At 70.7% G+C, this 57,671-nt stretch carries 40 protein-coding genes (1 of these 40 running past the window's edge); 17 read left to right on the top strand and 23 right to left on the bottom strand.

Annotated elements, in window-relative coordinates; genetic code table 11:
* Positions 1 to 150: 150 nt before the first annotated feature.
* The 5 genes from ACGFY9_RS37760 to ACGFY9_RS37780 are packed head-to-tail and all read right to left on the bottom strand — an operon-like array spanning position 151 to position 5,803.
* Complete coding sequence (locus tag ACGFY9_RS37760; protein WP_393761933.1) at positions 151 to 1,461, bottom strand: DUF58 domain-containing protein; 1,311 nt, start codon at positions 1,459 to 1,461, stop codon at positions 151 to 153.
* Positions 1,461 to 2,450: an AAA family ATPase gene (locus tag ACGFY9_RS37765; protein WP_393761934.1), complete on the bottom strand. Its 990-nt coding sequence runs from the start codon at positions 2,448 to 2,450 to the stop codon at positions 1,461 to 1,463. Before ACGFY9_RS37765 ends, ACGFY9_RS37760 begins: the two co-directional genes overlap by 1 nt.
* The gene (locus ACGFY9_RS37770; protein ID WP_393761936.1) at positions 2,450 to 3,643 is read right to left on the bottom strand and encodes a DUF4350 domain-containing protein; all 1,194 of its coding nucleotides are present in this window, start codon (positions 3,641 to 3,643) and stop codon (positions 2,450 to 2,452) included. Before ACGFY9_RS37770 ends, ACGFY9_RS37765 begins: the two co-directional genes overlap by 1 nt.
* Entirely contained in the window at positions 3,640 to 4,425 is a 786-nt protein-coding gene (locus ACGFY9_RS37775; protein ID WP_393761938.1) for a DUF4129 domain-containing protein, read from the bottom strand. Before ACGFY9_RS37775 ends, ACGFY9_RS37770 begins: the two co-directional genes overlap by 4 nt.
* 4 nt (positions 4,426 to 4,429) lie before the next feature.
* Positions 4,430 to 5,803: a hypothetical protein gene (locus tag ACGFY9_RS37780; protein WP_393761940.1), complete on the bottom strand. Its 1,374-nt coding sequence runs from the start codon at positions 5,801 to 5,803 to the stop codon at positions 4,430 to 4,432.
* Between the two features lie 140 nt (positions 5,804 to 5,943).
* On the opposite strand from ACGFY9_RS37780, the gene mtnA reads away from it, so the two are divergent.
* The 7 genes from mtnA to ACGFY9_RS37815 all read left to right on the top strand — a co-directional run bounded on the left by mtnA (position 5,944) and on the right by ACGFY9_RS37815 (position 15,221).
* Positions 5,944 to 7,083 carry an S-methyl-5-thioribose-1-phosphate isomerase gene (mtnA, locus tag ACGFY9_RS37785; protein WP_393761942.1) on the top strand — a complete coding sequence of 380 codons (1,140 nt, stop codon included), beginning with the start codon at positions 5,944 to 5,946 and terminating at the stop codon, positions 7,081 to 7,083.
* 8 nt (positions 7,084 to 7,091) lie between these two features.
* Positions 7,092 to 7,781, top strand: coding sequence for a two-component system response regulator MtrA (mtrA, locus tag ACGFY9_RS37790; RefSeq protein ID WP_187284748.1), 690 nt, complete (start codon positions 7,092 to 7,094; stop codon positions 7,779 to 7,781).
* Position 7,782: 1 nt separating this feature from the next.
* Positions 7,783 to 9,867 (top strand): MtrAB system histidine kinase MtrB, encoded by a 2,085-nt coding sequence (mtrB, locus tag ACGFY9_RS37795; RefSeq protein WP_393761944.1) that lies wholly within the window; start codon positions 7,783 to 7,785, stop codon positions 9,865 to 9,867.
* Positions 9,857 to 11,689, top strand: a complete 1,833-nt coding sequence (locus ACGFY9_RS37800; protein ID WP_393761946.1) for an LpqB family beta-propeller domain-containing protein — start codon at positions 9,857 to 9,859, stop codon at positions 11,687 to 11,689. Before mtrB ends, ACGFY9_RS37800 begins: the two co-directional genes overlap by 11 nt.
* A gap of 830 nt (positions 11,690 to 12,519) precedes the next feature.
* Complete coding sequence (locus ACGFY9_RS37805; RefSeq protein WP_393761948.1) at positions 12,520 to 13,263, top strand: ComF family protein; 744 nt, start codon at positions 12,520 to 12,522, stop codon at positions 13,261 to 13,263.
* Between the two features lie 313 nt (positions 13,264 to 13,576).
* Positions 13,577 to 14,269, top strand: a complete 693-nt coding sequence (gene hpf / locus ACGFY9_RS37810) for a ribosome hibernation-promoting factor, HPF/YfiA family (RefSeq protein WP_019056767.1) — start codon at positions 13,577 to 13,579, stop codon at positions 14,267 to 14,269.
* A gap of 205 nt (positions 14,270 to 14,474) precedes the next feature.
* Complete coding sequence (locus tag ACGFY9_RS37815) at positions 14,475 to 15,221, top strand: response regulator transcription factor (RefSeq protein WP_033287181.1); 747 nt, start codon at positions 14,475 to 14,477, stop codon at positions 15,219 to 15,221.
* Between the two features lie 19 nt (positions 15,222 to 15,240).
* On the opposite strand, the gene ACGFY9_RS37820 is transcribed toward ACGFY9_RS37815, so the two are convergent.
* The gene (locus ACGFY9_RS37820) at positions 15,241 to 16,416 is read right to left on the bottom strand and encodes a winged helix-turn-helix domain-containing protein (RefSeq protein ID WP_393761950.1); all 1,176 of its coding nucleotides are present in this window, start codon (positions 16,414 to 16,416) and stop codon (positions 15,241 to 15,243) included.
* Positions 16,417 to 16,485: 69 nt separating this feature from the next.
* A complete protein-coding gene (locus ACGFY9_RS37825) occupies positions 16,486 to 17,055 on the bottom strand; it encodes a GNAT family N-acetyltransferase (protein ID WP_393761952.1) in 570 nt (189 codons plus the stop codon).
* Between the two features lie 267 nt (positions 17,056 to 17,322).
* Here ACGFY9_RS37825 and secA point away from each other — a divergent pair, with 267 nt between their 5' ends.
* Complete coding sequence (gene secA, locus ACGFY9_RS37830) at positions 17,323 to 20,136, top strand: preprotein translocase subunit SecA (protein WP_033287184.1); 2,814 nt, start codon at positions 17,323 to 17,325, stop codon at positions 20,134 to 20,136.
* A 353-nt stretch (positions 20,137 to 20,489) separates the two neighbouring features.
* Here secA and ACGFY9_RS37835 read toward each other — a convergent pair whose 3' ends face one another.
* Positions 20,490 to 21,188, bottom strand: a complete 699-nt coding sequence (locus ACGFY9_RS37835) for an Rv3235 family protein (protein WP_393761954.1) — start codon at positions 21,186 to 21,188, stop codon at positions 20,490 to 20,492.
* A gap of 334 nt (positions 21,189 to 21,522) precedes the next feature.
* On the opposite strand from ACGFY9_RS37835, the gene ACGFY9_RS37840 reads away from it, so the two are divergent.
* Positions 21,523 to 22,038: a DUF6912 family protein gene (locus ACGFY9_RS37840; RefSeq protein WP_393761956.1), complete on the top strand. Its 516-nt coding sequence runs from the start codon at positions 21,523 to 21,525 to the stop codon at positions 22,036 to 22,038.
* Between the two features lie 71 nt (positions 22,039 to 22,109).
* Positions 22,110 to 22,775, top strand: a complete 666-nt coding sequence (locus ACGFY9_RS37845) for an HAD family hydrolase (protein ID WP_393761958.1) — start codon at positions 22,110 to 22,112, stop codon at positions 22,773 to 22,775.
* A 146-nt stretch (positions 22,776 to 22,921) separates the two neighbouring features.
* On the opposite strand, the gene ACGFY9_RS37850 is transcribed toward ACGFY9_RS37845, so the two are convergent.
* On the bottom strand, positions 22,922 to 23,488 hold the full coding sequence (locus tag ACGFY9_RS37850; RefSeq protein WP_393761960.1) for a DJ-1/PfpI family protein: 567 nt from the start codon (positions 23,486 to 23,488) through the stop codon (positions 22,922 to 22,924).
* Between the two features lie 668 nt (positions 23,489 to 24,156).
* Between ACGFY9_RS37850 and ACGFY9_RS37855 the strand changes: the two genes are divergently transcribed.
* Positions 24,157 to 29,088, top strand: coding sequence for an NAD-glutamate dehydrogenase (locus ACGFY9_RS37855; RefSeq protein WP_393761962.1), 4,932 nt, complete (start codon positions 24,157 to 24,159; stop codon positions 29,086 to 29,088).
* Positions 29,089 to 29,251: 163 nt separating this feature from the next.
* Positions 29,252 to 29,704 (top strand): GtrA family protein, encoded by a 453-nt coding sequence (locus ACGFY9_RS37860; protein WP_393761964.1) that lies wholly within the window; start codon positions 29,252 to 29,254, stop codon positions 29,702 to 29,704.
* Positions 29,705 to 29,722: 18 nt separating this feature from the next.
* Here the strand turns inward: ACGFY9_RS37860 and ACGFY9_RS37865 are convergent, their stop codons facing one another.
* Both ACGFY9_RS37865 and ACGFY9_RS37870 read right to left on the bottom strand, forming a co-directional pair.
* Positions 29,723 to 30,571, bottom strand: coding sequence for an ABC transporter ATP-binding protein (locus ACGFY9_RS37865; RefSeq protein ID WP_393761966.1), 849 nt, complete (start codon positions 30,569 to 30,571; stop codon positions 29,723 to 29,725).
* A complete protein-coding gene (locus ACGFY9_RS37870; RefSeq protein WP_393761968.1) occupies positions 30,564 to 31,481 on the bottom strand; it encodes an ABC transporter permease in 918 nt (305 codons plus the stop codon). The genes ACGFY9_RS37865 and ACGFY9_RS37870 overlap by 8 nt, the downstream gene beginning before the upstream one ends.
* A 506-nt stretch (positions 31,482 to 31,987) precedes the next feature.
* On the opposite strand from ACGFY9_RS37870, the gene ACGFY9_RS37875 reads away from it, so the two are divergent.
* Entirely contained in the window at positions 31,988 to 32,614 is a 627-nt protein-coding gene (locus tag ACGFY9_RS37875) for a TetR/AcrR family transcriptional regulator (RefSeq protein ID WP_393761970.1), read from the top strand.
* 20 nt (positions 32,615 to 32,634) lie between these two features.
* Here the strand turns inward: ACGFY9_RS37875 and ACGFY9_RS37880 are convergent, their stop codons facing one another.
* From ACGFY9_RS37880 to ACGFY9_RS37890, 3 genes are all read right to left on the bottom strand, one after another.
* Positions 32,635 to 33,615 carry an ADP-ribosylglycohydrolase family protein gene (locus ACGFY9_RS37880; protein ID WP_393761972.1) on the bottom strand — a complete coding sequence of 327 codons (981 nt, stop codon included), beginning with the start codon at positions 33,613 to 33,615 and terminating at the stop codon, positions 32,635 to 32,637.
* 13 nt (positions 33,616 to 33,628) lie between these two features.
* On the bottom strand, positions 33,629 to 34,609 hold the full coding sequence (gene galE, locus ACGFY9_RS37885) for a UDP-glucose 4-epimerase GalE (RefSeq protein WP_393761974.1): 981 nt from the start codon (positions 34,607 to 34,609) through the stop codon (positions 33,629 to 33,631).
* A gap of 85 nt (positions 34,610 to 34,694) precedes the next feature.
* Positions 34,695 to 35,966 (bottom strand): glycosyltransferase 87 family protein, encoded by a 1,272-nt coding sequence (locus tag ACGFY9_RS37890; RefSeq protein WP_393762320.1) that lies wholly within the window; start codon positions 35,964 to 35,966, stop codon positions 34,695 to 34,697.
* Positions 35,967 to 36,142: 176 nt separating this feature from the next.
* Between ACGFY9_RS37890 and ACGFY9_RS37895 the strand changes: the two genes are divergently transcribed.
* Complete coding sequence (locus ACGFY9_RS37895; RefSeq protein WP_393762321.1) at positions 36,143 to 38,431, top strand: hypothetical protein; 2,289 nt, start codon at positions 36,143 to 36,145, stop codon at positions 38,429 to 38,431.
* Here the strand turns inward: ACGFY9_RS37895 and ACGFY9_RS37900 are convergent.
* Positions 38,391 to 38,864: a MarR family winged helix-turn-helix transcriptional regulator gene (locus ACGFY9_RS37900; RefSeq protein WP_393761976.1), complete on the bottom strand. Its 474-nt coding sequence runs from the start codon at positions 38,862 to 38,864 to the stop codon at positions 38,391 to 38,393. The genes ACGFY9_RS37895 and ACGFY9_RS37900 overlap by 41 nt on opposite strands.
* A 130-nt stretch (positions 38,865 to 38,994) precedes the next feature.
* Here ACGFY9_RS37900 and ACGFY9_RS37905 point away from each other — a divergent pair, with 130 nt between their 5' ends.
* Complete coding sequence (locus ACGFY9_RS37905; protein WP_019056748.1) at positions 38,995 to 39,408, top strand: organic hydroperoxide resistance protein; 414 nt, start codon at positions 38,995 to 38,997, stop codon at positions 39,406 to 39,408.
* A 74-nt stretch (positions 39,409 to 39,482) separates the two neighbouring features.
* Here ACGFY9_RS37905 and ACGFY9_RS37910 read toward each other — a convergent pair whose 3' ends face one another.
* The 8 genes from ACGFY9_RS37910 to ACGFY9_RS37945 all read right to left on the bottom strand — a co-directional run bounded on the left by ACGFY9_RS37910 (position 39,483) and on the right by ACGFY9_RS37945 (position 55,310).
* Complete coding sequence (locus tag ACGFY9_RS37910; protein WP_393761978.1) at positions 39,483 to 40,781, bottom strand: hypothetical protein; 1,299 nt, start codon at positions 40,779 to 40,781, stop codon at positions 39,483 to 39,485.
* Positions 40,778 to 43,000 (bottom strand): CDP-glycerol glycerophosphotransferase family protein, encoded by a 2,223-nt coding sequence (locus ACGFY9_RS37915; protein WP_393761980.1) that lies wholly within the window; start codon positions 42,998 to 43,000, stop codon positions 40,778 to 40,780. The genes ACGFY9_RS37910 and ACGFY9_RS37915 overlap by 4 nt, the downstream gene beginning before the upstream one ends.
* 7 nt (positions 43,001 to 43,007) lie before the next feature.
* Positions 43,008 to 45,200, bottom strand: coding sequence for a CDP-glycerol glycerophosphotransferase family protein (locus ACGFY9_RS37920; protein ID WP_393761982.1), 2,193 nt, complete (start codon positions 45,198 to 45,200; stop codon positions 43,008 to 43,010).
* A 150-nt stretch (positions 45,201 to 45,350) separates the two neighbouring features.
* On the bottom strand, positions 45,351 to 47,612 hold the full coding sequence (locus ACGFY9_RS37925) for a CDP-glycerol glycerophosphotransferase family protein (RefSeq protein ID WP_393761983.1): 2,262 nt from the start codon (positions 47,610 to 47,612) through the stop codon (positions 45,351 to 45,353).
* A gap of 155 nt (positions 47,613 to 47,767) precedes the next feature.
* Positions 47,768 to 48,676, bottom strand: a complete 909-nt coding sequence (locus tag ACGFY9_RS37930) for a carbohydrate ABC transporter permease (protein WP_393761985.1) — start codon at positions 48,674 to 48,676, stop codon at positions 47,768 to 47,770.
* Entirely contained in the window at positions 48,673 to 49,953 is a 1,281-nt protein-coding gene (locus ACGFY9_RS37935; protein ID WP_393762323.1) for a carbohydrate ABC transporter permease, read from the bottom strand. The genes ACGFY9_RS37930 and ACGFY9_RS37935 overlap by 4 nt, the downstream gene beginning before the upstream one ends.
* Positions 49,954 to 50,019: 66 nt before the next feature.
* Positions 50,020 to 51,405 carry an ABC transporter substrate-binding protein gene (locus tag ACGFY9_RS37940; protein WP_393761987.1) on the bottom strand — a complete coding sequence of 462 codons (1,386 nt, stop codon included), beginning with the start codon at positions 51,403 to 51,405 and terminating at the stop codon, positions 50,020 to 50,022.
* 155 nt (positions 51,406 to 51,560) lie between these two features.
* Positions 51,561 to 55,310 carry an FHA domain-containing protein gene (locus tag ACGFY9_RS37945; RefSeq protein WP_393762325.1) on the bottom strand — a complete coding sequence of 1,250 codons (3,750 nt, stop codon included), beginning with the start codon at positions 55,308 to 55,310 and terminating at the stop codon, positions 51,561 to 51,563.
* 345 nt (positions 55,311 to 55,655) lie between these two features.
* On the opposite strand from ACGFY9_RS37945, the gene ACGFY9_RS37950 reads away from it, so the two are divergent.
* Both ACGFY9_RS37950 and ACGFY9_RS37955 read left to right on the top strand, forming a co-directional pair.
* Positions 55,656 to 57,341: a serine/threonine-protein kinase gene (locus ACGFY9_RS37950; RefSeq protein WP_393761989.1), complete on the top strand. Its 1,686-nt coding sequence runs from the start codon at positions 55,656 to 55,658 to the stop codon at positions 57,339 to 57,341.
* 133 nt (positions 57,342 to 57,474) lie between these two features.
* Positions 57,475 to 57,671, top strand: partial view of a serine/threonine-protein kinase gene (locus ACGFY9_RS37955; protein ID WP_393761991.1) — the 5' portion only. The gene runs 1,042 nt beyond the window's last position; the window shows 197 of its 1,239 coding nt (coding positions 1-197); it begins with the start codon at positions 57,475 to 57,477; its stop codon lies off the right edge, out of view.

Consider the following 57,671-nt stretch of genomic DNA (forward strand, 5'->3'; position numbering starts at 1 on the left):
CTGCAGGGGGGACCCTGTGGGAGAGTAGGACGCCGCCGAACAAATATTGCGAAAACCCCTGTACCGTTTATTCGGTACAGGGGTTTTCTGCGTTTAAGGAGTCCTGGATTCTGTAAAGGGCTCTGCCTTTTCAAGCAGGGCCCCGCCGTATTACAGACGGCCCGCACTCTTGAGAGCCAGATACGCGTCCGCCAATGCCGGTGCGAGATCGTCCGGTGTCGCGTCGACGATGGTGACGCCGGCCCGGCGGAGTTTTTCCGCGGTGCGGTCTCGTTCGGTTTGGGCGCGTGCCGCAGCCGCCGCCTCGTAGACCGCCTCCGTGTTTCCGCGGGCCGTGGCCATGCGGGCGATGTGGGGGTCTGCCACGGATGCCACCAGAACCGTATGGCGCTGGGTGAGTTGCGTGAGGACGGGGAGCAGGCCCTCTTCGACCGGGGCCGTGTCGAGGCTGGTCAGCAGGACGATCAGGGAGCGGCGGGGTGCCGTACGGATCGCGGTGGCTGCGAGCCCTCGGGCGTCTGTTTCGACGAGTTCCGGTTCGAGGGTCGCCATAGAGTTGACCAGGGACGGGAGTACGTCGCGTGCCGTGCGGCCCTGGACGAGGGCGCGGACCCGGCGGTCGTAGGCGAGCAGGTCCACGCGGTCGCCGGCGCGGGATGCCAGGGCTGCGAGGAGCAGGGCGGCGTCCATGGAGGCGTCGAGACGGGGAACGTCGCCGACGCGGCCCGCCGATGTGCGGCCGGTGTCGAGGACGAGAAGGATGTGGCGGTCGCGTTCGGGGCGCCAGGTGCGTACCGCGACCGTGGTCTGGCGGGCGGTGGCGCGCCAGTCGATGGAGCGGGTGTCGTCGCCGGGGACGTATTCGCGCAGGCTGTCGAACTCCGTGCCTTCGCCGCGGGTCAGGACGCTGGTGCGGCCGTCGAGTTCGCGCAGGCGGGCGAGTTTCGAGGGGAGGTGCTTGCGGCTGGTGAAGGGGGGCAGGACGCGTACCGCCCAGGGGACGGCGTGAGTGCCCTGGCGGGTGAGGAGGCCGAGGGGGCCGTAGGAACGGATGGTCACTCGGTCTGCGTGGCGGTCGCCGCGGCGGGTGGGGCGTAGGCGGGTGGTGAGGCGGCGGCGTTCGCCGGGCGGGACCGTCAGGCGGTGGCGGGATGCGGCGAATTCTGTGCCGGGGAGCCAGCTGCTGGGGGGCCAGGCGTCGCGGATGCGGGCTCGGAGCGGGCGGCGGGACGGGTTGGTGACCGTCAGGGTGACGTCGGCGGATTCGCCCAGGCGTACGGAGGTGTCGCCCGAGCGGGTCAGGCTCAGGTGGCGTACCGGGGCGGCCAGGGCGAAGTCGCAGGCGCAGGCCACCGCCAGGGGGGCGTTGACGGCCAGGATGCCCGTCCAGCTGGGTTCCCAGATGCCTACGGGGAGGGAGCCCAGGGCTGCGAGGAGGGCGGCGCGTCCGGTGAGGGCCATCAGCGGGGGACCGGGACGTGGGCGAGGATCGCGTTGATCACGGAGTCCGCTGTCACGCCCTCCATCTCGGCCTCGGGGCGCAGTTGTACGCGGTGGCGGAGGGTGGGGAGTGCCAGGGCCTTCACGTCGTCGGGGATGACGTAGTCGCGGCCCGTGAGCCAGGCCCACGCGCGCGAGGTGGCCAGGAGAGCGGTGGCGCCGCGTGGGGACACGCCGAGGGTGAGGGACGGCGATTCGCGGGTGGCGCGGCAGATGTCGACTACGTAGGCGGTGATTTCGAGGGAGATCGTCGTCTTGGCAACGGCCGCGCGGGCTGCTTCGAGGTCGGCGGGGCCCGCTACGGGGCGCAGGCCGGCGGCGTGCAGGTCGCGTGGGTTGAAGCCCTCGGCGTGGCGGGTGAGGACGTCGATCTCGTCCTGACGGGAGGGGAGAGGGATCGTCAGTTTGAGGAGGAAGCGGTCGAGTTGGGCCTCGGGGAGGGGGTACGTGCCCTCGTACTCGACGGGGTTCTGCGTCGCGGCGACCAGGAACGGGTCGGGGAGCGGGCGCGGGGTGCCGTCGACCGTGACCTGGCGTTCCTCCATGGCCTCCAGGAGGGACGACTGGGTCTTCGGAGGGGTGCGGTTGATCTCGTCCGCGAGGAGCAGGTTGGTGAAGACCGGGCCGGGCTGGAAGCGGAACTCGGCGGAGCGCGTGTCGTAGACCAGGGAGCCGGTGACGTCGCTCGGCATCAGGTCCGGGGTGAACTGGATGCGCTTGGTGTCGAGTTCGAGCGCGGATGCGAGGGCGCGGACGAGCAACGTTTTGGCTACTCCAGGGACTCCTTCTAGGAGAACGTGTCCGCGGCAGAGGAGGGCGACGACGAGGCCGGTCACGGCGGGGTCCTGGCCGACCACGGCTTTGGCGATCTCGGCTCGCAGGGATTCGAGGGAGGCCCGGGCGGCGTCCGGATTCCCCGTGGTCCCGGCGTTGTCAGTGGTCGGGTCCATCATGAACGGCGTACCTCTCTTTCGAGGGCGTCGAGTTGGTCGGCAAGTGCGATGAGGGCCGTGTCGTCGCTGGGCGGCGGGCCGAAGAGGAGGGCGTGCAGGGTCTGTCCGTCGCCGTGGAGGTGGGCGGAGAGCGCGGGGAGCAGGGCTTCGGGCGCGTGCGCCTGGGAGACGGGGACGCCTACGAGGGGGGCGAGGCGAGTGCGGGTGGTGGAGCGCAGGACGTTGGCCGCGCGGTCGCGGGCGTTGGCCTTGCGGTAGAGGCGGGCGCGGCCTTCGACGGCTTCGGAGGCGCGGATCGCCACGGGGAGTTTCTCGGGTACCAGGGGGCCCAGTCGGCGTGCCCGCCACAGGGCGGCCAGGCCTGCGGCGATGAACAGCTGCAGGGTGCCCCAGAGCCAGCCCGAGGGGAGCAGGTCGAAGAAGCTCTGGCTGCCGGAGTCGGTGGCCGAGGTGTCGGACAGCGAGGGGAGGTACCAGACCAGATGGGGGCGGGAGCCGAGGAGTTGGAGGGCGAGCGAGGCGTTGCCCTGCTTGTCGAGACGCTTGTTGAAGAAGATGTCGGGCGAGCCGATGACGACGGTGTCGCCGCTCCCGGACGCGTCCGGGAGCCGGAGCAGGGTCGGCATGCCGTTGCTGGTGTAGCACTCGTCGGCGTCGGCGGCTGTGGTCGTGTACCTGTAGGCGCCGGTTTCCGCGTCGCCCGCGCGCTGGGCGGCGGGCAGGGAGCAGTCGGGGGACAGCAGTGTGTCGAAACTGGTTCCGGCGTCCGCGGTGAGCTCGGGGGCGAGCCGGGGCAGGGACGCGGGACCCGGGGCGACGAGGACCGAACGGCTGCCGGAGTTCGCGAACGCCGAGTGCAGGCCGGACTGTTGACGCTTGGTCAGCAGGTCGGGGACGGCGACGAGGAGGGTGGTGTCCGGGCCGGCCGCGGCGCGGGCCTGGGCCAGGGTGGTGACCACGCGCGTGGACACGCCCCGGTCGCCGAGGAGTTCGGCGACGGCACGGCTGCCGTAGGGGTCGGCGGAGCGCGGGTCGAGGTCGCCGTGCCGGGCGCCGGAGCGGATCGCGGCGATCGCCACGGCGGCAGCCAGGAGGATCACGAGGGCGAGGAGGATGCCCCGCGCGCGGGTCCATACCTGGCGGGCGGTCGGCGAGGCCGAGGTGGCGGGAAGCGTGGCCTCCGCGGTCATTCGGCGGCCCCCTGGCTGGTCTGGTGGGCCGTGCTGTGGGCGCTGCTCGTGAGGACGGGCCTGGTGCGCTCCAGGCCGCGGTCGAGGTCGGCGATGCGGCGGTACGACTGCTCGCTCGCGACGCGTCCGCCGTATGTCACATCGTCGAAGTGTGCGGCGGCGGCGCGGAGTTCGGCCGTGTGCGAGGGCAGTGCGCGGCCGGCTTCCGCGACCGCTTCGTCGGCTGTGCGGCCGGGGCGGGCGTCGAGCAGGGCCCGTTCCTCCAGGGCGCGGACGATGGCACGCATGCGTTCCTGCACGGCGGGGTTCCAGTGTCCCTGGGCGGCGTGCGCCTCGGCGGCCGCGCGGTGCTCGGCGGCGCTGCGGGGGCCGTCCTCGAACAGGGCGGCGGCGGAGACGGGTTGGCGGTGCGGGGTGCCGAGGCGCCACCACAGGGCGGCGACGACGACGAGGACGGCCAGGATGACGACGACCAGGCCGAGCGTGCCGCCGGGTGCCGCCTCCGATGCGCTGCCGAACAGTTTGTCGATCCAGTCCCAGATGGCGTCCAGGGCCCGCTGCACCAGGCTGGGGTCGTTCTCGTGGTACATCTGCTTGGACAGTTCACGCCGGGCCGCCTCCCGCGCGGGGTCGCGCGGGATCGTCACCGGCGGCTCGTCGCCCGAGAGGGCTGATGACCGTACGACTGTGCCGTGGGCGCGCAGCAGTGCCCCCGCGGTCGATTCGACGGCACGCGGCAGCGCCGTGGGTACCGCTGTGAGAACTCCCCCCGCGAGGCTCACCGCATCAACTCCCCGGAGTGGGGCCGGGGGCGGCGGTGTCGTAGTCCTGGACGCCGGCGGCGCGGGCCAGGTCGAGGTCGAGGGCCTCGCGGCGGATGCGCTGGTCGATGTACAGGAGCACGGTGACGCCCGCCGTGATCGGGAACGCGATCATGCGGCCGATCACCGAGCCGAGGCCGCTGATGATGAGGAACGTCCAGCCGAGGCCGCCGGTGCCGTCGACGAGACCGCTGAGGCCGTCGCCGCTGAACAGCCCGGCGATGAAGGCGAACGGGATGACGAGGATGGACGACAGGATGCTCGCGATGATCTGGGCGAGCAGCTGGATGCCGAAGATCCGCCACCAGGAGCCGCGCACCAGCTTCGCGGAGCGGCTCATCGACTTGATGATGCCCTGCTTCTCCAGCATGAGCGCGGGCGAGGCCAGGGAGAAGCGGATCGCCAGCCAGAGGGTGACGACGCAGCCGGCGAGACCACCGAGGACGGCGAGCGCGATCCCTCCGTCCTGCGACCCGGTGACGGCCACGATGATGCCCGGCACGGTGGGGACGCCGATCAGGACGACGGCCATGAGGATCAGCAGGCAGATCAGGCCGAACAGCTTGAGCACCTGGGGGCGCGCGTCGCGCCAGGCCTCTCCGGCGGTGACCGGCTTGCCGAGTACGGCGCGGCTGGTGACCGAGGTGAGCAGGGCGGTGGCGACGACGGTGCCGATGAGGACGACCAGGTAGACGACGCCGGTACTGAGGAAGGCCTCGCTCATGGCGCGGGTCACTTCGGAGGCGCTGGCGTTCGGGTCGTCGAGGGCCTGGGTGCTGGCGAGGTCGTTGAAGGCGAAGCCCTGGACGAGGACGACGACGGTCTGCATGACGACGGCGACGGTGAGCGAGATGCCCAGGACCGTGCGCCAGTAGGTGCGCATGGTGGAGACGGCGCCGTCGAGGATCTCGCCCACGCCGAGCGGGCGGAGCGGGATCACGCCGGGCTTGGCCGCGGGCGGGGGGCCGCCCCAGCCGGTTCCCCAGCCGCCGGGCCCGCCGTTGCCGCCAGGACCGCCGTAACCTCCGTAGCCGCCGTATCCCCCAGGGCCTCCGGGGCTGGCCGGGCCGCCGGGGTGGCCGCCGCCCCAGCCCGGGCCCGGCGGTGGGGGAGGCGGTGCCTGGCCCTGGCCCGGAGCGCCGGTGGGCGCGGACCACTGGGCGGGTGGCGGCTGCTCCTTGGACCACTGCGGGCCGGAGCCCGAGGGGTCCGTGCCCTGCTGGTCCGCGGGCTGTGCGGTACCGGGGCCGTCGGCCGGCTCGGCGGGACCGGACGCGCCGGGCTCGGGCCCGTCGGGCGGGGCGGATCCGGGCGAGGCCCAGCCCGGAGTGTCGTTCATCGTCGCTCCTTCACGGTGCCCGTCCGCGGGCGCGGCGGCAGGTTGGCAGCCATCGTGCCATGGGGTGGTCGAGCGGTGACCGGCCGCGGTATGGGCTGCACACCTTCAATTGTCCGCCGGATACGGGGCAGACTGACCGCATGGCTGATCAGTACGCGGAATCCGGCGAGGACGGCCGGCCGACCGAGATACCCGCTATCCGTTGGGACGAGCCCCCCGAGGGACCTGTGCTGGTCCTGCTCGACCAGACGAGACTGCCCGCCGAGGAGGTCGAGCTGGTGTGCACGGACGCGTCCGCGCTGGTGGACGCGATCCGCTCGCTGGCGGTGCGCGGTGCGCCGCTGCTCGGCATCGCGGGGGCGTACGGCGTCGCGCTCGCCGCCGCGCGGGGCTTCGACGTGGACGAGGCCGCGATCGCGCTGGCGGGCGCCCGGCCCACCGCGGTGAACCTCTCCGTCGGCGTGCGCAGGGCCCAGGCCGCGCACCGGGCCGCGCTCGCCGAGGGAGGCGGTGCCGAGCTGGCGGCGGGGGCCGCGTTGGCTGCGGCGCGGCGGTTGCACCGGGAGGACGCCGAGGCCAGCGCGCGGATGGCCGCGCACGGGCTGGTCCTGCTGGATGAGCTGCTGCCGGGCGGTGGGCACCGGATTCTGACCCACTGCAACACCGGGGCGCTGGTGTCGGGCGGCGAGGGCACGGCCTTCGCGGTGGCGCTCGCGGCGCACCGGGACGGGCGGCTGAGGCGGCTGTGGGTGGACGAAACGCGTCCGTTGCTGCAAGGTGCTCGCCTGACGGCGTATGAGGCGGCACGCAACGGAATGGCGTACACCTTGCTCACGGACAACGCGGCGGGCTCTTTGTTCGCGGCCGGGGAGGTGGACGCGGTACTGATCGGGGCGGACCGGATCGCCGCCGACGGTTCGGTGGCGAACAAGGTGGGGAGCTATCCGCTCGCCGTGCTCGCCCGGTATCACCATGTGCCGTTCATCGTGGTGGCGCCGGTGACGACGGTGGATATGGACACGCCGGACGGGGCGTCTATCGAGGTGGAGCAGCGCCCCGGCTTCGAAGTGACGGAGATCACGTCACCCCAAGTGACGGTGTCGGGAGCGGGAGGCGGGATTCCGGTGGCACCGCTGGGGACCCAGGCGTACAACCCGGCGTTCGACGTGACGCCTCCCGAGCTGGTGACGGCGATCGTCACCGAAGAAGGCGCTGTTTCGCCCGTGACGGCGGAGGCGCTGGCAGAGCTGTGTGACAGGTCACGACAGGTAACGATTTAGTTAATGGGATGATGTCGTTTATGAAGGGACGAGTCCTTGTCGTCGATGACGACACCGCACTGGCCGAGATGCTCGGCATTGTGTTGCGTGGTGAAGGTTTTGAGCCGTCTTTCGTAGCCGACGGCGACAAGGCGCTGGCCGCTTTCCGTGAGAGCAAGCCCGACCTGGTGCTCCTGGACCTGATGCTGCCCGGACGGGACGGTATCGAGGTGTGCCGCCTGATCAGGGCGGAGTCCGGGGTGCCGATCGTGATGCTCACGGCTAAGAGCGACACCGTCGATGTCGTGGTGGGCCTGGAGTCGGGCGCTGACGACTACATCGTGAAGCCGTTCAAGCCGAAGGAGCTGGTCGCCCGGATCCGGGCGCGGCTACGGAGGTCGGAGGAACCGGCGCCCGAGCAGCTCGCCATAGGCGATCTGGTCATCGACGTGGCCGGTCACTCCGTGAAGCGGGACGGGCAGTCGATCGCGCTGACGCCGCTGGAGTTCGACCTGCTGGTCGCGCTGGCCCGTAAGCCGTGGCAGGTGTTCACGCGTGAGGTGCTCCTGGAGCAGGTCTGGGGCTACCGGCACGCGGCGGACACCCGGCTGGTGAACGTGCATGTCCAGCGGCTGCGTTCCAAGGTCGAGAAGGACCCGGAGCGGCCGGAGATCGTGGTGACCGTCCGCGGGGTTGGTTACAAGGCGGGACCGAGCTGACATGTCCAGGGACAGTGCCGCTTCGGCGCCCGGGGGGTCCGGGGCCCGCGCGGGGCGGCCTGTCGGCCGGACGTCGGCGGGCTCCCGCTGGGGACGCCTGTGGGAGGGCGTGCTGCTGCAGGGCGGCGTCCAGGGCAGCCCGGTCCTCCGCCTGTTCATGCGCTGGGTGCGCCGGCCGCTGCTGCCGGTCATGCGGCTGTGGCGGCGCAACATCCAGCTCAAGGTCGTCGTCACGACCCTGTTGATGTCGCTGGGCGTCGTCCTGCTGCTGGGCTTCGTCGTCATCGGCCAAGTGCGCAACGGCCTGCTGGACGCCAAGGTGAAGGCCTCGCAGAGCCAGGCCACGGGCGGTTTCGCCGTGGCCAAGCAGCGGGCCGACGAGGCGGGCAGCGGTGCCGCCGCCGACGGTTCCGCGACCGACGACGGTTCCTCCCAGAACGTCATCTCCTGGATGAGCGACCTCGTGTCGTCGTTGTCCAGCGGCGGCCAGGGCGCCTTCGACGTGGTGACACTGCCCGCGGGCATGGACAGCGGCAGCGGACGCAGCCCGCGCGGCTCCGGGTACGTCGACCCGTCCGCGAGCGTGCCCGAGGACCTGCGCGCGCGGGTCAACGACCGTACGACGGCGGCCCAGAGCTACACCCGCATCATCTACAGCAACGGCAAGGAGTCCCAGCCGGCGCTGGTCGTGGGCAAGCAGGTCAACGACCCGAACGGCGATCCCTACCAGCTGTACTACCTCTTCCCGCTCACCCAGGAGGAGAAGTCGCTCAGCCTGGTCAAGGGGACCCTTGCCACCGCCGGGCTCTTCGTCGTCGTACTCCTGGGGGCCATCGCCTGGCTCGTCGTGCGGCAGGTTGTCACGCCGGTGCGGATGGCTGCCGGGATCGCCGAGCGGCTGTCCGCCGGGCGCCTACAGGAGCGCATGAAGGTCACCGGTGAGGATGACATCGCGCGGCTCGGCGAGGCCTTCAACAAGATGGCGCAGAACCTCCAGCTGAAGATCCAGCAGCTGGAGGACCTGTCGCGGATGCAGCGGCGGTTCGTGTCCGACGTCTCGCACGAGCTGCGGACGCCGCTGACGACCGTACGGATGGCGGCCGATGTCATCCATGACGCGCGCGTGGACTTCGATCCGATGACCGCGCGGTCGGCCGAACTGCTGGCCGACCAGCTGGACCGGTTCGAGACGCTGCTCGCGGACCTGCTGGAGATCAGCCGCTTCGACGCGGGCGCGGCAGCCCTGGAGGCCGAGCCGATAGACCTCAGAGAGGTCGTACGGCGGGTCCTCAGCGGCGCCGAGCCGCTCGCCGAGCGCAAGGGCACGCAGATACGCGTCGTCGGCGACCAGCAGCCCGTGGTGGCCGAGGCGGATGCCCGGCGGGTGGAGCGGGTGCTGCGCAATCTCGTCGTCAACGCCGTGGAGCACGGCGACGGCAAGGACGTCATAGTCAAGCTCGCCACCGCGGGCGGGGCGGTCGCCATCGCGGTGCGCGACTACGGAGTCGGGCTCAAGCCCGGTGAGGCCACCCGGGTGTTCAGCCGCTTCTGGCGGGCGGACCCGGCACGCGCGCGTACCACCGGCGGTACGGGACTGGGGCTGTCCATCGCCCTGGAGGACGCGCGACTGCACGGCGGCTGGCTGCAGGCGTGGGGGGAGCCGGGCGGCGGTTCGCAGTTCCGGCTGACGCTGCCGCGGACCGCGGACGAACCGCTACGGGGCTCGCCGATACCCCTGGAACCCAAGGACTCACGCCGTAATCGTGGACTTAATGACGCCGGTCTGGCGAGTGGGGGCGGTGACAAGCGCGCGACGGTCCCCGTGCAGCCGATGGGCGACCAGGGGGCGCCGATATCCGCGCGGACCCCGATCGCCCCGAGGATGGGCGCCACGACTGCCACGGCGGACCCGACGGCGCTGCCCGGCAACGGTGCGCGCGTGGTTCCCCGGCCGACCGGCGGCACCCGGCGGCAGGAGGACCGGTCGCCCGCGGAGCCGGCCCGGAGCGAGGCCGCGGGCAGCACGGACCCGGCCGGCGTACCGGAGGAATCGAACAAGCAGGGGGAGGCATCTCGTGGGCGCTGACCGCGCGGGGGGCGCCCGGCGGAAGCCGGCACGCGCGGCGGCGTACGTCGCGATGGGCGTCGTAGTGCTGGCGGGTTGTGCCTCGATGCCCGACAGCGGGGATCTCCGGGGGGTCGAGTCGACGCCCCGACAGGACACCCAGGTGCGCGTTTTCGCGATGCCGCCCCGGGAGGACGCGTCGCAGGGAGAGATCGTGCAGGGCTTCCTGGAGGCGCTGACCAGCGACGATCCGAACTACAAGACGGCGCGCATGTACCTGTCCGCCAAGGCCGCGCGGAACTGGCAGCCCGAGTTGTCCACCACGGTGCTCGCCGACGGGCCGAGCACGGAGGCCGTCCGTCCCCCGGTCGGCCGGGAGGACACCGGCACCTTCACGTACACCCTGACCGGCGACCGGGTCGCCACGGTGGACTCCCAGCAGGCGTATGCCCCGGCGGACGGGAAGTACAGCAAGGCCGTACATCTGACGAAGGACGCGAAGAGCGGCCAGTGGCGTATCGACGACCTGCCGCAGGGCGTCGTCATGGGTGAGTCGGACTTCCAGCGCAACTACATGTCGGTCAACAAGTACTACTTCGCGTCGAACACGACGGCAGGGACGAGCTCCCAGCCGATCGCGGTCGCCGACCCCGTGTTCGTACGGCGGCGGGTGGACCCCATGACGCAGATGGTGCGGTCGCTCCTGAACGGGCCCACCAGTTGGCTCGGGCCCGTGGTCAGGTCGAGTTTCCCCACCGGGACGGCGCTGCGGAAGGGTGTCACCTCGCTGACGCCCGACGACCAGAACAAGCTGACCGTCCCGTTGAACCAGAGGGCCTCGCGGGTGGGGCTGGCCCGGTGCAACGAGATGGCCACGCAGATCCTCTTCACGCTCCGGACCATGACCCCCACGGTGGACAAGGTCGAGCTGCAGGCAGCCAACGGCGCGCAGTTGTGCGTCTACAACGAGGGCAACGCGGACACCCTCGCGGCACACGGTGCCGTGAACCGGCCCGAGTATCTGTACTTCCTCGACGACAAGCACCGCGTGGTGCGGATGTCCAGCGGCGGCACGCGCGCCGATCCGGTGCCGGGCGCGCTGGGGGAGGGCGAGAAGCAGCTGCGGTCGGTGGCGGTGTCGCGCGACGAGGAGACCGGAGCCGGGGTCGGCCTCGACGGGAAGTCGCTCTACGTCGGGTCGATGGTGTCCGGTGCCTCGCTCGGGGACCCCGTGCTGACCAGCCAGGGCAAGACGGAGGCCGACCGGCTGACGGCTCCCAGCTGGGACGCACAGGGCGACCTCTGGGTGGCCGACCGGGACCCGGAGAAGCCCCGGCTGCTCCTGCTGCAGAAGGGCGCGGGACAGCCGATAGCGGTGGAGATGCCGGGTCTTGACGGCCGTATCGAATCGGTGCGGGTGGCCGCCGACGGGGTGCGGATCGCGCTCGTCGTGGAGAAGAACGGCAAGCGGTCCCTGCTCGTCGGGCGGATCCAGCGGACGGGATCGGCGGGGGAGACACCGGTGGTCTCGGTCCTCGAACTGCGGTCCGTCACCCCGGACTTGGAGGAGATCACGGCCATGTCTTGGGCCGGGGACAGCCGGCTCGTGGTGGTGGGGCGCGAGCACGAGGGCGTGGTGCAGATGCGGTACGTCCAGGTCGACGGCTCCACGCCCGAGGGCCCGGCGCCCGCGGCCCTGACCGGGGTGAAGGAGATCGCCGCGTCCGAGGACGACAAGCTGCCGCTGGTGGCCTACTCGGAGGACGGGATCGTACGGCTGTCCAGCGGGGCGCAGTGGCAGAAGGTCGTCAAGACGGGGTCGGCGCCGGTCTATCCGGGGTGACGTGTCGGCGCGTCAACGCGTCGAGGCATTGAGGTGGCGGACTGAAAGTGGCCGTCTCCGGTCGGGCCGAGGCTCGGTTGGGGGCGGCCGTTCGCGTGTTCCGGGGTGGCCTTGCACTCGTGTGGGTGACGGTCGTTGACGGTTGCGCGGAGTTGTCCACAGGCCGTTGTCCACAGGGGTGGCCGGTCGGTCGGGGCGTTGGCACAGTGGTGGGCATGCGGGGGTGGTGGCGGGACCTCACGGATCTGGTGCTGCCGGCCGAGTGCGGAGGCTGCGGCTGGCCTCGCACGGTGCTCTGCCCTGAGTGCCGTGCCGCCCTGAACGGGGCCGTACCGAGCCGGGTGCGACCGATGCCCGAGCCGCCGGGGCTGCCGGCGACGTACGCGGCGGCTCCCTACGCGGACGAGGTGAGGGCGGTGCTCCTCGCTCATAAGGAACGGGGTGCGCTGGGGCTTGCGGGGGCGTTGGGGGCGGCTTTGGCGGGGGCTGTGCGGGTGGGGCTTCGGGAGGGCTGGGGGCGAGGCTACGGAGCTGTGGCGGGGCGTGATGCGGGCTTGCTGATGATGGACGGGGGTGTGGCAGGGCTGGGCGGGGGCTTGGTGCAGGCATGTGGGGAGCTGAGGGAGGAAGCCGACAGGGGCGGTTGGGCGCGGGGCGCGGCAGAACGGTTGGGGTGGGATGCGGGGGATCCGGGCTCCGGAGGTGGGCAGGTCGCGGGGGCGGGGGTGGCCGGGTCTGGCACGGGAGAGGTGGGACAGGCGGCGGCAGAGGTTCCGGGGCCTGGCGCAGGGCTTGGTGCGGCGCCGAGTGGGCGGGATCAGGCAGATCAGGTGCTGGGCGGGCAGGGTCGGGTACGGCAGCCGCAGGCACGGCAGGCCCACGCTGCGGAAGCCGCGCAGGCTCGGGCAGGACATCTCCAGGCTCAGGTCGGGCAGGTTCAGGCAGGGCATCGCCAGCCGCAAGGCGGGTGGCGGGTGGATGCCGGTCGGGTTCCGTCCCGGAGTCACGGTCACGGTCAGGTGCCGGTGTTGCTTGTCCCCGTGCCTTCTGCGCGTAGCACCGTGCGGGCTCGGGGGCATGATCCGGCCCGGCGGATCGCGCTCGCGGCGGCGACGGAGTTGCGGCGGACCGGGACGCCGGCCCGGGTGGCGGCCGTGTTGCGGCAGCGGCGCTGGGTCGCCGATCAGTCGGGGCTCAACTCACGGGAGCGGATGGGGAATCTCGACGGAGCGCTGGAGGTGGTCGCGGGTGGTGCGCGGTTGCTCGTCGGAGGTCCGGTGGTGCTCGTCGATGACCTGATGACGACCGGGGCCTCCTTGAGGGAGGCGGCGCGTGCCGTGCGGGAGGCGATCACGGGCGGCGGAGAAGTTGGCGCAACCGGCGCTGTGTATGCGCGTGTGGCCAGGGAAGGCAGAGAGGAACACATCGACAGATCAAACGGCAGATCAATGGAGAACGGGAGGGACATGGCACTCAGTGCACCGGGAATCGTGAGGGTGAACGGTCCCGCTGACCTGATCTGCGCCGCAGTGATCGCGGCGTCGCCGGATTCCTTCGAAATAAACCGGAACTGACCGTGAACTTGCGTCGTTGCAGGTAATGACAGGGTCAATTCACCTGAACGGAGGTACGCGGCGGTAGAGGGTGACGACATCCGTCCGGGCGAGATATGTTCGGTTGTGAGAGAAAGGCGCAGGCCGCACCTCTCCTATCCGAATGCCGTGCTGCGGGTTTTCTGCAATCACCCGCGGCCATGGGGTGGAGATCTTGCCCATGGGGGAGGAGGAGGTGGAAGTCACCGAGTCCGAGGTTCCGGGGTGACCGGAGCCTGGTGCGAAAGGGAGACGCTCCGCAGCGAAGCGGAGCGATCCGGGAACGGAGTTCTGCGTGGACATCGTCGTCAAGGGCCGCAAGACCGAGGTGCCCGAGCGGTTCCGCAAGCACGTGGCCGAGAAGCTGAAGCTGGAGAAGATCCAGAAGCTCGACGGCAAGGTGATCAGCCTCGACGTGGAGGTGTCCAAGGAGCCGAACCCCCGACAGGCCGACCGCTGTGACCGAGTGGAGATCACGCTCCGCTCTCGCGGTCCGGTGATCCGGGCGGAGGCATCGGCCAACGATCCGTACGCGGCGCTCGACCTCGCGGCGGAGAAGCTGGATGCCCGGCTGCGCAAGCAGCACGACAAGCGCAACACGCGACGCGGCGCCCGTCGGCTCACCGCCGCCGAGGTCCCCGACCACGTCCCGGGCGCCGCGACGCTCAACGGCAACGGCCATGCCGTCCCGGACGAGCAGTCGGACGGTGTGCCCACCAAGAAGATCGGCTCGCTGGAGGTCAAGGGCGAAGGCCCCCTCGTCGTCCGCGAGAAGACCCACGTCGCCTCTCCGATGTCCCTCGACCAGGCGCTCTACGAGATGGAACTGGTCGGACACGACTTCTACCTGTTCGTCGACTCCGAGACCAAGGAACCGAGCGTCGTCTACCGACGGCACGCCTACGACTACGGCGTCATCCACCTCAGCACGGACCCGATGGTCACGCAGGCGCAACCGCCGGCGGCCGGCGGCACGCTGGGCGGCTGACCCACCCGGCAGACAGTTGAGCCGGTGCCCCTGGAGCGCGTGTGCGCCCCCAGGGGCACCGGTGTGCGACCACTTCGCGCCCCGCTCCGTGACCGCACTGTCGTCCGGGCATGGAATCATGGCCGTACAGGCCCAACCGGTGGGCCGCTGCCTTGGGTTGGCGATGGCACAGGACCACAGGCCACAGCCTTCAGGGGGAGGAACGATGGCGGACAGCTTCGGACCGATGCATGTCGGGGATGCCGACGGCGGCGTCGTCGGCATGGGCCCGGAAGCGGGCTCGACACGCAAGGAGCCGATCAGAGTCCTTGTCGTGGACGACCACGCCCTCTTCCGCCGCGGCCTGGAGATCGTGCTGGCGGCCGAGGAGGACATCCAGGTCGTCGGCGAGGCGGGCGACGGCGCCGAAGCCGTGGACAAGGCCGCGGATCTGCTGCCGGACATCGTCCTGATGGACGTACGGATGCCGAAGCGGGGCGGGATCGAGGCGTGCACCTCCATCAAGGAGGTGGCGCCCAGCGCGAAAATCATCATGCTCACGATCAGCGACGAAGAGGCCGATCTCTACGACGCGATCAAGGCGGGCGCGACGGGTTATCTCCTCAAGGAGATCTCGACCGACGAAGTGGCCACCGCCATTCGCGCCGTGGCCGACGGACAGTCACAGATCAGCCCCTCCATGGCGTCGAAACTGCTCACCGAGTTCAAGTCGATGATCCAGCGCACCGACGAGCGCCGGCTGGTGCCCGCACCCCGGCTCACCGACCGTGAGCTGGAGGTTCTCAAACTCGTCGCCACCGGAATGAACAACCGCGATATCGCCAAGCAGTTGTTCATCTCCGAGAACACCGTGAAGAACCATGTGCGCAACATCCTGGAGAAGCTGCAGCTGCACTCCAGGATGGAGGCGGTCGTCTACGCGATGCGGGAGAAGATCCTGGAGATCCGCTGACCCTCGGGGCAGGTGTCCCTCAGGCCAGGAGACGGACCAGTTCTCTGGCGAGGGGGGCGCGCAGCTCGGGGGCGGCGACCCGCTCCACGCGTACGTCCGTGCAGTCCACCCAGCTCGCGGCCTCGACCAGGGCCTGGGCCACGGACGGGACGGCCTTCGCGCCGTCCAGGGTGACCTGCTTGGCCACCAGGGTGCGGCCCTCGCGCGCGGGGTCGACGCGACCGACCAGCCGGCCTCCCGCGAGCACCGGCATCGCGAAGTAGCCGTAGATCCGCTTGGGCTTGGGGACGTAGGCCTCCAGACGGTGGGTGAAGCCGAAGATGCGCTCCGTGCGGGCCCGCTCCCAGATCAGGGAGTCGAACGGGGACAGGAGTGTCGTGCGGTGGCGGCCGCGCGGGGGTGTCTCCAGGGCCGCCGGGTCGGCCCAGGCGGGCTTGGCCCAGCCCTCGACCGTGACCGGGACCAGGCCCGAGTCGGCGATCACCGCGTCGACCTGCTCGCCCTTGAGGCGGTGGTAGTCGGCGATGTCCGCGCGCGTGCCGACGCCCAAGGACTGGCCCGCCAGGGCGACCAGCCGGCGGAGGCACTCCGTGTCATCCAGCTCGTCGTGCAGCAGCGCCTGCGGGATCGCGCGCTCGGCGAGGTCGTACACCCGCTTCCAGCCGCGGCGCTCCACGCACACCACCTCGCCGTACATGAGGGCGCGCTCGACAGCGACCTTGGCGCCGGACCAGTCCCACCACTCGCTGGTGCGCTTGGCGCCGCCCAACTCCGTCGAGGTGAGCGGGCCTTCGGCGCGGAGCTGCTTGATGACCTGGTCGTAGGTGCCGTCGGGGAGGTCGTGGTTCCAGTGCGGGCGGCTCCGGTAGGCGCGGCGGCGGAACGCGAAGTGGGGCCACTCCTCCACGGGGAGGATGCACGCGGCGTGGGACCAGTACTCGAAGGCGTGCGTCTGGGTCCAGTACGCGTCCTCGACCGTCCTGCGGGGGACGGCGCCGAGGCGGGCGTACGGGATCAGTTCGTGGGAGCGGGCGAGGACCGAGATGGTGTCGAGCTGGACCGCGCCGAGATGGCGGAGCACGCCGCGCACGCCCCCGCGGCGGTCGGGGGCGCCGAGGAAACCCTGGGCACGCAGGGCGATGCGGCGGGCGTCGTCTGCCGACAGGTCGGTCGTGGGGCGCGGGGCACTCGTCATGTCTCCGCACGATAGAGGGTGGCACTGACAACGCGGGCTGAGCTGGGGATTCGTCCCGCTACGGCTGCGCTACGGCTGGGTGGGCAGGTACGGCGCGGTCGACGGCAGGCCCAGGTCCGACGGGAGCAGGGAGCCGACCCAGCAGTCCCGTCGTACGCCCTTGTTGTTGATCGCGGAGCGGAGCGTGCCCTCGATGGTGAAACCGGCGTGTTCGGCCACCGCGCGGGAGCCCTTGTTGCCGACCTCCGCGCGCCATTCCACGCGGTCGATCGACATGCGGGTGAAGGCCCAGCGGGAGACGGCGACGGTGGCCTCGGTGATGTAGCCGTTGCCGCGGTGTTCCTTCGTGGCCCAGAAGCCGACCTCGCCGACGCCCAGGGAGCGCATCGTGATGGCGAGCATGCCCACCAACTCACCTTCGGGGAGAAAGACACCGAAGGTGAACATCGAACCGTGCTCCCAGCCCTCCGGGACCAGTTGCTCGGTGAAACTCTGCGCGTGCTCCAGGAGGTAGGGCGAGGGGATCGTCGTCCAGCGCTGGATCTCGGGGTCCTGGGCGGCGGAATACACGACGTCGGTGTCCTGCGGGCCGACGGCGCGCAGGAGGAGACGGTCGGTCGTGAGCGTGACGGGTTCCATCGGCCGATTCTGCTCGGGGGCGCACAAGGACGCCATGCTTTTGCGCTGCGTGAGCGGGTGATCACAATTCGCGCAATTCCTCGGAGGGGCGCGGCACCATCGGCGACCCCCGGCCGTTGTCCCTTTGAAGCAGATTTGAAGGAGTGGACGGTCGGCGTCCCCGGCAGGCTCCCGGCGTGGCGGGGTCCTCGCATACGATGGCCGTTGCTCAGTCATGTCATTGGAAACCGACCGTCCCAGGCCCGACCGGCAAGGAGACCAACCCCCGTGTCCGTCCTCTCGAAGATCATGCGTGCAGGCGAAGGCAAGATCCTGCGCAAGCTGCACCGCATCGCGGACCAGGTCAACTCCATCGAAGAGGACTTCGTCGACCTCTCCGACGCCGAGCTGAAGGCCCTCACCGAGGAGTACAAGCAGCGCTACGCCGATGGTGAGACCCTGGACGACCTGCTGCCCGAGGCGTTCGCCACCGTGCGCGAGGCCGCCAAGCGCGTCCTCGGCCAGCGTCACTACGACGTGCAGATGATGGGCGGCGCCGCCCTGCACCTCGGCTACGTCGCCGAGATGAAGACCGGCGAGGGCAAGACCCTGGTCGGCACCCTGCCCGCGTATCTGAACGCCCTCTCCGGGGACGGCGTCCACCTCATCACGGTGAACGACTACCTGGCCGAGCGCGACTCCGAGATGATGGGGCGCGTCCACAAGTTCCTGGGCCTGGAGGTCGGATGCATCCTGGCCAACATGACCCCGGCCCAGCGCCGCGAGCAGTACGCGTGCGACATCACGTACGGCACGAACAACGAGTTCGGCTTCGACTACCTGCGCGACAACATGGCGTGGTCGCAGGACGAACTGGTGCAGCGCGGCCACAACTTCGCGATCGTCGATGAGGTCGACTCGATCCTCATCGACGAGGCCCGTACGCCGCTGATCATCTCCGGCCCGGCCGACCAGGCCACCAAGTGGTACGGCGACTTCGCCAAGCTCGTCACCCGCCTGAAGAAGGGCGAGGCCGGCAACCCGCTCAAGGGCCTGGAGGAGACGGGCGACTACGACGTCGACGAGAAGAAGCGCACGGTCGCCATCCACGAGGGCGGTGTCACCAAGGTCGAGGACTGGCTGGGCATCGACAACCTCTACGAGTCGGTGAACACCCCGCTGGTGGGCTACCTGAACAACGCCATCAAGGCGAAGGAACTCTTCAAGAAGGACAAGGACTACGTCGTCATCGACGGCGAGGTCATGATCGTCGACGAGCACACCGGCCGTATCCTCGCCGGCCGCCGCTACAACGAGGGCATGCACCAGGCGATCGAGGCGAAGGAAGGGGTGGACATCAAGGACGAGAACCAGACCCTCGCCACGATCACCCTGCAGAACTTCTTCCGCCTCTACGGCAAGCTCTCAGGCATGACCGGTACGGCGATGACCGAGGCCGCCGAGTTCCACCAGATCTACAAGCTCGGCGTCGTCCCGATCCCCACCAACCGGCCGATGGTCCGCAAGGACCAGTCCGACCTGATCTACCGCACCGAGGTCGCGAAGTTCGAGGCGGTCGTCGACGACATCGCCGAGAAGCACGAGAAGGGCCAGCCGATCCTCGTCGGTACGACGTCGGTCGAGAAGTCCGAGTACCTCTCGCAGCAGCTCGCCAAGCGCGGCATCCAGCACGAAGTGCTGAATGCCAAGCAGCACGACCGTGAGGCGCCGATCATCGCCCAGGCCGGCCGCAAGGGCGCCGTGACCGTCGCGACCAACATGGCCGGCCGCGGTACGGACATCAAGCTCGGCGGCAACCCCGACGACCTCGCCGAGGCGGAGCTGCGCCAGCGCGGCCTCGACCCCGAGGAGCACATCGAGGAGTGGGCCCAGGCCCTGCCCGGTGCCCTGGAGAACGCCGAGCAGGCGGTCAAGGACGAGTTCGAAGAGGTCAAGGACCTCGGCGGCCTCTACGTCCTCGGCACTGAGCGGCACGAGTCGCGCCGTATCGACAACCAGCTGCGCGGTCGCTCCGGCCGACAGGGTGACCCGGGCGAGTCCCGCTTCTACCTCTCCCTCGGCGACGACCTGATGCGGCTGTTCAAGGCCCAGATGGTCGAGCGCGTGATGTCGATGGCGAACGTCCCGGACGACGTGCCGATCGAGAACAAGATGGTCACGCGCGCGATCGCGTCCGCCCAGTCGCAGGTCGAGCAGCAGAACTTCGAGACCCGCAAGAACGTCCTCAAGTACGACGAGGTCCTCAACCGCCAGCGCGAGGTCATCTACGGCGAGCGCCGCCGCGTCCTGGAGGGCGAGGACCTCCAGGACCAGGTCGTCCACTTCATGGACGACACGATCGACGCGTACATCACCGCGGAGACCGCCGAGGGCTTCCCGGAGGACTGGGACCTTGACCGCCTGTGGGGCGCGTTCAAGCAGCTCTACCCGGTGAAGGTCACCGTGGAGGAGCTGGAGGAGGCGGCCGGGGACCGGGCCGGTCTGACCGCCGAGTTCATCTCCGAGTCCATCAAGGACGACATCCACGAGCAGTACTCGGGCCGTGAGGAGCAGCTCGGCTCCGAGATCATGCGTGAGCTGGAGCGCCGGGTCGTGCTGTCGGTCCTGGACCGCAAGTGGCGCGAGCACCTCTACGAGATGGACTATCTCCAGGAGGGCATCGGCCTGCGCGCGATGGCCCAGAAGGACCCGCTGGTCGAGTACCAGCGTGAGGGCTTCGACATGTTCACCGCCATGATGGACGGCATCAAGGAGGAGTCCGTCGGCTACCTGTTCAACCTGGAGGTCCAGGTCGAGCAGCAGGTCGAGGAAGTCCTCGTGGAGGACGACAAGCCCTCCCTCGACAAGGAGGACACGGTGCCCGCGCAGGCGAGCGCGCGTCCCGAGATCCGCGCCAAGGGGCTCGACGCCCCGCAGCGGCCGGACCGGCTGCACTTCTCCGCGCCGAGCGTGGACGGCGAGGGTGGCATCGTCGAGGGCGACTTCACCAGCGACGACGAGCCCGTGCGCTCCGAGGCGGACGGCCTCACGCGCGCGGAGCGCCGCAAGCAGGGTCGCAGGGGCAGCCGCCGCAAGAAGTGACGGTCGCTCCGCGGGCCGGACGGTGAGCCGTGACGGGCGGTCCCTTGGGTGAGGGGTTGAGCTTGTCGGGGCCGCCGCTTTCCGGTGGAGGACCTTGAAGGGCCGGGCATCGTTACGGTGCCCGGCCCTTCGGCATGTGCGCGGGCGGGAGGGCGGGGTTGCGGGCAGGTGCCGGGGTGCCGGGGTGCAGGGGGTTCGACGGGGGTGTCGAGCGGCGCGACGGGGCGACCCGGCGTAGCGGACGGATGCTCTGCTCGCCTGCTCGCCTGCTCGCCTGCTCGCCTGCCCCAGCCCCACAGTCACAGAGCCCCAGCCCCACAACCGTCGTAAGCCTGGTCCGCCGTCAGGCCTGCTCAGTCGTCGTCCGGGTGCGGGGCGCGGGGGCCGCCCAGTTCCACCGCAGTACAGCGCCAGCGGAGATCCGCGCCACGTTCCAGGCGGAAGGCCATGGCCCGTACCTGGTCACCTGCGCCGATGCGGGCGAAGGCCTCCACGGCGCCCTCGCGGGCGACGTAATAGCCGATGTCGCGAACCACCGGGCGCGTGCCGCGGGTGGCGCGCAGGGGGCCGTGTTCGGCGAGGCGGGCCAGTTCGTCGTAGGCGCGGCCGGCGGTGTGCCGGAGCATCCAGTGGACGGGCCGCTGACCGCTCAGCACGGCGAGGAGACGGTCGGCGAAGAGGTCGGTGGGGCGGGGCTGCGGGACGCGGCTGCGGGCGGCCTGGGCGGGCACGGTGCGGGGGTCGGCGTGGTCCGGGGTGCGGGGAGCGGCTCGGCCTGCCGCGGGAGCTGACGTCGTAGGGGCTGTGCGGTGGCCCGGCGGCGGCGTGAGAGCCGTAGAAGCTGAACCCTGGCCTGGCGTCCGAGTGGGCGCTGTACGGGCTGCGCGCCGGCCGGGAGCCGACGCCGGAGCCGCGCTCTGCGCCGCGGGCGCCGTACGGGACGTTCCCCCGCCCTGTCCGCGAGGCGAAGCCGTACCGGGGCGGCGGGGGTCGCGGCGGGTCGGGGGGCGGGTCGGGGTGTGCTGGGCGGTCCTGGTCATGACCTTGTGCATGAGGGTCCCCGTTTGGTCGGCCCGGGATGTACCGGGAAGTAACTTGCTGGTTGGGGATCTTGTACGGGGCCGTGGGCAGGCGGAGCAAGGACGTCGCGGCGCGGGTCGGAGGGGCCGGAATGTTCACTTATCCGAGTGATCCGGAGGGCCGGAAGCCCGTCGCCGCAAGAGCGTGCCGGGTGAATCACCGGCGTGGGGTGGACGCTCTCAGAGGTGCGGGTGGGGACTCGATGGGGGACCCCCGCACGTATCCTGGAGGCCCTCACGGAGGCGTGGCACCGTCCGCGGAACCGTCTTCCCCGAGGCACTCTCCGAACTACGAAAGCGGTCGGCCATGCGCGTCTACGTCCCCCTGACCCTCCCCGGTCTCGCCGAGGCGTACAAGACGGGTGAGCTGGGGACGGGACCCTTCGTCGCGTACGCCGTGACGCCCGCGCTGCGCGAGTGGTACCTCTCCGACGACATCGAGGAGCTGGAGTACGCGGCGCTGAACCGGGCCGCGCTCGCCTCGCTGCGGCTGCTGGCGGTCCACCCCGACGCGCCGCGGCGCCGGGTCGTGGTCGCCGTCGACGTACCCAACGGCACCGCGCACGCCGACCCCGACCGCGGACTCGACCCGGCGGCGCTCGGCGAGGTGCGGGTGACCGGAACCGTGGCGCTGGCCAAGGCGGCCGCCGTACACGTGGATCTCGGGGACGCGGAGGGCGACGTGAGCGCCGCCGCCGACGCGCTTCCGGCGGCCGACCGCGGGGACGACGACGCGCAGTTCGTCGTGGACGGGGCCGAGGACCACGAGCTGCTCTGGTACGCGACGCAGGAGATCCCGAACCTCGTCGGGTCGGCCGACTGAGCCTGCTCGGCGACGGTGCCCGTTGACCTGCGATTATCTTGATTGTCAGTGGCGGCGGGTACTTTTTTGGCATGGGGATGCAAGGAAGCGCGCACATCGTCTGGGACTGGAACGGCACGCTGTTCCACGACAATGACGCGATCATCGGGGCGACGAACGCGGCGTTCGCCGAGCTGGGGCTGACGCCGATCACGATGGAGGAGTACCGGGCGCTGTACTGCGTGCCGGTGCCCAAGTTCTACGAGCGGCTGATGGGGCGGCTGCCCACCGACGCCGAGTGGGAGGTCATGGACGTGACCTTCCACCGGTACTACGCCGAGCACCGCGTCGTCTGCGGTCTCACCGAGGGCGCGGTGGACCTGCTCGCGGGGTGGCGGACCGCGGGTCGCAGCCAGTCGATCCTCAGCATGTACGGCCATGACGAACTCGTCCCGCTGGTAAGGGAGTTCGGGATAGAACCGCACTTCATACGGGTCGACGGGCGCACCGGCCCCTCCGGCGGGAGCAAGGCCGAGCACATGGTGCGGCACCTCGGGGCGCTGACCGGCGTGGACCCAGCGCGCACCGTGGTGATCGGGGACGCCGCCGACGACGCGGTGGCCGCCCTGCACGTGGGTGCGCGGGCTGTGCTCTACACCGGCGGTTCGCACAGCCGGGCCAGCCTCGAAGGGGTCGGCGTACCGGTGGTGGACTCGCTGGCGGAGGCCGTCGCGGAGGCCGAGCGGCTGGCGGCGTGACGGTGACCTGTTGGGTGGTGTGACGTGGCGCGGCGCCTCAGAGGCGGTGCCTTCTGAAGCATCGCGTCCCAAGGGCTCTGTGCCTCAGAGACGCGGCGCCTCACGAGACGCCACGCACCCACGTCACGCCACTCCGACCGCCAAGGTCACGTCACCGGCGCCTTAGACCGCAGCACCGTCAGGAACTCCCGCATCCAGCTGGAGTGATCCGGCCACGCGCGAGCGGAGACCAGCGTGCCGTCGACCACCGTCTCGGCGTCCTGGAAGGTCGCGCCGGCGGACTGCATGTCGAGTTCGAGCGCCGGGTACGCCGTGACGCGCCGGCCGCGCAGGCCGTCGATCGCGGCGGTGAGCAGGGGGCCGTGGCAGATCTGGGCCACGGGCTTGTCCGTGTCGAAGAAGGACTTGAGGATCTTGCGGAGTTCGGGATCGTTGCGGAGGTACTCGGGGGCCCGCCCGCCGGGGATGACGAGGGCCGCGTACTGGCCGGGATCGACCTCGGAGAAAGCGAGATCGGCGGGCCAGGTGTAGCCGGGCTTCTCGGTGTAGGTGTCGAAGCCGGGTTCGAAGTCATGGACGACGAATTGCAGCTTCTTGCGCTCGGGAGCCGCGATGTGGACCTCGTAGCCCTCCTCGCGCAGGCGCTGGTAGGGGTAGAGGACCTCCAGCGACTCCGCTGCGTCGCCGGTGACGATGAGGATCTTCGCTGTCATGTCGGTGCGCTCCTCTGTGGCCGTGGCAGGCGTCTCCGCCGGGCGTCATGGGCTCACGGGTCCGCGGCCTCAAGGGCTCGTGGACGCATGAGCTCTTGGGCAACGTGCCTCGCGCCGGTGTCCTTGCCAAGAGGTCTCGTTCGCCAAGAGGCCGCGCGGCTCAGGCATCGTCACCGTCCCGACTGCCCGTGAATACGACGATTTCATGCTCTGCGCCCCTGTGCATAACGTCAAAGTTCCACCCTCTGTTTTGTACACAACCGGCTCATGACGAGCCCCCGGTGAGGAGAGATAGCCTTGTGGCGTGATCAGCGCGATATTTCGCGGGGGCATCGTCGCCCCTGCTCCGCGCCCGGCGACCACGGACCACATCCGTGACCGGGCGGCGGTCGCTGGTCTTCCCAGGGCCTGTCCGACAGGCCCGCGCGGGCGGGACGGAGCTCCAAGGGCTCCCAGGACGCCGTGCACACCCCCGGTACCGGCGCGACAGAGAGCAGCGTCACATCCGTCGGGCGTGCCGAAAATGGCTGATAACCCACCGCTCATCTCACCTTGCGGCATAGCGTCTGAGCAGACCGGAGAACCCGGGCCGTGGCGTCGAGCCGCAGGGGAAGACACCGTACTTCCTTCTACGTCACGCAACGGCGCGCGACAGGAGCCAGAGGACAATGCAGACCAAGCTGGACGAAGCAAAGGCCGAGTTGCTCGAAAGGGCTGCTCGGGTAGCTGAGAACAGTCCGGTCGGGGGGCATCTACCCACCGGGATGACGGACGAGAGCACTCCGGACCAGGAGACCGTGCTCGCGTTCCTCCAGCGCTACTACCTGCACACCGCCCCGGAGGACCTCGCGGACCGCGACCCGGTCGACGTCTTCGGTGCCGCCTTCTCCCACTACCGGCTGGCCGAGACCCGACCCCAGGGCACGGCGAACGTACGGGTGCACACCCCGACGGTCGAGGAGAACGGCTGGACGTGCAGCCACACCGTCGTCGAGGTCGTCACCGACGACGTGCCCTTCCTCGTCGACTCGGTGACCAACGAGCTGACCCGCCAGGGCCGCGGCATCCACGTCGTCATCCACCCGCAGATCGTCGTCCGCCGCGATCTCACCGGCAACCTCATCGAGGTACTCACCACCCCGCCCGCCGACGAGCTGCCGCACGACGCGCACACCGAGTCCTGGATCCACGTCCAGATCGACCGCGAGACCGACCGCGCCGACCTGAAGCAGATCACCGCCGACCTGCTGCGCGTCCTGTCCGACGTCCGAGAGGCCGTCGAGGACTGGGAGAAGATGCGGGACTCGGCCCTGCGGATGGCCGACGAGCTGCCCACCGAGCCGACCGCCTCCGACCTGCCCTCCAGCGAGGTCGAGGAGGCCCGTCAGCTGCTGCGCTGGCTGGCCGCCGACCACTTCACCTTCCTCGGCTACCGCGAGTACCAGCTCCGCGAGGACGACTCCCTCGCCGCCGTTCCCGGCACCGGCCTCGGCATCCTGCGCTCCGACCCGCAGCACGGCGGCGAGGACAGCCACCCGGTGAGCCCGTCCTTCGAGCGGCTCCCGGCCGACGCCCGGGCCAAGGCCCGCGAGCACAAGCTCCTCGTGCTGACGAAGGCCAACAGCCGTTCCACGGTGCACCGTCCGTCGTACCTCGACTACGTGGGCGTGAAGAAGTTCGACAAGAACGGCGAGGTCGTCGGCGAGCGCCGCTTCCTCGGCCTGTTCTCGTCCGCCGCCTACACCGAGTCCGTCCGCCGGGTTCCCGTGATCCGGCGCACGGTCGACGAGGTACTGGAGGGCGCCGGCTTCTCGCCCAACAGCCACGACGGGCGCGACCTGCTGCAGATCCTGGAGACGTACCCGCGCGACGAGCTGTTCCAGACCCCGGTCGACGAACTCCGGTCCATCGTCACGTCCGTGCTCTACCTGCAAGAGCGCCGGCGACTGCGTCTCTACCTGCGCCAGGACGAGTACGGCCGCTACTACTCGGCCCTCGTGTACCTCCCGCGCGACCGCTACACCACCGGCGTACGCCTCCGGATCATCGACATCCTTAAAGAAGAGCTCGACGGCATCAGCGTCGACTTCACCGCCTGGAACACCGAGTCGATCCTCTCCCGGCTGCACTTCGTGGTCCGCGTCCCGCAGGGCACCGAGCTGCCGGAGCTGTCCGACGCAGACAAGGACCGCATCGAGGCCCGCCTGGTGGAGGCCGCCCGCTCCTGGGCCGACGGCTTCGGCGACGCGCTGAACGCCGAGTGCGGCGAGGAGCGCGCGGCCGAACTCGTGCGCCGCTACGGCAACGCCTTCCCCGAGGGCTACAAGGCGGACCACTCCCCGCGCGCCGCCGTGGCCGACCTGGTCCACCTCGAAGAGCTCACCGAGGAGCAGACCTTCGAGCTGAGCCTCTACGAGCCGGTGGGCGCCGCCCCCGACGAGCGCCGCTTCAAGATCTACCGCAAGGGCGCCCCGGTCTCCCTCTCGGCCGTGCTGCCCGTCCTTAGCCGCCTCGGCGTCGAGGTCGTCGACGAGCGGCCGTACGAACTGCGCTGCTCGGACCGTACGACCGCGTGGATCTACGACTTCGGGCTGCGGATGCCCAAGTCGCAGAACGGCAACGGGGACCACCTCGGCGACGACGCACGCGAGCGGTTCCAGGAGGCGTTCGCCGCCACCTGGACCGGGCAGGCCGAGAACGACGGCTTCAACGCGCTGGTGCTGAGCGCCGGGATCGACTGGCGGCAGGCGATGGTGCTGCGGGCGTACGCCAAGTACCTGAGGCAGGCCGGTTCGACCTTCAGCCAGGACTACATGGAGGACACCCTCCGCAACAACGTCCACACCACCCGGCTCCTCGTCTCCCTGTTCGAGGCGCGGATGTCGCCGGACCGGCAGCGGGCCGGACGCGAGATCGTGGACGCCCTCCTCGAAGAGGTCGACGCGGCGCTCGACCAGGTGGCGAGCCTCGACGAGGACCGCATCCTGCGCTCCTTCCTGACCGTCATCAAGGCGACCCTGCGCACCAACTTCTTCCAGGAGGCGCTCGGCGGGCACGCGCACGCGTACGTCTCGATGAAGTTCGACCCGCAGGCCATCCCGGACCTGCCGGCGCCGCGACCGGCGTACGAGATCTGGGTGTACTCGCCGCGCGTCGAGGGCGTGCACCTGCGCTTCGGCAAGGTCGCGCGCGGCGGGCTGCGCTGGTCGGACCGGCGGGAGGACTTCCGGACCGAGATCCTCGGCCTGGTCAAGGCGCAGATGGTGAAGAACACCGTCATCGTGCCGGTCGGCGCCAAGGGCGGGTTCGTCGCCAAGCAGCTGCCCGACCCGAGCGTGGACCGGGACGCCTGGCTCGCCGAGGGCATCGCCAGCTACAAGATGTTCATCTCGGCCCTGCTCGACATCACCGACAACCTGGTGGCCGGCGAGGTCGTCCCTCCGGCGGACGTCGTCCGGCACGACGAGGACGACACCTACCTGGTGGTCGCCGCAGACAAGGGCACCGCGACCTTCTCGGACATCGCCAATGGGGTCGCCGAGAGCTACAACTTCTGGCTCGGCGACGCCTTCGCCTCCGGCGGCTCGGCCGGCTACGACCACAAGAAGATGGGCATCACCGCGCGCGGTGCCTGGGAGTCCGTCAAGCGGCACTTCCGTGAGCTGGGCGTCGACACGCAGAGCGAGGACTTCACGGTCGTCGGCGTCGGTGACATGTCCGGTGACGTGTTCGGCAACGGCATGCTGCTCAGCGAGCACATCCGCCTGGTCGCCGCCTTCGACCACCGGCACATCTTCCTCGACCCGACCCCGGACGCGGCGATCTCGTACGCCGAGCGGCGCCGCATGTTCGAGCTGCCGCGCTCCAGTTGGGCCGACTACAACACCGACCTGCTGTCGGCCGGCGGCGGTGTCTTCCCGCGTACGGCGAAGGCGATCCCGGTCAACGCCCACGTCCGCGAGGCCCTCGGCATCGAGGACAAGGTCGCCAAGATGACACCGGCCGACCTCATGAAGGCGATCCTCAAGTCGCGGGTCGACCTGCTGTGGAACGGCGGCATCGGCACCTACGTCAAGGCCAGCACCGAGTCCCACGCGGACGTCGGCGACAAGGCCAACGACGCGATCCGCGTGGACGGCGCCGACCTGCGCGTCAAGGTCGTCGGCGAGGGCGGCAACCTGGGTCTGACCCAGCTCGGCCGGATCGAGTTCGCCCAGCAGGGCGGCAAGATCAACACGGACGCGATCGACAACAGCGCGGGCGTGGACACCTCCGACCACGAGGTGAACATCAAGATCCTGCTCAACGGCCTGGTCACCGACGGCGACATGACTGTCAAGCAGCGCAACAAGATCCTCGCCGAGATGACCGACGAGGTCGGCGCGCTCGTCCTGCGCAACAACTACGCGCAGAACACCGCGATCGCCAACGCGCTCGCCCAGTCCAAGGACATGCTCCACGCCCAGCAGCGCTTCCTGCGCACCCTGGTCCGCGAGGGCCACCTCGACCGGGCCCTGGAGTTCCTGCCCACGGACCGCCAGATCCGCGAACGCCTCGCCCAGGGACAGGGGTTGACCAGCCCCGAGACGGCCGTCCTGCTGGCGTACACGAAGATCACGGTCGCCGACGAGCTGCTGCACACCACGCTGCCCGACGACCCCTACCTGCGCACGCTGCTGCACGCCTACTTCCCGACCGCGCTGCGCGAGAAGTTCGCCGAGCAGATCGACACCCACGCGCTGCACCGCGAGATCGTCACCACGGTCCTCGTCAACGACACGGTCAACACCGGCGGCACGAGCTTCCTGCACCGCCTCCGTGAGGAGACCGGCGCCTCCCTGGAAGAGATCGTCCGGGCGCAGACCGCGGCCCGCGCGATCTTCGACGCCGCCGAGGTGTGGGACGGCGTCGAGGCGCTCGACAACACCGTCGCGGCGCCCGTCCAGACCCGCATCCGCCTGCACTCGCGCCGCCTGTGCGAGCGCGGCACCCGCTGGCTGCTCAACAACCGGCCGCAGCCGCTCCAGCTCGCCGAGACCGTCGAGTTCTTCGCCGAGCGGGTCGAGCAGGTCTGGTCCCAGCTGCCCAAGCTGCTGCGCGGCGCGGACCTGAACTGGTACCAGCAGATCTACGACGAGCTCACCGGCGCCGGCGTCCCGGCCGAACTCGCCACGCGCGTGGCCGGGTTCTCCTCCGCCTTCCCGGCGCTCGACATCGTCTCGGTGGCCGATCGCACCGGCAAGGACCCGATGGACGTAGCAGAGGTCTACTACGACCTCGCCGACCGCCTCCACATCACCCAGCTCATGGACCGCATCATCGAGTTGCCCCGCGCGGACCGCTGGCAGTCCATGGCCCGCGCCTCCATCCGCGAGGACCTGTACGCGGCCCACGCGGCCCTCACCGCCGACATCCTCGCGGCGGGCAACGGCACCTCGACCCCCGAGCAGCGCTTCATCACATGGCAGGAGAAGAACGCCGCGATCCTGGGCCGGGCGCGCACGACCCTGGACGAGATCCAGAGCTCGGAGACGTTCGACCTGGCCAACCTGTCGGTGGCGATGCGCACGATGCGCACGCTGCTGCGCACGCACTCGTAGTCCCTGGGTCGTAGGTGCTACGACCCTTCTTTAGAAGTCGTCTGTCAGCAGTCGCTAAGACGACGGGGCGCCCCGGGCCGCAATGGCTCGGGGCGCTCTGTTCACGGAGTGCCTTAGGGGTAATCAGGGGGAGGGCTTACTCTGCCCCGCTAAGCCTGGTGACGTGACTCTGAACCTCACCGAGGAACGCGTGACCGAGCCCGTCCGACCGGTGCGCGAGGTCGTCCTGGAAGTCGTGAAATTCGGGATCGTCGGCGGCAGCGGCGTCCTCATCAACTTCGCGGTCTTCAACGCCCTGCTGCACGGCCTGCGCTGGCCCGCGATGCTCGCGACCGTCCTGGCCAGCTGCGTCGCGATGGGCGGCAACTACCTCGGCTTCCGCTACTACACCTATCGCGACCGCGACGCCCCCGGCGCCCGCCGGATCGCCCTGTTCTTCGCCTTCAGCGGCATCGGCGTCCTCATGGAGAGCGGCCTCTTCTACGTCGGCTACCACGGGCTGGGCCTCCACGGTCCGCTTGAGGCGAATGCCGTGAAGGCCCTGTCGATCGTGCTCGCGTCCGCGTTCCGCTTCCTGGTCTACCGCACCTGGGTGTTCCAGGACGAGGACCTCTAGGCGGCCCGGGGATCCCCCTCAGGCCGCCGGGGCCTTGGGCTTGTCGGCGCCGCCCGTGAAGGCCTCGTACGCCTCCAGGACCTCCTCCGTCGGCCCGTCCATCCGCAGCTCACCGCGCTCCAGCCACAGCACGCGGTCGCAGGTGTCGCGGATCGACTTGTTGTTGTGGCTGACCAGGAAGACCGTGCCCGCGTGCTGGCGCAGCTCGCGGATCCGCTCCTCGGAACGCCGCTGGAACGACCGGTCGCCCGTCGCCAGCGCCTCGTCGATCAGGAGGACGTCGTGGTCCTTGGCGGCGGCGATGGAGAACCGCAGCCGGGCGCCCATGCCGGAGGAGTACGTCCGCATCGGCAGCGTGATGAAGTCGCCCTTCTCGTTGATCCCGGAGAAGTCGACGATGCCCTGGTAGCGCTCCTTGACCTGCTCCCGGGACATGCCCATGGCGAGGCCGCCGAGATAGACGTTGCGCTCGCCGGTCAGGTCGCCCATCAGGGCCGCGTTGACGCCGAGGAGGGAGGGCTGGCCGTGGGTGTAGATACGGCCGTTCTCGACCGGGAGCAGGCCCGCGACCGCCTTGAGGAGGGTGGACTTGCCGGAACCGTTGGTGCCGATGAGCCCGATCGCCTCGCCCTTGTAGGCGACGAACGACACCTTCTTGACGGCGTGGACCTTGCGGACACCCGCCGCCTTCTCGGCCTTCTCGCGGCGCATCATGCGGTTGAGGGCGGCGGTCGCGGAGCCGCGTCCGGCGCCGGTCCCGTTGACCCGGTAGATGATGTCGACGCCGTCGCAGACGACGGTGGGGATCGTGCTGTCCGCGGCCACGGGGGTCCGCTCGGTGTGGTACTCGATGGTCTGCTCAGCCACGGCCGTACGTCTCCTCAGCCTTCCAGAAGTAGATGAAGCCGCCGACTCCGGCGATCAGCGCCCAGCCCAACGCCGCCGGCCACACGTGCGGGGGGAGCTGGCTGGAGTGGAAGCTGTCGATCAGCGAGTAGCGCATGAGGTCGATGTAGACGGCCGCCGGGTTGGTCTCCAGGGCGAGCGTCACGATGTGCGGCAGGTGGTCCTTGCTGGTCAGCTTGTCGATGCTCCACATGACGCCGGAGACGTACATCCAGGTGCGCAGGATGAACGGCATCAGCTGCGCGATGTCCGGCGTCTTCGCGCCCATCCGGGCCATGATCATCGAGACGCCCGCGTTGAACGTGAACTGCAGGACCAGCACCGGGACCGCCATCAGCCAGGAGAAGCTGATCGGCACACCGAAGCAGAGCAGGATCACGACCAGAGCGGCCATCGAGAAGAGCAGCTGCTGGAGCTGCTGCAGCGCGAACGAGATCGGCAGTGCGGCCCGGGGGAAGTGCAGGGCCCGGACCAGGCCGAGGTTGCCCGAGATCGCCCGGGTGCCCGCCATGATCGAGCTCTGCGTGAACGTCCAGATGAACACACCCGTCACCAGGAACGGGATGTAGTCCGGCACGCCGCGCTTGGTACCCAGCAGGATGCCGAAGATGAAGTAGTACACCGCCGCGTTCAGCAGCGGCGTCATCACCTGCCAGATCTGACCCAGCTTCGCCTGACTGTACTGCGCGGTCAGCTTGGCGGTGGCGAACGCGGTGATGAAGTGCCGGCGCTCCCACAGCTGGCGGACGTACTCGCGCAGGGAGGGGCGGGCGCCACTGACCGTGAGGCCGTGGCGTGCGGCGAGCGCCGCGAGGTCGTCTTCGTCGGCCGGGGCCGGCGAATGGGGCGGTGTGTGGAGGACCTGGCTCACATCCGCTGCTTTCGCTCGGGGGGAGGGGGTGCGTGCGTCCGGCTGCCGTGTCCCGTCGTCCGGCGTTTTCTTACGCTTCTCTTTACGTTCTCTTACGTCGGAACGGGACCGTATCGTCGCAACGTGAGCGTAGGCCGATTCGGCGTCGGAACGCAACCGTTTCGTCGTGACGGATGTGATGAGGCCGTTAGGTTTTGGGCCGGGACGGGCCTGTTGCGTCGATACGCTCTGGGTAGGCGGTGGTGGATGGGCTGCACGGCGGGGCGGAGAGCGGCACGTCGGGACGCGTCGGGCGCGTCGCGGGGACGAGTCCGGTGCGTCGCGAGGACGGATCGGTTCCGTCGCGGCGACGAGCCGGTTGCGTCCCGACGTGCCGTTCACCGGTCCGTCGCGCGCCGCACGTCGCGCGGTGCTCGCGTTACGACGAGCCCGTTTCGTCGCAACGCGCCACACACGCGCCGCGTCGGAACGCAACCGTTTCGTCGCAACGCCCCTATGCTTGGGCTATGACGACGAACGCCGACGAGCCCCAGACACGTCAGCGCCGCCGCACCCCCGCCGGGGCGGCCGTACTCCGCGAGGATGTGACCGAAGCCATTCGGGCGGCGGTCTTCGAGGAGCTGGCGGCGGTCGGGTATGCCCGGATGTCGATCGAGGGGATCGCGCGGCGCGCGGGAGTGGGCAAGACGGCGGTGTACCGCCGCTGGCGTTCGAAGCTGCACCTGGTGCTCGACGTGGTGTCGGCGATCGCGGTGCTGGGGCTGCCCACGCCGGACACCGGTTCGCTGGAGGGCGACCTCCGGATGCTGTACGAGGTGACGTCGCGGGCGCTGCGTCATCCCGTCGCCTCGCAGATCATCCCGGACCTCCAGGCGGAGGCGGCCCGCAACCCCGAGATCGCCGACGCCATGCAGAAGGCGCTGCGCGAGGGCCAGGAGGGTGTGGCCAGCAAGATCCTCGCGGCGGCGGAACGGCGTGGCGAGATCCGCCCCGGCATGGACGAGGACCTGGCCCTGGACCTGATCTCCGGCCCCCTGTACTGGCGTGCCGTGGTGATCCGCAGCCCGAAGCTGCCGAAGGGGTACCTGGGGGCGCTCGCCCGGGCGACGACGGAGGGGCTCAAGGCGCTGTAGGGCTCCGCCGTGCCCGTCGGCTAACAGGCGCCCCCGTGATCCAACCGCCGTGCCAGTTCCCCGAGTTCGGCCGCCCGCAGCACCCGCCCGCCGAACCCCGGCAGCGGTACGTGCAGGGCCTCGGTCCAGCGTTCGGGGATCGCCGCGCTCCCGTACACCGCCCCGGCGAGGCCGCCCGTCACGGCGGCGACGGTGTCCGTGTCGCCGCCGAGGTCGATCGCGGCGCGTACGGCGTCCTCGTAGGAGGCTGTGGTCCGCAGGGCCCAGACGGCGGAGGCGAGGCAGGGCCAGACGGCGCCGTTGAACTCCGTCGCCAGGTCGGGGTGCCAATCCTGGGCGAGGACGACGCCGTAGCGCTCCCGGTGGTCAGGGTGGACGGACGGGAGCGTCTCCGCGACGGCGTCGAGCGGGTCGTCACCGGCCAGTGCGACGCGCACCAGCTCATGGAAGACGGCGGTGCCTTCCCAGGCCGCGCGGTCTCCGTGGGTGAGCGCGGCGATGCGGCGGGCGGCGTCCATCGTGGCGTCGCGTCCAGCGCGCGCGAAGTGGACGGCCGACGGGGCGGCGCGCATCAACGCACCGTTCCCGGCGCCCCGTTGGCTCGACTGGAAGTGCAGGGCTGCGGCCAGGTCCCAGGGGTCGCCGCTGGTCAGCACGGCCTCGGTCTGCAGGCCGATGTCCTTCGGGTCGGCGGCCGCCCATTGCCGGAACCGCCGGAACATGTCCGGGAGGTGGAGCCCGCCGCACTCCAGCAAAGACTCCGCGACGAGTACGGCCATCTGCGTGTCGTCGGTGGCCTCGCCCGGGTCCCAGCCGCCGCCCCCGCACATCTCGCCGCCGTCACCGGGCACCGGAAAACGGGCGGAGAAGGCGCCTTCGGGACCGAACTCGAAGGGCGCGCCGAGAGCGTCGCCGACGGCGGAGCCGAGGACGGCACCCAGGGCGCGTTCCGATCGGGAACAGCCGTTCACTGGGCCGGAGTTCATCGGACCGGAGGTCATCAGATCGCGCTCATCAGGCTCGCGCGGCCCCCGGATGCAGCCGCACCCACCCCTCCCAAGCCGACGCGATCATGTCCTGGACGTCGTGCTTGGCCTTCCAGCCCAGTTCGGTGGTGATGCGGTCGGCGGAGGCGACGACGCGGGCCGGGTCGCCGGGGCGGCGGGGGTGGACGGTCGGGGGGCGGTCGTAGCCGGTGACCGCGTTGATGCGGTCGATCATCTCGCGGACCGAAACGCCTTCCCCGCGGCCGATGTTGAGGGTGAGGGCGCGGCCGGGGGAGGCCTGGAGGGCGCGGGCCGCGGCGACGTGGGCCTCGGCCAGGTCCACGACGTGGATGTAGTCGCGGACGCAGGTGCCGTCCGGGGTGGCGTAGTCGTCGCCGAAGATGCGCGGGGGCGCGTTCTCGGTGAGCTTCTCGAAGACCATGGGAACGATGTTGAAGACGCCCACGTCGGCGAGTTCGGGGGCGCCGGCGCCGGCCACGTTGAAGTAGCGCAGAGAGGCCGTGGAAAGGCCGGTCGCCCTGCCGGTCGCGCGGACCAGCCACTCGCCCGCCAGCTTGGTCTCGCCGTACGGCGACATCGGGACGCAGGGCGTCTCCTCGGTGACCAGCTCCACGTCCGGCATGCCGTAGACGGCCGCCGAGGACGAGAAGACGAAGGACGGGACGCCGGCCGTGGTCACCGCCTCCAGGAGGACACGCAGTCCCTCGACGTTCTCCCTGTAGTAGTGCAACGGCAGGTCCACCGACTCGCCGACCTGCTTCTTCGCCGCCAGGTGGACGACTCCGGTGACGTCCTGGTCGGCGAGGGTGCGGGCCACCCGTTCCGCGTCCAGGGTCGAACCCACCACCAAGGGGACGCCATCGGGCACGCGCTCGGCGATGCCGGTGGACAGGTCGTCGTAGACGACCGCCTGTTCGCCCGCCTCGGTCATCGCCCTCACGACGTGCGCTCCGATGTAGCCGGCGCCGCCGGTGATCAGCCAGGTCATGTGCGGCCGTCCCCTCCGTCACTCGATCCGTGGTGGTGCGTCCCTCGCGCGCTTCAGGACTCCACGCGCTGAGGGCCTCAGTCAATCAGGCGCCGGAGTGTGCCGAGGTCAACTGCTGGGACTCCCCGTAGGGGCCGGGGGACTGCACGCGCGCGTGCGTCGTCGCCGGGAGCGGCCTCGACGACCGCCACAGGCGGACGAACGACAGGACGGCCGCGGCGGCCAGCAGACCATTGCGTACGACCATGAGGGCGCAGCCCGTCCAGGTGGAGTGGATGACGTCGACGTACAGGACGGGGAACTCGACGGAGCTGACCGCGCTCGCCGCCACGATCAGCGCGGCCACCGCGCGCTGGGTGGTGTGCCGTGACGTGAGGCAGACGGCGGCCAGGCCGAGCAGCCAGATCATGTACTGGGGGCTGATCACCCGGCTGGTCACGGTGAACAGCAGGACGGCGCTCATCGCGGCGTCGTACGGGGTCGCGTCGGTCCAGCGGCGGGCCCGGATCCGCCACCACAGCAGAAGCCCGAAGGCGACCGCCGTGAGCGCGAGGGAGGCGTCGGCGACGGCGGAGACGTACGGTCCCGTGAACTCCATCGCGCCGTACCGGTAGTGCACCTGCCCCGGCCAGCCGACGTGGGTGGCCAGGCCGAGGGCGGTACCTCCGAGGGACTCGATCTGTACGCCCCGGCCGCCCTGCTGGCGCAAGAATGCGAAAGGATTGTTGAACAAAACCACGAGAGACGTGAGCGACAAGACCCCCGTCCCCACCGCCCACGACCACACCGACCGCGTCGTCCGCCCCCTCGGCATCCCCAGCAGTACCAGCGCCGGCCACACCTTCACCAGCGCGCCCAGCGCCGCGAACGCGCCGCACACACGCGTGGAGCGCGACAACGTCAACAGGGAGATGACGGCGAACGCCGTGACCTGCACGTCGTAGCGGACGAGGGGCATGTGCAGGAGCAGGGGGAGGCAGGTGACCCAGTACGCGGCGCCGCGCAGGCTGTGGCCGGGGCGGGTGCCCGCGCGGGCCAGGGTCAGTGTGATCACGGCGTCGGTCGCGAGGGTGAGGGCGACGAACGCCTGGAAGTACGTCAGATCCGGCAACAGCGCGGGGGCCAGGAGCACGGGTCCGGCACCCGGCGGGTACTGCCAGAGCGGGTCGTGCGCCGGGAACGCGCCGTGCGACAGGACGCCGTACCAGTGGTGGTACAGGCGCCACACCTCCCGGGCGACCCCGCCATGGCCGAGGAGGGGGAGGCCGTTGTACGCGAGTAGGAGGAGCATGCCCGCGCGGGTGGCGAGCCAGGCGAGGGTGAGGGCGAGGAGGCGGTGTCTGCGGACGGCGTTCATCATGGCGGATCGTAAGCCGGGTGAATGCCGCAGGAATGCTAATACACCGTCAATCGTCGGTAAGAGCTTGCTAACGGTACAAAATCAGCCAGGTGGACAGCCAAGGTGAGGGTGAGTACAGGCACGTGCGACGGACGCGTGCGGGGGGCGTCGCCGTGGTCGTGCCGGTGGTCGTCATGCTCGCGCTGGGACTGTGGGGGCTCGACCGCGACGGGATGTGGGGCGACGAGAGCGTCACGTTCCTGGTCGGCCGGCGCACCGTGCCGCAGATCTGGCACCTGCTGCACGGCGTCGACGCGGTGCACGGCCTGTACTACCTCCTCATGCACGCCGTCCTCGCCTTCCATCCCGGCGAGGTGGCCCTCCGCCTGCCGTCCGTGTGCGGCGCGGCGGCGACGGCGGGCCTCGTCGCGGCCCTCGGCGTCCGCCTGGCCCGCCCCCGCGTCGGCCTCTGGGCCGGCCTCCTCTACGCGATCACCCCGCTGACCGGCCACTACGCCCAGGAGGGCCGCTCCTACGCCCTAGTCGCGGCGGGCGTGGCCGGGGCGACACTGCTCCTGGTGCGGGCACTGGAAGGACAGTCCTGGTGGCCGTACGGCGCCGTCCTCGCCGTGACCTTTCTGCTGCACGAGTTCGCGGTCCTGGTGCTCTGCGCGCACGCGCTGACGCTGGCGGCCGCGCGGGTGCGCGGAACGGTGTGGCTCGGCTGGGTTCGTGCGGTGGGTGTCGCGCTGGGTGCCCTGTTGCCGCTGGCCTGGGTGTCCCAACGGCAGTCCGCGCAGGTGGCCTGGCTGAGGGTGCCGGACTGGGACACGACGGAACGGCTCGCCCGCGACTTCCTCGCCGTCACCCCGACCGGCGTCGTCTTCTGGACCTCGGTCCTCCTGGTCCTGCTCGGCCTCGGCTCCGGCCGGCTCACGTCGGTCGCCCTGCCGTTGCTGCTGGTGCCGCCGGTGCTCCTGTTGACGGTGTCTCAATTCCGGCCCTTGTTCCACGAGCGGTATGTGCTGTACGCGCTGGCGGGGGCACCACTGCTGGTGGCGGCGGGGGCGGATCGGCTGGTGGGGGCGGTGAGGTGGCTGTGGCTGGAGGGACGAGGGGCGCCGACCGCTGGGCGTGCGGAGGTCGAGCGGTTGGCGGCAGGGGCTGGGAGCCGCCGCGAGTTGGTGGGCGCGGCGAGCGCGAGCGGCGACCGGCTGAGTGGCGACCGTAGAACCGGAGCCGAGGCCCGAGCCAACGTCCGAGACAGAGCCGGAGGCGGGATCCGAGCCGACGCTCGGGAGGGATCCGCGGCCGGAGTCCTAGACGGAGCGGCGGCCGCAATCGAAGCCCTAGCCGGAGCCGGAGCCGGAGCCGGAGCCGGAGCGGGAGCGGGAGCGGGAGCCGACGTCCGAGGCAGAGCCGGAGGCGGAGGCGAAGCCGGAGCTGGAGGCGGGATCCGAGCCGATGCTCGGGACGGAGCCGCGGCCGGAGCCCTAGACGGAGCCGCGGCCTCAATCGAAGCCCTAGCCGGAGCCGGAGCCGGAGCCGGAGCCGGAGCCGGAGCCGGAGCCGGAGCCGGAGGCGAGGCCCAAGCCGACACCCGGGACGGAGCCGCGGCCCGAGCCGACGTCCGAGGCAGAGCCGGAGGCGGAGGCGAAGCCGGAGCTGGAGGCGGGATCCGAGCCGACGCTCGGGACGGAACTGCGGCCGGAACCCTAGACGGAGCCCCAGCCCCATCCCCAGCCGGAGCGCTAGCCGCAGCCACAAGCCGCCCACCCCTCACCGGAGTTGACCGTACGACCCTCCCGCGCCCCGACGCCCGACGCCCCTCGACCACCGGCCTCACGGCCAACCGCCGCGCCCCCCTCGCCAACAGCACCCCCTTCACCACCCTCGCCACCCGAGCCAACCTCATCACCCTCGTCGGCGTCCTGGCGGCAACCGTCCCCTTCCTCAACGGCCTCCCCGCCTACCGGAACGACCGTGACGCGGCGCGCCGCCCCGAGAATCTCGCCGCAGTTTCCGCATTCGCCGGACGTGAACTACGCCCCGGCGACCCCGTGTTGTTCCTGCCGTCGTTCTGGCGGGTGACGGCGTTGGCGTATCCGAGGCCGTTCGCCGGGGCCCGGGATCTGGCGTTGGGGGAGTCGGGGGCGAGGTCCGGGACGCTGAGCGGGCGTGAGGTGGGGCCGGGGGAGTTGCGGGCGCGGCTCGCCGGCGTGGACCGGGTCTGGATCGTCGCGCAGTCGAATCTGCTGCCCTCGCGCTGGGTGCCCGGAGACCCGACCGACCGGGTCAAACTCGACGTCGTGGACGGGGAGTTCGCGCGAAGACAGCAGTACGTACGAGGGCGAGTGAAGCTGGCCCTCTACATCCGCCGGATGCCTCCACAGGCGATGCAGTCGATGCAGTCGACGCAATCAATGCGGCCGGTGTCCGCGCCTACGCCTCATCCAGCGTCGCCGAGTCCAACGCCCCCGTGAGCTGATCGAGCCGCTCCCGCAGCGCCCGGATCTCATCGATGTCGAACCCGGTCGCACCAAGGATCCGCCGCGGCACCTCGACCGCCCGCTCGCGCAGCGCGACGCCCTCGTCGGTGAGCCGTACCTCCACCGAGCGTTCGTCGCGGACGCTGCGCTCACGCCGTACCAGACCGGCCGTCTCCAGCCGCTTGAGCAGCGGGGACAGCGTGCCGGAGTCGAGTCGCAGGTGTTCGCCGAGCTTCTTGACGGGCAGCTCGCCGTGCTCCCACAGCACCAGCATCACCAGGTACTGCGGATACGTGAGCCCGAGGTCCTTGAGGAGCACGCGGTAGACGCCGCCGAAAGCGCGCGACGCCGCGTTCAGGGAGAAGCAGATCTGCTGGTCGAGGCGGAGCCAGTCGGTGCTGGGAGCGGCGGCGGGAGTGGAGGTCATGCACCCAGGATAGCGCTAGCGGGCCATTTAGTTGTGTGCAATTAAATTGTGTGCTCTACTTATCGTCGTGAGGCGGTCCGGACACCCGGGCCGGTCACTCCGTAAAGACTTCCGAGAGGGATGGTTTTCCATGGACGCGATCTACACCGCCGTAGCCACCGCCACCCACGGCCGCGACGGCCGCGCGGTCAGCAACGACGGCAAGATCGACCTTCAGCTCGGCATTCCGGTCGAAATGGGCGGCAACGGCCAGGGCACCAACCCTGAGCAGCTCTTCGCCGCCGGCTACGCCGCCTGTTTCGGCAGCGCCCTCGGCCTCGTCGGCCGGCAGGCGAAGGTCGACGTCACCGACGCGGCCGTGACCGCCGAGGTCGGCATAGGCAAGCAGGGCGAGGGCTTCGGCCTCAAGGTCACCCTGCGCGTCGAACTCCCCGACACCGTGGACGAGGCGACCGGCCGCAAGCTGGTCGAGACCGCCCACCAGGTCTGCCCCTACTCCAACGCCACCCGCGGCAACATCGAGGTCGACCTCGTCATCGAGTAGTCACCACGACGCTTCCACGGCCCCGGCGACGAGCGCTGATCACCTCGTCGCCGGGGTCGCCGGCTTGCCCCGCGTCACTTCGCCGCGCGAGCCGGTCCCCCAACGCCCTGCCCCGGAACTGGAGTTGGCACAGGCGCACCCACAACCGCCCTCCCCCGCACCACGCTCTCCAGCAGCAACGGCACTCCCACCACCGGCAACAGCCACACCAGCACGATCAACCGCCCACCCCACACACTGATATCGGGATGCGCGGCCTGCGTGAGAACCCCCGTGAACGCGGCCCCGATCAGAAACACCCCGAACGCCGGGCGCCGCACCGCACCCCACACCCCCGCACCCAGCGCCGCCGCCAGCATCGGCTGCCACAACTGCTGCCGCGTCCACTCCACCCAGAAGTTCGCCTCCAGGTGCAGGAATTCGGGCCACAGCCGCGTGCGATCAGGACGGGCGTAGTGATCGGTGAGTAGATCTTGAAGGCTGTCGGTCTGGGACGGATAATGGAGGGCACTCGCCAGAACCAGCGTGCCCAGCGCGGCAGTTGACCCGAGCACGGCGACTGTCACCAACGCCCGCCCCGGCGCCCGCCCACGCCGCATTCGCCCTACGGCGACCAGCGCACCCGCACCGGCCAGGCACAGCCCGAGGAACAGGGACTGCGAGTGCTTGACGGTGAAGAGGAGCACCAACGAACCACCCACCAGGGCGAGTCCGACGCGCGTCCGGCGCCCCTTCAGCACCAGCGCGCAGCCCCACACCGCCGCCAGCGTCAGGGCCGTCATCAGGCCCTCGGTCATCGGCCGCATCGAGGTCGTCCCGCACGGCAGGACGTAGTAGAGAGCCTGCCCGGTCAGCGCGAGCGGCACCGACACGGACAACGTGCGCAGGATCAGGAAAACAAGGATCCCGCCCCCGACCGTGAGGACGACACTCGCCGACCACATCCCCCACACCGGCCCGAGCAGGGTCACGAACGGGACGAGGAACACCGGGTAGCCGGGCCGCACTTCGAAGATCCGCATGAATCGTTCCGACGTGAACGGCGTGATGAACCCGCCCGTCTGCCCGGCCCGCAGCCGCGCGTTCACCCCCCGCCACTCCGCGTCCCGGCACTTCTTCGCGACCCGCGCGGCGGGGTCCTTGCCGTGGAAGTTCAACGGGTTCACGCTCTGGTCGCGCCGGGCGTTCTCCCCCTTGCTCGCACAGCTGTAGTCGATGGCGACGGCCGCGGCCTCGCGCTCGCTCGCACCGCGCAGACTCATCGCGTACGACAGGTAGTTCTTCGTGTCGGGGGTCGCCCGCCCGGTGACATTGGCGAGTTGGAGCACCGCGAACACCGCGGCCAGCGCCAGCACCCAGGTACGCGGCCTCATGAGGACGCCAACTGGTCGTGACCGGCGGCGGGTGAGGGGACCCGCGCACCGGACTCGGTCTGCGGCAGCCAGTCGACGTCCCCCAGAAGCAGCGTCCGTACGACCCTCTCGGCGGCCCTCCCGTCGTCGAACTCGCAGTATCGCGACCGGAATTCGGCCCGCAGTCGCGTCGAGTCCTCGTCCCGCCAGGCACCCGACGCGAACAGCCACGCCAACTCCCGGTAGGAACCGGACACATGGCCCGGTGGAGCGGCGGTGACGTCGAAATAGGTGCCCCGGCTGGCCGCGTACGCCTCCCGGTCGTCGGCGTGCAGCACGATCGGCCGGTCGAGGTTGGCGTAGTCGAACATCAGGGCCGAGTAGTCGGTGACGAGCGCGTCGGACGCCAACATGACGTCCTCCACGGAGGGTTCGTCGGTCGCGTCGACCAGAACACCGCGCCGGTGCAGGTCCGCGAGGCCCATCCCGCGCGCGGGGCCGGTCGCGAGGGACGGATGAAGGCGCACGACGAGGGTGTGCTCCGGGCCGAGGTCCTCGGCGAACCGGGCCAGGTCAAGGCGGTCGACATGCCCGCCCCGGACGTACTCGCGGCGGGTCGGCGCGTACAGCACGACGGTGTTCCCGGCGGGGATACCGAGCCGCTCCCGAACTGGCGCCCCCGCTCCCGGTGTTGCGCCGACGAGGACGTCGTTGCGCGGGCTCCCCGTCCGCACCGACGCGAAGTGACACGGATACGCCCGCTCCCACACCAGCTCCGAGTGCCGGTTGGCGACCAGGCTGTGGTCCCAGCGGTCGGCGCGGCGCAGCATCTGCGGTACGTCGACGCCGTAGCGGGCGCCGGGCTTCTCCAGCAGGTCGGCCGCCATGTACTTGAGCGGGGTGCCCTGGTGGGTGTGGATGTGGACGCTGCCGGGGCGTTTGGCGAGGGTGCCGGGCCAGTTGACGTTGTTCACGAAGTACTGGGCGCGCGAGGTGACTTGGCGGTACCGCAGGGTGTCGAGGAGGACGTGCTCGACGTCAGGCGGCAGCAACGCGGCCTGTTCGGCGTCGCGTACGACCCACACGCCCCGAAGGTGCGGGGCGATCTCCCGCGCCTTGTAGTAGACGGCGGCCGGGTCGCCCAGCACCCCGCGGTGCGAAAAGGCCGAGTACACAACGAGGTTGGGGTCGAGTGACCGGCGCGCGTGCAGCGCGCCCCACCCGCCCTTGACACGTCCGGCCGCCGACTTGCGTGCCTGCGACGCCCGGCGCTCCAGCTGCCGTCCGGCGCGCCCCGCCTGCCGCCGCACCCGGTACAGCGCGTAACTGCCTTCCAGGACACGGACTTCGGCGTCCACCTTCACGCCCGCCGGCTTGTGCTTGCGGAACAACTCGGCCGTACGGCGGAAGAACTCGGCCTTGTCGGACGGGGGAAGCCGGTCCGGCTTTGCGAGGATGTCGAGACAGTGCTCGCCCATCTTGCGGTGCAGGTACGGCAGCCAACTCGCCAGCTCCGGGCGGGAGTCGACGAACGCGAAGACCCGCTCGTACTGGTCATGGATGTCGAAGTGCTTGCGGCTGGTGGTGGACAGGATGTTGCCCTGGCGCCGTTGCCGGTAGTTCAGGCAGATCCGGTCGAGGGTGGCGATCCGCTCCGCGCTGAGCAGCACCGGGAACGTCCAGGGCGTGTCCTCGTAGTAGCCCGGCGGGAACTCGAAGGCGTGCTTGTGCACGAACTCCCGGCGGTACACCTTGTTCCACACGACCATCAACAGGTCGAGGATCTCCGGGTGTTCGGCGACCGTGAAGGTGCCGTCGACCTCCGTCAGGACGTGCGCGAGGACGTTGCGCCGGGTGCCGCCCCACCAGTAGGTGCGCGCGTAGTCGAAGACCAGGACGTCCGGGTCGCCGCTCGCGTCGAGCCGGTCGGCCATCGCGCGCAGGGCACCCGGGGTGAGGGTGTCGTCGCTGTCGAGGAAGAACAGGAAGTCGCCGGTGGCCAGGGGCATTCCGGCGTTGCGGGCGCGGCCGAGGCCGACGTTCTCCGGCAGGTGCAGCACCTGGACGCGTGGGTCGCGGGCCGCGTACTCGTCGAGGATCGCGCCGCAGCCGTCCGGCGAGCAGTCGTTCACGGCGATCACCTCGATGTCCCGGTAGGACTGCTCCAGAACCGAGTCGAGGCACTCGCGCAGAAAGCCCTGCACCTTGAAGACGGGCACGATGACGCTGAAGCGGGGCACTTCGGGTTCAGCTCCTTACGAGGGTGGCGGCGGGGGCCGGGACGCGCTCCGCGAGCGGGATCACGGGCGGCACGGTTTCCGGCGGCTCGCCGAGGAACACCCGGCGTACGAACCGCTCGGCGGCCAGTCCGTCGTCGAACTCGCAGAAACGGGCGCGGAATTGAGCCCTGAGCGCGGTGGACTCCGCTCCCGCGTACGAGCCGTCGCGGAACACCTGCGCCAGCTCCTCGGGCGTACGGGCGACCGGTCCCGGCGGCGCCTCCATGAGGTCGAAGTAGACGCCCCGCGTCTCTCGGTAGACCTCCCAGTCGTCGGCGTACACGACGATCGGCCGGTCGAGGTTGGCGTAGTCGAACATGATCGACGAGTAGTCCGTGACCAGCGCGTCGGCGGCCAGGCACACGTCCTCGGAGGAGCGGTGCCCGGTCACGTCGATGATCCGGCCGCTGCTCTCGGCGCGGCCCTGGTCGTAGAAGTAGTGGGCACGTAGCAGCACGACCACGTCCTCGCCGGCCGCCGCGCAGAAGGCCTCCAGGTCGAGTCCGGTGTCGAAGCCGGTCTGGTAGTCGCGGTGGGTGGGCGCGTACAGGACGGCTGTCTTGCCTTCGGGTACTCCCAACTCGCGCCGTACTCGCGCCACTTCATCCGCCGTCGCCGTGTAGTAGACGTCGTTGCGCGGATAGCCGTACTCCAACGCCTCGTACGAGCCCGGGAAGGCGCGCTCCCACATCTGGGTGGAGTGCCGGTTGGAGGAGATGTTGTAGTCCCAACGGTCCACCCGGCCGAGCAACTTGGCGAAGCTGCCGGTCGCGGCGGCCACCACCGGGTACGTCGACTGGTCCACGCCCATCTTCTTCAGCGGGGTCCCGTGCTGCGTCTGGACGTGCACGCTGCCGGCTCGCTTGACGACGCCCTCCGCGAAGTTGGCGTTGTTCACCAGGTACTTGGCCCGGGCCAGCACCTCCCAGTACTTCCGGCTGCCGATGACGGCGTGCTCGACGCCCTTCGGTACGGCGTCCACCGCGTCCGGTTCGACCAGGAACACCGAGCGGATGTGCGGGGCGAGTTGGCGCGCCTTGGCTTCGATCGCGGCCGGGCTGCACGCGTAGCCCCGGCCCCAATAGGCGCAGTAGACAGCCAGGTTGGGGTCGAGCGGGCGGCGCAGGTCGACGGCGTAGCGCAGACGGGTGCGGAGCATCCGGGGGCGCGGGACCCGCTCGGCCGCTCCCGATGCCGACCGGTTGGCGCCGCGCAGCGCCTTGAACGCCGTGTACGCACCCGACGCCAGCAGCCGGTGCTGTACCCCCAGACTCCCGCCCGGCGCACGGAAGTCGGCGGGCCGGTGCGTGCGGTAGAGCCGTCCGGCCCGGCGGAAGAACGCGCGATGCCCGGAGGGGAGCCGTTCGGGCCGGGAGGCGGTCTTCAGTACCACCGCGAAGAGCTGCTCGAACAGCGCCTGCGACCGCTCAGGAGCCAGACCTTGTGCCGCGTCGAGCACCAACTCCACCTGGTCCAGGAGCTGATGGTGGTGCTCGCCCGGCAGGTTGAGCCTGCTGCCCTGCCTCCGTAGCAGATGCCGTACGACGACCGAGCGCAGCACGGCCACCCGCTCGGCGGCGACGGTGACCAGGCCGCCCCAGCCCAGGTCCGTGAACTGGCCCTCGGGGAAGGCGAGTTGGTGGTCGGCGAGGAAGGCGCGACGATAGGCCGCGCTCCACGCCGGGAGCTGTACGCCCGTCAACTGGGTTGCCTGGGCCGGGGAGAAGGCACCCGCCGGGGTCTTCGCGAGCAGCGGGGCCGCAGGCTTGGTGGGCTCGCCCTCCCACCACGGGGTCCGCTCGTGCTCGAAGTACAGGACATCCACGTCACCGGTCTCTGTCAGCCGGGCGTCCAGCGCGGCCAGTGCGCCCGGGGCGAGGGTGTCGTCGCCGTCCAGGAACAGGACGTAGGAGCCGGTCGCCGCCCGCAGTCCGGTGTTGCGGGCCCCGCTCAGGCCTGCGGAGGGTGGGGAGTTGACCGGGGCCACCCGGGAGTCCCGTCCGGCGTGGCCGGTGGCGACGTCGGCGGCCGGGGAGCCGGGGGCGTCGCAGACCGGGATCAGCTCGAAGTCGCCGTAGGACTGCGCGAGGACCGAGTCCAGGGCCAGGGACAGCCGGCCGGCGACCCCGTGGGACGGGACGATGATGCTGAAGCGGGGCATTCTGTTCTTTCTCCAGTGGTCCGGAGGGGTCCGGTGTCAGTGCGCGCGGCAGGCCCCGGGGCGTCCGGTCGGGCGCCAGGTGGTCGGGCGGGTCGGTGTGGGTCGCGAGGGGCTTGACGGCATGTGAACTCCCCGGTGTGGGAACGGCGTTCAGAGTCGGTCGGTGACGGGCAGGGACGTCGAGGGCTGCGGCACGGTGGCGAGTGGGGAGCGCGTGAGGCTCGCGGCGGCCGACGGCACCGGGTGGCGCTCGGCGAGCGGCACGACCGGCGGGAGGTCGCTCTCGCCCAACACCACGTGGCGTACGACCCGTTCGGCGGCGCGGCCGTCGTCGTAGGGGCAGAAGCGCTCGCGGAACGCGGTGCGGAGTTGGGCCGAGCGGGAGCCGCGCCAGTGGTCGGTGGCGAAGATGTCGATCAGTTCGTCCTCGCTGCGGGCGACCGCGCCCGGCGGGAAGGCGCGCAGGTCGAAGTAGGTGCCGCGGGCCGCTTCGTAGGCCTCCCAGTCGTCGGCGTGGATGACGATCGGGCGGTCGAGGTTGGCGTAGTCGAACATCAGGGACGAGTAGTCGGTGACCAGCGCGTCCGAGGCCAGGCACAGCGACTCGACACTGGGGTGGTCGGTGACGTCGATGATCCGGCCGCCGGACGCGGGGGCGAGGGGGCCCTCGTGCCAGTAGTGGGCGCGGGCCAGCACGACGAAGCGCGGGCCGAGGCGGCGCAGGACGCGGTCGAGGTCGAGGTGGGCGCGCTGAACGCGGCGGTAGTCGCGGTGAGTCGGGGCGTAGAGGAGGGCGATGGTGTCCTGGGGGATGCCGAGGGACTCGCGCAGCCGGTGCACGTCGGCCGAAGTCGCCTGCTGGAACACGTCGTTGCGGGGATAGCCGTAGGCGAGGGTCGTGTAGCTGCCGGGGTAGACCCGCTCCCAGGTCAGGGTGGTGTGGCGGTTGGCGGACAGGACGTGGTCCCACTTGTCGACGCCCTTGAGGAGTTCGGCGAAGTCCATGTCCCTTGCTGCGGCCGGGCGTTCCTGGAGGTCGAGGCCCATGTGCTTGAGCGGGGTGCCGTGTTGGGTCTGGATCATGACCTGGCCGGGGCGTTTGACCAGCCTGCGGTCGAAGTTGACGTTGTTCACCAGGTACTTGGAGCGGGCCAGCGCCGTCCAGTAGGAGGCGGTGTCCGGCCGCAGTCTGCGGGTGGCGGCCGGGATCGTGTGGTGGTGCTCGGGGCGGGCGATCCACGCGGTGCGGATGTGCGGGGCGTGGGTGCGGAACGCCGTCTCCAGCGCGCCCGGGTTGCAGCTGTGGCCGCGTCCCCAGTAGGCGGCGAAGACCGCGCGATTCCTTAGCGGGAGCCGGAGTTGGACGCGGTAGTGGAGCTGGAGGATCGCTGCCCTGAGTGCGCGCAGCGCCTTGGCGGTGAGCTTGACCGCGCTGCGGCGCCAGCTCATCGCCTTCTGCACGGCCCGGAACGTGCGGTGGACGCCGAAGTGGACGAGCGTGTGGCGCATGCGGGTGCGCAGCGGGACCGGGGTGCCGGGGATGCGGTAACGGCGGTAGTGGGCGCGGGCCTTGCGCAGGAACTCGGCGCGGGTGCCGCGCGGGAGGCGGTCGGGCTTGGTGAACACCGTCGCGAGGTGGTCGACCATGCGGCGGAACAACACGGGGCGCCACTGGGCGAGTTGGGGGCGTGCGTCCACGAACGCGAAGACGCGGTCGTACTGGTCGAAGACGTCGAAGTGGCAACGGCTGGTCGTGCCGAGGATGTTGCCCTGGCGGCGCTGGCGGTAGTGGACGCAGACCCGGTCGAGGGTCGCGATCGTATCCGCGGCCATCAGGACCGGGTAGGTCCACGGGGTGTCCTCGTAGTAGCCGGGCGGGAAGGCGAAGCCCTCGCGCTCGACGAACTCCCGCCTGTACGCCTTGTTCCAGGCCACCATGATGACCCGGAGGAGCCCGGGGCGGTCCTCCAACCGGAAGGGTGCCGGGCCCTGTTCGGTGAGCTGGGCGGCGACCTTGTTGCGGCGGGTCTCGCCCGACCAGAAGGTGCGCGCGTAGTCGAAGACGAGGACGTCCGGCTCGCCGGTCTCCTTCAAGCGGTCGGCGATCGCGCGCAGCGCGTCGGGCGTGAGCGTGTCGTCGCTGTCGAGGAAGACGAGATAGTCGCCGGTGGCCTGTTCCAGACCGGCGTTGCGGGCGCGGCCGAGGCCCTGGTTCTCGGGGAGATGGACCGCGCGCACCCGGGCGTCGCGGGCCGCGAACTCGTCGATGATCGCGCCGCAGGCGTCCGGCGAGCAGTCGTCGACCGCGATCAGCTCAAGATCGGGGTACGACTGGGAGAGCACCGATTCCAGGCATTCGTGCAGGTACGCCTGCACCTTGTACGCGGGGACAATGACACTGAACCTGGGCAAGGGACATCCATGGGTCGGTCGGCGCGGGCGTTCTGCCCGGGAACGGCCGATGGAGTGACTTGGTTACGGCGCGTACGGCATACGGGGGACACACGGTGAACGAAAAGGGGCGGGCCGGTGACGGCCCACCCCTTCGAACTATGTGTCCTTCGCGGCTATTTGACCGCGCCCGCCATCACGCCGGACACGAACTGCCGCTGGAACGCGAAGAACACGGCCAGCGGGATCACCATGGAGATGAACGCACCGGGTGCCAGCACGTCGATGTTGTTGCCGAACTGGCGTACCTGCGTCTGCAGTGCGACCGTGATCGGCTGGGTGCTCGACTTGGTGAACACCAGCGCGACCAGCATGTCGTTCCACACCCACAGGAACTGGAAGATGCCCAGGCTCGCGATCGCGGGCCCGCCCAGCGGCATCACGACCCGGGCGAACAGACGCAGTTCACCCGCGCCGTCCAGCCGTGCCGCTTCCAGGAGTTCGCGCGGGATCTCCGCGAAGAAGTTCCGCAGCAGGAACACCGCGAACGGCAGCCCGTAGCCCACATGGAAGAGGATCACCCCGAAGATGGTCCCGAACAGGCCGATTTTTCCGAAGAGTTCGGCGATCGGGATCAGCGCCACCTGCACCGGCACCACCAACAGGCTGACCACGCCCAGGAACCACCAGTCGCGGCCCGGGAACTCCATCCACGCGAACGCGTAGCCCGCGAGCGAGCCGATCACCACGACCAGGACCGTCGCCGGGACCGTGATCAGGACGGTGTTCCACAGCGAGTTGGTGATGTCGCTGTTCTCCAGCAGCGTCTTGTAGCTGTGGAAGGTGAGTTGGGACGGCTGGCTGAAGACCTTCCACCAGCCGCTCGCGTTCATGTCCTCCGGCGAGCGCAGTGAGGACAGCAGCAGCCCGATCGTCGGCACCAGCCAGAACAGGCCGACGACGATCAGGAACACCCGGACCAGCCCCCCGCTCGCCGCCGCCGCGAGCCGCCCACCGAGCGACTCCCGCGCCTTGACGACCTCAACTGGCCCGGTTTTTCCCAGAGTTCCGGCATCCGTCGTCATCGCCGCACCTCCCGCCGCAGTCGCCGCACATTGAAGAGCATCACCGGGATCACCAGCAGCAGCAGGAACACCGAGATCGCGCTGGCGATCCCCGGCTGGTCCTCCGAGAAGCCCTTCCGGTACAGCTCCAGGGCCAGCACGTTCGCGTCGTCCTGCGAGGAGCCCGGGGCGATGATGAAGACCAGGTCGAAGATCTTCAGCACATTGATCATCAGCGTGACGGCGACGACCGCGAGCACCGGCGCCAGCAACGGCACCGTGACCCGCCGGAACACCTGCCACTCATTGGCGCCGTCGACCCGCGCCGCCTCCAGCAACTCCCTTGGTACGCCCGCGAGTCCGGCCGCGATCAGCACCATCGCGAACCCGGCCCACATCCACACGTACGACCCGATGATGGCCGGCGTCACCAACGACGGGCCCAGCCACTCCACTCCGTTGTACGGCTCCTTGAAGTTGCCTGCCGGGAGCCGGAGTTGGGCCCCGTCGGCCTTGGCGGGCAAGGTGAAGGTGCCGTCGCCGGAGGCCTTCGTCGAGGCGACCACCTTGCCGTCCTTGACGGCCTCGATCCTCATCCCGCCGTAGCCGAGTTCGGACGGGTCGACCCCGCCGAGCTTGCCGACGCCCTTGCCGCGGGTGAAGTCCTGCCAGGTCGTGCCGGTGATCTTTCCCGGCTCGGCCTTCGCGGCTACGGCCTTCTTCGCGCCGTCGGGCATCTGGTCGGGGGCGACGCCGACCAGCGGGAGCGTGACGGTCTGGCCCGTGTGGACCGTCGTACTGGTGATGAAGCCGCCGTGGTCAGCCTTCAGCGGCGACTCGCGGCCCGGGTGGGCGTTGGGGAACGCCGACGACGAGACGAACGTGTCGTGGATGCCGACCCAGACCGCGTTGGCGACGCCCTTGTGGGGGTCCTGGTCGTAGACGAGGCGGAAGATGATGCCGGCGGCCAGCATCGAGATCGCCATCGGCATGAAGACGACCAGCTTGAACGCCGTTCCCCAGCGCACCCGTTCGGTCAGCACCGCGAAGATCAGACCGAGGGCGGTGGCGACCGTCGGCGCGAAGATCACCCAGATGACGTTGTTCTTCAGGGCGGTGCGGATGCCGTCGTCGGTGAACAGGGCCTTGTAGTTGTCGAATCCGGCGAAACCGTCACCGGCCTGGTTGCCGAAGCTGCGGACCAGCGAGTACCCGATCGGGTAGACCACGAGCGCGCCGAGCAGCACCAGGGCGGGCAGCAGGAACAGCACTGCCACGGTCCTGCGGGTACCGGTCACGCTCTTGCGACTGCGGGGAGGGACGGGGGCCACGGGGGCCTCCGCCGCTGCCGATGCCACCGGGGATCAGCTCCCGCTCGCGTACGCCGCCGCCGCGTCCTTCTCCAACTGCGCCTGCGTACCCGCGATGTTCGTGGGGTTCTTCAGGAAGTCCTGGAGGTCCTTCCACTCGCCCTTGCCCGGCGTACCGCCGAAGGACTGCGGAGCCTGGTCGGACATGTCGAAGCGGAAGTCGTCACCGGCCGCGATGAGCGCCTTGGCGATCGTCCGCTGCACCGCGTTCGGGTACGCCGAGTTCGGCACGCTCTTGTTCGGGGAGAGATAGCCGCCGAGCTTCGCCTGGATCGTGGCCGCGTCCGGGGAGGCGAGGAAGGTCGCCAGCGCCTGGGCCGCCTTGGAGTCCTTCAGGATGACGGCCGCGTCGCCGCCCGAGACCACGGGCGCGGTGGAGCCGACCGCCGGGAACGGGAACACCTTCGCGTCGGTTCCCACCTTCGCTTTGGTCTCACCGATGTTGACCTGCACGAAGTCGCCCTCGTAGACCATCGCGGACTTCGGCTGGTCGCCGCCGTTGAAGGTCTGGGTGACGGACGCGGGGAACTCGGTCTGGAGCGCGCCGTTCTGACCGCCCGCGATATAGGCCTTCTTGCCCCAGATCTGGGCGAGCGTGGTGAGGGCCTGCTTGACGGAGGGATCTGTCCACTTGATCTTGTGCTGGGCGAGTGCGTCGTACTTCTCCGGGCCTGCCTGCGACAGATACACGTTCTCGAACCAGTCCGTCAGCGGCCAGCCGTCCGCGCCCGCGACCGAGAACGGGGTGACCCCGGAGTCGTAGACCGTCTGCGCGGTCGTCAGCAACTCCTGCCAGGTCTTGGGCTCCTTGGCGCCCGCGTTCTCGAAGACCTTGGCGTTGTACCAGATCAGCGACTTGTTGGCGGCCTTGTAGTACACGCCGTACTGCTTGCCGTCGACCTTGCCGATGTCCTGCCAGCCCTGCGAGTAGTTCTTCTGCAACTCCGCGAGCGCGTCGGCTCCGAGGGGTTTGGCCCACTTCTTGTCGACGGCCTGCTTGATGGCGCCGGGCTGCGGGAGCATCGCGACGTCCGGCGGCTGGCCGCCCGCGATCTTCGAGCCGAGGAAGTTGATGATCGGGTCCTGGGCGGGCACGAAGGTGACCTTGGCACCCGTGCGCTTCTCGAACTCCGCGAGGACCTTCTTGAAGTTCTTCTGCTCGTCACCGGTCCACACGGCGGCCACTTCGAGGGTCGCGCCGTTCAGTTTGGGCAGGGTGACCGTGCCAGTGCTCTCCGAAGGGGTGCTGGATTTGCCGTCGTCGCTCTTGTCGCCGCCGCCTCCACAGGCGGCGAGCGAGAGCGTCAGTGCTCCCGCGGCGACAACTGCCGCTGTACGTACGGTGGTGCGTGTCCGGTGGGTGCTGCTCGTGCTGCGCATCACTGCCCCGTTCTTCGTTCCTCGTCGAACGCTCGAACGCTTCCGTGCGCACTGGTCTACGCCCGGTACTTGAAGGCGGCAAGATGGCGTCCGCTGTCAAGTACGGGATCGTGATTGTGTCGTGACGTGGGGTTGTGTGGGCAACCTGTGGACGATCAGAGGAGCGACGGCACCTCCGCCGCGGACACCGAGCGCGTGGCCCGCTCCAGCGCGCTGGCCAGGAGCGCCAAGTCCGTTGGCCCGTTGCCGAGTTCGCGGACCGGGCGGCGGGCCGGGGGGTCGCCCATGCGCTGCCACTCCAGCGGCACGACCGTGGGGCGGAGCGTCGCCGTACGCGGGATACGGCCCGTCACGCGGCCACCCTGGAAGGGGGTCGCCCGGCCGTCCGGCAGGGTCAACCGGCCCCGCCCCGGGGCGGGTTCGTCCGGTCCCTGGGTCGTCGCGTCGAGGGTGACGCGGAGGGTGAGGTGCCGCGCGGGTTCGGTCTCGGACGTACGCGCCTCCACGGCGGCCGCCGCCACCAGGTGCACGCCGAGCCGCTCGCCCTCGCGGGCCACCGCCTCCAGCGCGCGTATCACCGAGCCGGCGGCGGGGCGCCCGGGGGAGCCGAGCGGGGGTTTCACCAGCGCGTCCAGATCGTCGACCACCACGACGAGCCGGGGCAACGGCGGTGCCGCCTCGGTCTGTTGACGGGCGGCCGCCGACGGGCGCAGCCGGATCGTCGAACTGGTCGGGGACTCCAGATCCCCGGCACCGGACGTGCCGCGCTGGGCGATGATCCGCCCCGACACCTCGTGCCGCGAGTGCCACTCCACGAAGCCGACCCGGCCCAGCAATTCGGCCCGCCGCTTCAGCTCCGCGCTCAGCGACTGCGCGAACTCCCGCATGCGCACCGGGTCGTTGGCGGTGAGATGGGTGGTGACATGCGGTACGTCCGTGCAGACCCGCAGCCCCTCGCCGTGCCCGCCTCCCCCGGAGGGGGTACCACCAGCGCCGACGCTGTCCCGGCCGTCCATCAACACGATGCCGAGCCGGTCCGGGCGCTCGGCGGCGGCGAGGGACGCGACGACCGCCCGCAGCAGCTCCGTACGGCCACTGCCCGGCGGGCCCTCGATCAGCAGATGCGGTCCCTCGGAGGCGAGGTCCGCGGTGACCGGCCCGCGCGGACCGGCCCCGAGCACCGCCCAGGCCCGCCCGCCGACCGCGTCCTTGTCGTCCCCGGCATCCGCCCAACGCGTCAGCAGCGACGCCGGGGTGGCCCGCGCCAGCCCCAACTCGTCCAGCAGGCGCGCCGATTGAGGCAACGGCGCCGACACACGCGCGTGCCGCTCGTTCGCGGGCCCGTCCACCCTGAGCGGCGCCAACGCCCGCGCGAACCGCTCGGCCCACGCGAGGGAGACGGCGTCCACGGCGGCGATGGTGCCGTTGCCCACGGGGCCGGGGCCGGAGGAGTCGAGGTCGTTCCGGCCGAGGCCTGCCTGGTCGGGGCGAGACGCCTCTGTGCCGGGGCGTGACGGCTCCGTACGGGAGGGTGACGCGCCTGTGCCGGGTCGGGACGCCTCCGTACCGGACTGCGCTGCTCCTGTACCGGGCCGTGCCGCTTCTGTGCCGGTTCGCGGCGCTCCCGCACCGGGTCGCGTCACCCCCGTACCACCGTGCGCGACCCGCAACAGCCGTAGCGCCGTGGCGACATCGCCGCTCAGCAGGGCGACCGCCCCGCACTCCCGGAACGTCGGCGCCGCCGCGCAGGCCGCCTCGTAGGTCTCCGCCACGGGGGACAAGGGCGAGGCCGCTTCCGTCTCGGCCAGGCACACGACGTGGATACCGGCCCGGGGCCCGTCGTGCGCCAGCCGCGCCACCGCCTCGCGCACATCGGCCCCACCGGGATCACCGTCCACCACGAGCACGGTGTACGGCCCCACGAAACCGTCCGCCGAGCCGTCACCGTCGTCGGTGCGGGCCCAGGCGGGGCGGTGGGCGGCGCCGCGGAGGGAATCGGCGGAGGTGTCGGAGCCGGAGGGCCGGGGCCGGGCGGCGCCGGAGGCCGGGTCGTCGGAGGTGCCGGAGCGGTGGTGGTGGGCGTCGTCGGTGGTGTTGTACGTGGCCGGGGTGGCGGAGGTGCCCGTCGCCCCGCGCTGCTGACGGTCGTCGGCCGTGTGCCGTGCGGCGGCACTCAACTGGCCTTCCGCTGAACCGTGTTGTGCGGCGAGTGAACCGTGTGGTGAGGCGCCGCCCGACCGCCCCTCCGCCGAGCCGCGCTGCGCGCCGATGCCCGGAGTACGGCGGCCGGAGGCGACGCTCGGCCGACCCGTACCGCGCGCATCCATGGCGTGGTCCTCAAGCCGCCGCAGCAGCTCGTCCGTCCGGGCCGTCGCCTGTTCCCGGTCGTAGGCGAGCAGCAGGCGGCAGTCCTGGCCGTGTCCGGGGCGCAGGTGCGGCAGCCAGCCGAGCCAGGACCACTCGGCGGTGCGCTCGGCCACCGTACGCGCGCGGTCCGTGCTGATCAGCACGATCTCCAGGGCGTCGGGGGAGTGCAGCGCGGCGAGCTGGGCCACCACCGCGCGGGCCAGCCCCGAGAGCCGCGCGCGCGGACCGGCCAGGCCCAGCGCGCCGACCTCGCGGAGCCCGGAGGTCACCGGCACCGCGGGCAGCAGTGCCGAGCCGTCCGGAGTCGCCCGGTCCGCCGTGCCGAGCCGCACCGTGAGCGCCTCGGGGTGACCGGGGGCGCGCTCCCACAGGCGGGGTCCCGGGCCCAGAGCGGTGAGCAGCAGGGCCGCCGGGTCGGGCCAGGTGTCGGGTTGCTGGAGGACGACGGGCGGGGGCGGGGCGCTCTCGTCGGCGGCCTCCTCGTCGTGCGACGACTCGGGGCCATCGGCCGTCGACTCGCCGCGGCCGCCCGTCAGACGCCGCGCCCACTTGCCGATGCCGCCGCGCCTGCGCACGCCCTGCGGTACGTCGGTGCCTCGGAGCGGGGTGCCCTTGCGTCCGCTGTGGGCGTCGGTGTCGTCGTCGTACGGGGGGATGCGGGAGGTCGTCGTGGGCGCGGAGAACACGTCCTCGGCGCCCTCCGGCCGCTCGTCGCCGAGAGGCTCGCCGAACACCCCGAAGCGGCCTGCGTGGGTGTCGCCGCCCTCGTGGACGACGCGGTGCTCGATGCTCGGGGCGCCTGCCTGGCTCGGGACCACGAGGGGTTCGCTGCGCGGGCCGGCCGGGGTGCCGGGGGACACGCGCACGTGGCTCTCGCCGTCGGGGGCCGTCTCCGCGCGCGCTCCCGGACCGCCGGACGGAGTCAGCCGTAGCGCCGACTCACCGATACGGAGTAGCGCGCCGGGGGCGAAGTGCACCGGGCGGGTGCCCACGCGCGTGCCCGCCAGGGTCGTGCCGTTCGTCGAGCCCAGGTCCGCGACCGAGACGCGGCCCCCGGGGTCGACCGTCACCGCGCAGTGCAGCCGGGAGACGTCCGGGTCGTCCAGCGGGACGTCGGCGTCGGCGGAGCGGCCGATGTGGATCTGGCCGCCGTGCAGGAGGTGCACCCCGCCCGCGTCCGGGCCCGCGACCACATGGAGCTGGGTCGGGGCGTCGTCCAGCTCGGGATGGGCCTCGGGCTCGGCGGGGGCGCCCAGGGACAGCACCGCGCCGTCCGTCAGCGGCGGCTCGCCGAGGGTGCAGCGCTGGGTGTCGAGGCGCTCCACGCCCGCGTACAGCACGATCGGGCCGCCGGACTCACGGCTCCGCTCGGACTGCGACGCGGCCGCGTCGGCGGAGACCGCCGAGGCCAGCGCGGACGCCACCGCGGCCAGGGCCGTGCCGGCGGGCGCGGTGACCAGCACATCGCAACTCGCGGAGCGGCCCCGCGGCTGCGCGGGCGGCCCCAACGGGTCTACGACGGTCAGCCGGATCTGCATCGCCGTCAGCGGTCCCTTCTGCCCGGGCACGGAATATTCCCCCACCCCGCGCGAGCACATCGGCCAGTACTGCACGCATCCTCGCACCTGCCACTGACAACTCGCCCGGGGCCCGGCAGCAAGTGATCTTGATTGGTCAGCTCTGTCCCCAAAAGTGCCTGACCAGTGCCGCACCGGTGATCGAGTGAGACCGGTCATGTCCGCCTTCGGCGACCATTGGGGCAACCGGGAGACAGGGGAGAGCGTCTTTCCTTCGAACATGTACGGCGATGCTTACGTAGGTAGCCGCAAGAGGGGCGGCACTACAGTGGACCGGAACACAGGCAAGCAGCAGGGAGCGCAGACGTGCGGCCGGTAGGCAGCAAGTACCTCCTGGAGGAGCCACTCGGACGCGGCGCCACGGGCACCGTCTGGCGGGCCCGCCAGCGGGAGACCGCGGGCGCCGAGGCAGCCGTCCAGGGCCAGCCCGGCGAGACCGTCGCGATCAAGGTCCTCAAGGAAGAGCTCGCGAACGATCCCGACATCGTGATGCGGTTCCTCCGCGAGCGGTCGGTGCTGCTGCGCCTGACCCACCCGAACATCGTCCGGGTCCGCGACCTCGTCGTGGAAGGCGATCTCCTGGCGCTCGTCATGGACCTCGTCGAAGGCCCCGACCTGCACCACTATCTCCGGGAGAACGGCCCCTTCAGCCCCGTCGGCGCAGCCCTGCTCACCGCGCAGATCGCCGACGCGCTGGCCGCCAGCCACGCCGACGGTGTCGTCCACCGCGACCTGAAACCGGCGAACGTCCTGCTCAAGCAGGGCGGCGGCCAGATGTACCCGCTGCTCACCGACTTCGGCATCGCCCGCCTCGCCGACTCCCCGGGCCTCACCCGCACGCAGGAGTTCGTCGGCACGCCCGCGTACATCGCACCGGAGTCCGCCGAGGGCCGCCCGCAGACCTCCGCCGTGGACATCTACGGCGCCGGCATCCTGATGTACGAGCTGGTCACCGGCCACCCGCCGTTCTCTGGCGGCTCCGCCCTCGAAGTCCTCCACCAGCACCTCAGCGCCGAACCGCGCCGCCCCTCGACGGTCCCCGACCCCCTGTGGACGGTCATCGAGCGCTGCCTGCGCAAGAACCCGGACGAGCGGCCCAGCGCCGAGAACCTCGCCCGCGCCCTGCGCGTCGTCGCCGAGGGTGTCGGCGTGCACGCGAACTCCGCGCAGATCGCCGCCGCCGAGAACGTCGGCAGGCTGCTGGCCCCCGACCCGGCCCCCGCCGCCGTACCGGGCGTGCCCGGCGCCGCCGACCCGACGCAGGTCCTCTCGCACAGCGCGGGCGCCTACGACCCGAACGCGGCGACCAGCGTCCTCCCGCACACCAGCGGCCCGGTGGGCGCCGCCGACCCGACCACCGTGATGCCGAACCGCGGCGCGGCCGACCCGACCACGGTCATGCCGCAGAACCAGGCCGGTCAGTACGGCCAGCAGAACCAGTCCGGCGCCGGCCCCGAGCAGCCGCACCCCTGGCAGAACCAGCTGCGCGCCGCCCGCGACCGCAACGAACAGACGCAGTACCAGCCCTACCTCGATCCGGGCGAGGACCCGCTGCGCCGCCGCCCCCAGCGCCAGGTCTCCCACCCGCAGCAGCAACCCCGCCAGGCCGCCCAGCAGCGCCCGCAGCAGCGGCCGCCGCAGCGTCAGCAACCGCAGCAGCAGGGCGGCGGCTACGGCCGTCCGCAGCAGCACCAGCCGCAGCAGTACGCCCCGCCGAGCCGCCAGCAGCCCCAGCGGCCGCCGGAGCCCGCGCGGGAGCCCCGCCAGCCGCGGCAGCGCGGCGCCAACCCGATGAAGATCCCCGGACTCGGCTGCCTCAAGGGCTGCCTGTTCACGGTCGTCCTGCTCTTCGTCGCGGGCTGGCTGGTCTGGGAGCTGACCCCGCTTCAGGGCTGGATCGGCACGGGCAAGAGCTACTGGCAGGAGATCAGCCACGTCGCCGGACAGGTGAGCGGCTGGGTCAAGGACCTGAGTTCCGCGACCGGCAACTGACCCCCGAAAAGCCCAAGTCGGACGCTGGGTTGGTGATTTGTCGACACCCAGTGGGTGATTTCCGCCTCCGCGGTGAAGGTTGGCTCATCTGACGCGTAGTTTTAACGACAACACGCGTCTGGTAGGAGCAGCCTTGGCACGGAAGATCGGCAGCCGGTACACCGCCAACCAGATCCTGGGGCGGGGCAGTGCCGGCACGGTGTGGCTGGGCGAGGGACCCGAGGGTCCCGTCGCCGTCAAGCTGCTGCGCGAGGACCTCGCGTCCGACCAGGAACTCGTCGGCCGCTTCGTGCAGGAGCGCACGGCCCTGCTCGGCCTGGAGCACCCCAA

This window comes from Streptomyces sp. NPDC048504 (assembly GCF_043200035.1).
Lineage (GTDB): Bacteria > Actinomycetota > Actinomycetes > Streptomycetales > Streptomycetaceae > Streptomyces.

What these genes read in the sequence shown, in the direction of transcription:
- ACGFY9_RS37905 (WP_019056748.1), top strand. Translation starts at nt 38,995, where the DNA reads ATGGACGCGATCTACACCGCCGTAGCCACCGCCACCCACGGCCGCGAC.
- ACGFY9_RS37765 (WP_393761934.1), bottom strand. Translation starts at nt 2,450, where the DNA reads ATGGACCCGACCACTGACAACGCCGGGACCACGGGGAATCCGGACGCC.
- ACGFY9_RS37835 (WP_393761954.1), bottom strand. Translation starts at nt 21,188, where the DNA reads ATGCACAAGGTCATGACCAGGACCGCCCAGCACACCCCGACCCGCCCC.
- ACGFY9_RS37880 (WP_393761972.1), bottom strand. Translation starts at nt 33,615, where the DNA reads ATGACCTCCGGTCCGATGAACTCCGGCCCAGTGAACGGCTGTTCCCGA.
- ACGFY9_RS37930 (WP_393761985.1), bottom strand. Translation starts at nt 48,676, where the DNA reads ATGACGACGGATGCCGGAACTCTGGGAAAAACCGGGCCAGTTGAGGTC.
- galE (WP_393761974.1), bottom strand. Translation starts at nt 34,609, where the DNA reads ATGACCTGGCTGATCACCGGCGGCGCCGGCTACATCGGAGCGCACGTC.
- ACGFY9_RS37820 (WP_393761950.1), bottom strand. Translation starts at nt 16,416, where the DNA reads ATGACGAGTGCCCCGCGCCCCACGACCGACCTGTCGGCAGACGACGCC.
- ACGFY9_RS37895 (WP_393762321.1), top strand. Translation starts at nt 36,143, where the DNA reads ATGCTCGCGCTGGGACTGTGGGGGCTCGACCGCGACGGGATGTGGGGC.
- ACGFY9_RS37875 (WP_393761970.1), top strand. Translation starts at nt 31,988, where the DNA reads ATGACGACGAACGCCGACGAGCCCCAGACACGTCAGCGCCGCCGCACC.
- ACGFY9_RS37940 (WP_393761987.1), bottom strand. Translation starts at nt 51,405, where the DNA reads ATGCGCAGCACGAGCAGCACCCACCGGACACGCACCACCGTACGTACA.
- ACGFY9_RS37815 (WP_033287181.1), top strand. Translation starts at nt 14,475, where the DNA reads ATGGCGGACAGCTTCGGACCGATGCATGTCGGGGATGCCGACGGCGGC.
- ACGFY9_RS37855 (WP_393761962.1), top strand. Translation starts at nt 24,157, where the DNA reads ATGCAGACCAAGCTGGACGAAGCAAAGGCCGAGTTGCTCGAAAGGGCT.
- ACGFY9_RS37900 (WP_393761976.1), bottom strand. Translation starts at nt 38,864, where the DNA reads ATGACCTCCACTCCCGCCGCCGCTCCCAGCACCGACTGGCTCCGCCTC.
- ACGFY9_RS37770 (WP_393761936.1), bottom strand. Translation starts at nt 3,643, where the DNA reads ATGACCGCGGAGGCCACGCTTCCCGCCACCTCGGCCTCGCCGACCGCC.
- ACGFY9_RS37920 (WP_393761982.1), bottom strand. Translation starts at nt 45,200, where the DNA reads ATGCCCCGCTTCAGCATCATCGTCCCGTCCCACGGGGTCGCCGGCCGG.
- mtrA (WP_187284748.1), top strand. Translation starts at nt 7,092, where the DNA reads ATGATGTCGTTTATGAAGGGACGAGTCCTTGTCGTCGATGACGACACC.
- ACGFY9_RS37850 (WP_393761960.1), bottom strand. Translation starts at nt 23,488, where the DNA reads ATGACAGCGAAGATCCTCATCGTCACCGGCGACGCAGCGGAGTCGCTG.
- ACGFY9_RS37780 (WP_393761940.1), bottom strand. Translation starts at nt 5,803, where the DNA reads ATGAACGACACTCCGGGCTGGGCCTCGCCCGGATCCGCCCCGCCCGAC.
- mtrB (WP_393761944.1), top strand. Translation starts at nt 7,783, where the DNA reads ATGTCCAGGGACAGTGCCGCTTCGGCGCCCGGGGGGTCCGGGGCCCGC.
- ACGFY9_RS37845 (WP_393761958.1), top strand. Translation starts at nt 22,110, where the DNA reads ATGGGGATGCAAGGAAGCGCGCACATCGTCTGGGACTGGAACGGCACG.
- ACGFY9_RS37945 (WP_393762325.1), bottom strand. Translation starts at nt 55,310, where the DNA reads ATGCAGATCCGGCTGACCGTCGTAGACCCGTTGGGGCCGCCCGCGCAG.
- mtnA (WP_393761942.1), top strand. Translation starts at nt 5,944, where the DNA reads ATGGCTGATCAGTACGCGGAATCCGGCGAGGACGGCCGGCCGACCGAG.
- ACGFY9_RS37825 (WP_393761952.1), bottom strand. Translation starts at nt 17,055, where the DNA reads ATGGAACCCGTCACGCTCACGACCGACCGTCTCCTCCTGCGCGCCGTC.
- ACGFY9_RS37890 (WP_393762320.1), bottom strand. Translation starts at nt 35,966, where the DNA reads ATGAACGCCGTCCGCAGACACCGCCTCCTCGCCCTCACCCTCGCCTGG.
- ACGFY9_RS37760 (WP_393761933.1), bottom strand. Translation starts at nt 1,461, where the DNA reads ATGGCCCTCACCGGACGCGCCGCCCTCCTCGCAGCCCTGGGCTCCCTC.
- ACGFY9_RS37840 (WP_393761956.1), top strand. Translation starts at nt 21,523, where the DNA reads ATGCGCGTCTACGTCCCCCTGACCCTCCCCGGTCTCGCCGAGGCGTAC.
- ACGFY9_RS37910 (WP_393761978.1), bottom strand. Translation starts at nt 40,781, where the DNA reads ATGAGGCCGCGTACCTGGGTGCTGGCGCTGGCCGCGGTGTTCGCGGTG.